General features: G+C 71.2%; 53 protein-coding genes and 2 pseudogenes (2 of these 55 only partly in view). 30 read left to right on the top strand and 25 right to left on the bottom strand.

Annotation, left to right across the window (positions count from 1 at the left end; all coding sequences use genetic code 11):
* Positions 1–2,331, top strand: partial view of a helix-turn-helix transcriptional regulator gene (locus IEY89_RS30815; protein ID WP_189150802.1) — the 3' portion only. 669 nt of this gene lie to the left of the window's left edge; only the last 2,331 of its 3,000 coding nucleotides appear in the window; the start codon falls outside the window, past its left edge; it ends in the stop codon at positions 2,329–2,331.
* Positions 2,332–2,357: 26 nt separating this feature from the next.
* On the opposite strand, the gene IEY89_RS30810 is transcribed toward IEY89_RS30815, so the two are convergent.
* Positions 2,358–3,530 (bottom strand): ROK family transcriptional regulator, encoded by a 1,173-nt coding sequence (locus IEY89_RS30810; RefSeq protein ID WP_189150801.1) that lies wholly within the window; start codon positions 3,528–3,530, stop codon positions 2,358–2,360.
* A gap of 179 nt (positions 3,531–3,709) precedes the next feature.
* On the opposite strand from IEY89_RS30810, the gene IEY89_RS30805 reads away from it, so the two are divergent.
* Positions 3,710–5,839, top strand: a complete 2,130-nt coding sequence (locus IEY89_RS30805; RefSeq protein WP_189150800.1) for an alpha-galactosidase — start codon at positions 3,710–3,712, stop codon at positions 5,837–5,839.
* A 113-nt stretch (positions 5,840–5,952) separates the two neighbouring features.
* Positions 5,953–7,500: a CAP domain-containing protein gene (locus IEY89_RS30800; protein ID WP_189150821.1), complete on the top strand. Its 1,548-nt coding sequence runs from the start codon at positions 5,953–5,955 to the stop codon at positions 7,498–7,500.
* Positions 7,501–7,528: 28 nt separating this feature from the next.
* Here the strand turns inward: IEY89_RS30800 and IEY89_RS30795 are convergent, their stop codons facing one another.
* The gene (locus IEY89_RS30795; RefSeq protein WP_189150799.1) at positions 7,529–8,344 is read right to left on the bottom strand and encodes an SAM-dependent methyltransferase; all 816 of its coding nucleotides are present in this window, start codon (positions 8,342–8,344) and stop codon (positions 7,529–7,531) included.
* 176 nt (positions 8,345–8,520) lie between these two features.
* Here IEY89_RS30795 and IEY89_RS30790 point away from each other — a divergent pair, with 176 nt between their 5' ends.
* From IEY89_RS30790 to IEY89_RS42030, 7 genes are all read left to right on the top strand, one after another.
* Entirely contained in the window at positions 8,521–9,198 is a 678-nt protein-coding gene (locus tag IEY89_RS30790) for an AIM24 family protein (protein ID WP_189150798.1), read from the top strand.
* Positions 9,199–9,382: 184 nt separating this feature from the next.
* Positions 9,383–10,435 carry a tetratricopeptide repeat protein gene (locus IEY89_RS30785; RefSeq protein ID WP_189150797.1) on the top strand — a complete coding sequence of 351 codons (1,053 nt, stop codon included), beginning with the start codon at positions 9,383–9,385 and terminating at the stop codon, positions 10,433–10,435.
* Positions 10,432–11,490, top strand: a complete 1,059-nt coding sequence (locus IEY89_RS30780; RefSeq protein WP_189150796.1) for a polyprenyl synthetase family protein — start codon at positions 10,432–10,434, stop codon at positions 11,488–11,490. The genes IEY89_RS30785 and IEY89_RS30780 overlap by 4 nt, the downstream gene beginning before the upstream one ends.
* Positions 11,491–11,693: 203 nt before the next feature.
* Positions 11,694–13,373 carry a serine/threonine-protein kinase gene (locus tag IEY89_RS30775; RefSeq protein WP_189150820.1) on the top strand — a complete coding sequence of 560 codons (1,680 nt, stop codon included), beginning with the start codon at positions 11,694–11,696 and terminating at the stop codon, positions 13,371–13,373.
* Between the two features lie 168 nt (positions 13,374–13,541).
* Positions 13,542–14,693 (top strand): hypothetical protein, encoded by a 1,152-nt coding sequence (locus IEY89_RS30770; RefSeq protein ID WP_229695488.1) that lies wholly within the window; start codon positions 13,542–13,544, stop codon positions 14,691–14,693.
* A 274-nt stretch (positions 14,694–14,967) separates the two neighbouring features.
* On the top strand, positions 14,968–15,183 hold the full coding sequence (locus tag IEY89_RS42035; protein ID WP_373287314.1) for a DUF2238 domain-containing protein: 216 nt from the start codon (positions 14,968–14,970) through the stop codon (positions 15,181–15,183).
* Positions 15,159–15,347 carry a DUF2238 domain-containing protein gene (locus IEY89_RS42030; RefSeq protein ID WP_373287313.1) on the top strand — a complete coding sequence of 63 codons (189 nt, stop codon included), beginning with the start codon at positions 15,159–15,161 and terminating at the stop codon, positions 15,345–15,347. Before IEY89_RS42035 ends, IEY89_RS42030 begins: the two co-directional genes overlap by 25 nt.
* Here the strand turns inward: IEY89_RS42030 and IEY89_RS30760 are convergent.
* Positions 15,332–15,832, bottom strand: a complete 501-nt coding sequence (locus IEY89_RS30760; RefSeq protein ID WP_189150795.1) for a DUF6328 family protein — start codon at positions 15,830–15,832, stop codon at positions 15,332–15,334. The two genes, IEY89_RS42030 and IEY89_RS30760, sit on opposite strands and share 16 nt — an antisense overlap.
* 155 nt (positions 15,833–15,987) lie before the next feature.
* Here IEY89_RS30760 and IEY89_RS30755 point away from each other — a divergent pair, with 155 nt between their 5' ends.
* On the top strand, positions 15,988–16,335 hold the full coding sequence (locus IEY89_RS30755) for a hypothetical protein (RefSeq protein WP_189150794.1): 348 nt from the start codon (positions 15,988–15,990) through the stop codon (positions 16,333–16,335).
* Between the two features lie 18 nt (positions 16,336–16,353).
* Here IEY89_RS30755 and IEY89_RS30750 read toward each other — a convergent pair whose 3' ends face one another.
* On the bottom strand, positions 16,354–17,337 hold the full coding sequence (locus tag IEY89_RS30750) for an aldo/keto reductase (protein WP_189150793.1): 984 nt from the start codon (positions 17,335–17,337) through the stop codon (positions 16,354–16,356).
* A gap of 145 nt (positions 17,338–17,482) precedes the next feature.
* On the opposite strand from IEY89_RS30750, the gene IEY89_RS30745 reads away from it, so the two are divergent.
* Positions 17,483–19,228 (top strand): cholesterol oxidase substrate-binding domain-containing protein, encoded by a 1,746-nt coding sequence (locus IEY89_RS30745; protein ID WP_229695487.1) that lies wholly within the window; start codon positions 17,483–17,485, stop codon positions 19,226–19,228.
* A 90-nt stretch (positions 19,229–19,318) separates the two neighbouring features.
* Here IEY89_RS30745 and IEY89_RS30740 read toward each other — a convergent pair whose 3' ends face one another.
* The 3 genes from IEY89_RS30740 to IEY89_RS30730 form a co-directional block, all read right to left on the bottom strand.
* The gene (locus IEY89_RS30740; RefSeq protein ID WP_373287312.1) at positions 19,319–20,560 is read right to left on the bottom strand and encodes an FAD-dependent monooxygenase; all 1,242 of its coding nucleotides are present in this window, start codon (positions 20,558–20,560) and stop codon (positions 19,319–19,321) included.
* Between the two features lie 109 nt (positions 20,561–20,669).
* Positions 20,670–21,368 carry a ribonuclease H family protein gene (locus IEY89_RS30735; protein ID WP_189150791.1) on the bottom strand — a complete coding sequence of 233 codons (699 nt, stop codon included), beginning with the start codon at positions 21,366–21,368 and terminating at the stop codon, positions 20,670–20,672.
* 43 nt (positions 21,369–21,411) lie between these two features.
* Entirely contained in the window at positions 21,412–22,212 is an 801-nt protein-coding gene (locus IEY89_RS30730) for a VOC family protein (RefSeq protein ID WP_189150790.1), read from the bottom strand.
* Between the two features lie 298 nt (positions 22,213–22,510).
* On the opposite strand from IEY89_RS30730, the gene IEY89_RS30725 reads away from it, so the two are divergent.
* From IEY89_RS30725 to IEY89_RS30715, 3 genes are all read left to right on the top strand, one after another.
* Complete coding sequence (locus IEY89_RS30725) at positions 22,511–22,900, top strand: hypothetical protein (RefSeq protein WP_189150789.1); 390 nt, start codon at positions 22,511–22,513, stop codon at positions 22,898–22,900.
* A 111-nt stretch (positions 22,901–23,011) separates the two neighbouring features.
* On the top strand, positions 23,012–23,647 hold the full coding sequence (locus tag IEY89_RS30720) for a thioredoxin-like domain-containing protein (protein WP_189150788.1): 636 nt from the start codon (positions 23,012–23,014) through the stop codon (positions 23,645–23,647).
* 111 nt (positions 23,648–23,758) lie between these two features.
* Positions 23,759–24,643 (top strand): aminoglycoside phosphotransferase family protein, encoded by an 885-nt coding sequence (locus IEY89_RS30715; RefSeq protein WP_189150787.1) that lies wholly within the window; start codon positions 23,759–23,761, stop codon positions 24,641–24,643.
* Between the two features lie 153 nt (positions 24,644–24,796).
* Here the strand turns inward: IEY89_RS30715 and IEY89_RS30710 are convergent, their stop codons facing one another.
* From IEY89_RS30710 to IEY89_RS30695, 4 genes are all read right to left on the bottom strand, one after another.
* Entirely contained in the window at positions 24,797–25,279 is a 483-nt protein-coding gene (locus tag IEY89_RS30710) for a VOC family protein (RefSeq protein ID WP_189150786.1), read from the bottom strand.
* A gap of 138 nt (positions 25,280–25,417) precedes the next feature.
* Positions 25,418–26,029, bottom strand: coding sequence for a DinB family protein (locus IEY89_RS30705; protein ID WP_189150785.1), 612 nt, complete (start codon positions 26,027–26,029; stop codon positions 25,418–25,420).
* Positions 26,030–26,092: 63 nt separating this feature from the next.
* The gene (locus IEY89_RS30700; RefSeq protein ID WP_189150784.1) at positions 26,093–26,479 is read right to left on the bottom strand and encodes a VOC family protein; all 387 of its coding nucleotides are present in this window, start codon (positions 26,477–26,479) and stop codon (positions 26,093–26,095) included.
* The gene (locus IEY89_RS30695) at positions 26,476–26,769 is read right to left on the bottom strand and encodes an ArsR/SmtB family transcription factor (RefSeq protein ID WP_189150783.1); all 294 of its coding nucleotides are present in this window, start codon (positions 26,767–26,769) and stop codon (positions 26,476–26,478) included. The genes IEY89_RS30700 and IEY89_RS30695 overlap by 4 nt, the downstream gene beginning before the upstream one ends.
* Before the next feature lie 233 nt (positions 26,770–27,002).
* Between IEY89_RS30695 and IEY89_RS30690 the strand changes: the two genes are divergently transcribed.
* The 3 genes from IEY89_RS30690 to meaB are packed head-to-tail and all read left to right on the top strand — an operon-like array spanning position 27,003 to position 31,959.
* On the top strand, positions 27,003–28,811 hold the full coding sequence (locus IEY89_RS30690; RefSeq protein ID WP_189150782.1) for a methylmalonyl-CoA mutase subunit beta: 1,809 nt from the start codon (positions 27,003–27,005) through the stop codon (positions 28,809–28,811).
* Entirely contained in the window at positions 28,811–30,985 is a 2,175-nt protein-coding gene (gene scpA, locus IEY89_RS30685; RefSeq protein ID WP_189150781.1) for a methylmalonyl-CoA mutase, read from the top strand. The genes IEY89_RS30690 and scpA overlap by 1 nt, the downstream gene beginning before the upstream one ends.
* A complete protein-coding gene (gene meaB, locus IEY89_RS30680) occupies positions 30,982–31,959 on the top strand; it encodes a methylmalonyl Co-A mutase-associated GTPase MeaB (protein WP_189150780.1) in 978 nt (325 codons plus the stop codon). Before scpA ends, meaB begins: the two co-directional genes overlap by 4 nt.
* 8 nt (positions 31,960–31,967) lie before the next feature.
* Here meaB and IEY89_RS42025 read toward each other — a convergent pair.
* The 3 genes and pseudogenes from IEY89_RS42025 to IEY89_RS30670 form a co-directional block, all read right to left on the bottom strand.
* Positions 31,968–32,108 (bottom strand): annotated as a pseudogene (locus IEY89_RS42025) (M56 family peptidase); the annotation flags it as partial.
* 11 nt (positions 32,109–32,119) lie between these two features.
* Positions 32,120–32,515 carry a BlaI/MecI/CopY family transcriptional regulator gene (locus IEY89_RS30675; RefSeq protein WP_189150779.1) on the bottom strand — a complete coding sequence of 132 codons (396 nt, stop codon included), beginning with the start codon at positions 32,513–32,515 and terminating at the stop codon, positions 32,120–32,122.
* Between the two features lie 88 nt (positions 32,516–32,603).
* Positions 32,604–33,341, bottom strand: a complete 738-nt coding sequence (locus tag IEY89_RS30670) for a sulfotransferase family protein (protein WP_189150778.1) — start codon at positions 33,339–33,341, stop codon at positions 32,604–32,606.
* 247 nt (positions 33,342–33,588) lie between these two features.
* Between IEY89_RS30670 and IEY89_RS30665 the strand changes: the two genes are divergently transcribed.
* A complete protein-coding gene (locus IEY89_RS30665; protein ID WP_189150777.1) occupies positions 33,589–34,254 on the top strand; it encodes a hypothetical protein in 666 nt (221 codons plus the stop codon).
* A gap of 72 nt (positions 34,255–34,326) precedes the next feature.
* Positions 34,327–35,058 carry a DUF1775 domain-containing protein gene (locus IEY89_RS30660; protein WP_189150776.1) on the top strand — a complete coding sequence of 244 codons (732 nt, stop codon included), beginning with the start codon at positions 34,327–34,329 and terminating at the stop codon, positions 35,056–35,058.
* A gap of 156 nt (positions 35,059–35,214) precedes the next feature.
* Here the strand turns inward: IEY89_RS30660 and IEY89_RS30655 are convergent, their stop codons facing one another.
* Positions 35,215–35,574 (bottom strand): ArsR/SmtB family transcription factor, encoded by a 360-nt coding sequence (locus tag IEY89_RS30655; RefSeq protein WP_189150775.1) that lies wholly within the window; start codon positions 35,572–35,574, stop codon positions 35,215–35,217.
* Positions 35,575–35,713: 139 nt separating this feature from the next.
* Between IEY89_RS30655 and IEY89_RS30650 the strand changes: the two genes are divergently transcribed.
* A complete protein-coding gene (locus tag IEY89_RS30650) occupies positions 35,714–37,063 on the top strand; it encodes an MFS transporter (RefSeq protein ID WP_189150774.1) in 1,350 nt (449 codons plus the stop codon).
* A 665-nt stretch (positions 37,064–37,728) separates the two neighbouring features.
* Positions 37,729–38,169 (top strand): annotated as a pseudogene (locus tag IEY89_RS30645) ((2Fe-2S)-binding protein); the annotation flags it as partial.
* A 35-nt stretch (positions 38,170–38,204) separates the two neighbouring features.
* On the opposite strand, the gene IEY89_RS30640 reads toward IEY89_RS30645, so the two are convergent.
* Together IEY89_RS30640 and IEY89_RS30635 are read right to left on the bottom strand one after the other, a co-directional pair.
* On the bottom strand, positions 38,205–38,666 hold the full coding sequence (locus tag IEY89_RS30640) for a DUF1569 domain-containing protein (protein WP_189150773.1): 462 nt from the start codon (positions 38,664–38,666) through the stop codon (positions 38,205–38,207).
* A 148-nt stretch (positions 38,667–38,814) separates the two neighbouring features.
* Positions 38,815–40,494 (bottom strand): hypothetical protein, encoded by a 1,680-nt coding sequence (locus IEY89_RS30635; protein ID WP_189150772.1) that lies wholly within the window; start codon positions 40,492–40,494, stop codon positions 38,815–38,817.
* A 199-nt stretch (positions 40,495–40,693) separates the two neighbouring features.
* On the opposite strand from IEY89_RS30635, the gene IEY89_RS30630 reads away from it, so the two are divergent.
* The 5 genes from IEY89_RS30630 (at position 40,694) to rpmF (ending at position 44,025) form a co-directional block, all read left to right on the top strand.
* Positions 40,694–41,506 carry an SAM-dependent methyltransferase gene (locus IEY89_RS30630; RefSeq protein ID WP_189150771.1) on the top strand — a complete coding sequence of 271 codons (813 nt, stop codon included), beginning with the start codon at positions 40,694–40,696 and terminating at the stop codon, positions 41,504–41,506.
* Positions 41,507–41,582: 76 nt separating this feature from the next.
* Positions 41,583–41,954 carry a DUF6479 family protein gene (locus IEY89_RS30625; RefSeq protein WP_189150770.1) on the top strand — a complete coding sequence of 124 codons (372 nt, stop codon included), beginning with the start codon at positions 41,583–41,585 and terminating at the stop codon, positions 41,952–41,954.
* Positions 41,955–42,161: 207 nt separating this feature from the next.
* Positions 42,162–42,353 (top strand): putative ATP-grasp-modified RiPP, encoded by a 192-nt coding sequence (gene tgmA / locus IEY89_RS30620; protein WP_189150817.1) that lies wholly within the window; start codon positions 42,162–42,164, stop codon positions 42,351–42,353.
* A gap of 15 nt (positions 42,354–42,368) precedes the next feature.
* Entirely contained in the window at positions 42,369–43,361 is a 993-nt protein-coding gene (gene tgmB / locus IEY89_RS30615; protein WP_189150769.1) for an ATP-grasp ribosomal peptide maturase, read from the top strand.
* A 499-nt stretch (positions 43,362–43,860) separates the two neighbouring features.
* On the top strand, positions 43,861–44,025 hold the full coding sequence (rpmF, locus tag IEY89_RS30610; protein WP_006378024.1) for a 50S ribosomal protein L32: 165 nt from the start codon (positions 43,861–43,863) through the stop codon (positions 44,023–44,025).
* 21 nt (positions 44,026–44,046) lie between these two features.
* On the opposite strand, the gene IEY89_RS30605 is transcribed toward rpmF, so the two are convergent.
* Together IEY89_RS30605 and IEY89_RS30600 are read right to left on the bottom strand one after the other, a co-directional pair.
* Positions 44,047–44,787: a TIGR03943 family putative permease subunit gene (locus tag IEY89_RS30605; RefSeq protein ID WP_189150768.1), complete on the bottom strand. Its 741-nt coding sequence runs from the start codon at positions 44,785–44,787 to the stop codon at positions 44,047–44,049.
* A complete protein-coding gene (locus IEY89_RS30600) occupies positions 44,784–45,818 on the bottom strand; it encodes a permease (protein WP_189150767.1) in 1,035 nt (344 codons plus the stop codon). The genes IEY89_RS30605 and IEY89_RS30600 overlap by 4 nt, the downstream gene beginning before the upstream one ends.
* Positions 45,819–45,933: 115 nt before the next feature.
* On the opposite strand from IEY89_RS30600, the gene IEY89_RS30595 reads away from it, so the two are divergent.
* The 3 genes from IEY89_RS30595 to IEY89_RS30585 all read left to right on the top strand — a co-directional run bounded on the left by IEY89_RS30595 (position 45,934) and on the right by IEY89_RS30585 (position 48,252).
* Positions 45,934–46,341, top strand: coding sequence for a TOBE domain-containing protein (locus tag IEY89_RS30595; protein WP_189150766.1), 408 nt, complete (start codon positions 45,934–45,936; stop codon positions 46,339–46,341).
* Positions 46,342–46,430: 89 nt separating this feature from the next.
* The gene (locus IEY89_RS30590; RefSeq protein ID WP_189150765.1) at positions 46,431–47,549 is read left to right on the top strand and encodes a serine hydrolase domain-containing protein; all 1,119 of its coding nucleotides are present in this window, start codon (positions 46,431–46,433) and stop codon (positions 47,547–47,549) included.
* A 13-nt stretch (positions 47,550–47,562) separates the two neighbouring features.
* On the top strand, positions 47,563–48,252 hold the full coding sequence (locus IEY89_RS30585; RefSeq protein ID WP_189150764.1) for a nucleoside/nucleotide kinase family protein: 690 nt from the start codon (positions 47,563–47,565) through the stop codon (positions 48,250–48,252).
* A gap of 70 nt (positions 48,253–48,322) precedes the next feature.
* Here IEY89_RS30585 and IEY89_RS30580 read toward each other — a convergent pair whose 3' ends face one another.
* From IEY89_RS30580 to IEY89_RS30555, 6 genes are all read right to left on the bottom strand, one after another.
* Positions 48,323–50,164: a hypothetical protein gene (locus IEY89_RS30580; RefSeq protein WP_189150816.1), complete on the bottom strand. Its 1,842-nt coding sequence runs from the start codon at positions 50,162–50,164 to the stop codon at positions 48,323–48,325.
* A 70-nt stretch (positions 50,165–50,234) separates the two neighbouring features.
* Positions 50,235–51,953 carry a hypothetical protein gene (locus IEY89_RS30575; protein ID WP_189150763.1) on the bottom strand — a complete coding sequence of 573 codons (1,719 nt, stop codon included), beginning with the start codon at positions 51,951–51,953 and terminating at the stop codon, positions 50,235–50,237.
* A 2-nt stretch (positions 51,954–51,955) separates the two neighbouring features.
* A complete protein-coding gene (locus tag IEY89_RS30570) occupies positions 51,956–52,858 on the bottom strand; it encodes a carbohydrate ABC transporter permease (protein ID WP_189150762.1) in 903 nt (300 codons plus the stop codon).
* On the bottom strand, positions 52,855–53,766 hold the full coding sequence (locus IEY89_RS30565) for a carbohydrate ABC transporter permease (protein WP_189150761.1): 912 nt from the start codon (positions 53,764–53,766) through the stop codon (positions 52,855–52,857). Before IEY89_RS30565 ends, IEY89_RS30570 begins: the two co-directional genes overlap by 4 nt.
* A gap of 116 nt (positions 53,767–53,882) precedes the next feature.
* A complete protein-coding gene (locus tag IEY89_RS30560; RefSeq protein ID WP_189150760.1) occupies positions 53,883–55,211 on the bottom strand; it encodes an ABC transporter substrate-binding protein in 1,329 nt (442 codons plus the stop codon).
* Positions 55,212–55,487: 276 nt separating this feature from the next.
* A protein-coding gene (locus tag IEY89_RS30555) for an ROK family transcriptional regulator (RefSeq protein ID WP_229695486.1) crosses the window boundary here: on the bottom strand, positions 55,488–56,025 show its 3' portion. The gene runs 593 nt beyond the window's last position; the window shows 538 of its 1,131 coding nt (coding positions 594–1,131); its start codon lies off the right edge, out of view — the gene reads right to left on this strand; its stop codon occupies positions 55,488–55,490.

Below are 56,025 nucleotides of genomic sequence, written 5' to 3'. Positions count from 1 at the left end.
GTGGCCCGGCTGGTGCGCGCCCTGGGCGAGAGGCCACTGCCCGACACGACCGTCCGCCGGATCGTCGAGCGTGCCGAGGGCAACGCCTTCTACGCGGAGGAACTGCTCGCGGCCACCGACACGGAGTCCGGCGGCGTACCCAGCGGGCTCGCCGACGTCCTCCTCATCCGCTTCGAGCAACTCTCCGACACGGCTCAGCAGGTGCTGCGTACGGCCGCGGTCGCCGGGCGGCGCGTCGAGCACGAACTGCTGAGCGACGCGGTCCAGCTGCCTCAGGACGAGCTGGAGTCGGCGCTGCGCGAAGCGGTCGGACGGCAGCTCCTCGTCCCCGGCGAGGGCAACACGTACTCCTTCCGGCACGCGCTCGCCCGTGAGGCCGTCTACGCCGATCTGTTGCCGGGCGAGCGGTCGCGACTGCACGGGGCGTTCGCGCGACTGCTGGCCGGGCGGGGCCGTCCTGCCGAAAGCGCGGCGGAACGCGCTCACCACTACCGGGAGAGCCACGATCCGGCCGAGGCGCTGACGGCGTCGATCGAGGCCGCCGATCACGCCCACGGCGTCGGCGCGCCCGCGGAGGAGCTGCGGCATCTGGAGGCCGCCCTCGATCTCTGGCCGGCGGTGGAGGCGGGCGCCCGTCCCACGGGCGAGGGCCTGGACTCGGTGACGCTGATGCTGCGGGCGTCCGCCGCGGCGGCGCACGCCGGGGAGTCGCATCGCGCGGTGTCGCTCACCCGGGCGGCGCTCGACGGAGTCGGCCAGGACACGGACGCCGAACTCGCGGCCCGCGTCCGCTACACGCTCGCCGACAACCTGATGGGCATCGACCACCTGTCGGCGGCGTTCGCGTACAGCAGTGAGGCGCTCGCCCTGATCCCGGCCGAGCCCCCGTCGCGGACCTGGGTGTGGGCGGCGGCCACCCATGTCATGGCGGCACGGCAGATGGGCGACAATGACACCGCGCTGCGGGTCGCCCGGCAGGCCCTCGCCGTCGCCGAGGAGCTTCAGGCCCTCGACGCGCAGGCCGACCTCATGATCTCCGTGGCCGCTCTCCAAACAGGGGGCCGTCGCACGCCCGAGGGCCGCGAGAAGCTCCGGGAGGCCCGTGAACTGGCCCGGCGGGCGGGTTGTCCACCGGTGGAGATGCGGGCGCTGTTCAATCTCGCGATCGGCTGCTTCGAGTCCGGTCTGCTGGAGGAGAGCCTGCCGTGGCTCTCCGAGGGCCTGGACCGTGCCCGCCGCGCCGGTCTCCTCTCCTCGCTCTACCCCCTGGAGATGCGCTATCTGCACTCCATGGTGCTGTACACGCTCGGCCGTTGGGACGAGTGCGCCAGCGCGGCGGCGGCCGGCACCGAGGTGCTCCCCGTGGCCGCCGGTTTCGTGACGGGGCCTTCGCTGTACGTGGCACTGGCACGCGGTGACGTGGGCGCCGCAGACCGCGCCCGGGCTCTCCTCGACGGCCCGTTCGACTGGATGGCCACGCTGGTCGCGGGCATCGTACTCACGGACGCCGCCGCCCTGGCGGGGGACCCGGAGGCGGCCGTGGAGCGCGTGCACAGCACGGTGAAGGCGCTCACCGACGACGCCGGGGCGCTTCCGGAGGTCGCGGTCCGGCTCGCCGCCCTCGCCCTGGCCGCCGTCGCCGACACGGCCGTCCGGCTGCGCCGGTCCGGCGACGAGGCGGGGACACTGCGCTGGACGCACACGGCGACCGAGCTGCTGGAGCTGGCCCGGTCCCGGGCCATGAAAGGCCGCGACGGCACCCCGCAGGGCCCGGAAGGTCTGGCCTGGCTGGCCCGTGCGGAGGCCGAGTGGGCACGGGCGACGGCCGGTCCCGAAGCCGAGGCCTGGGAGCGGGCGGTCACGGCGTTCGGCTTCGGCGAGGTCTATGAACAGGCGCGCTGCAGAAGGCGGTTCGCCGAAGCCCTGCTGGCGGACGACCGCCGTGAGGAGGCGTTCGCGCAGGCCCGCGCGGCCCGTGAGACGGCGGTACGTCTGGGCGCCGCGCCCCTGCTCCGGGAGGTGGACGCCCTGATCCGCCGGGGCCGCCTCACGGAGCCCTCCTCCGCCGATGATCCCGGGTCCGCCTCGACACCCCTCACCGCCCGTGAGCAGGACGTGCTGCGACTGCTCGCCCTCGGGCGCAGCAACCGTCAGATCGGCGAGGACCTGTTCATCAGCGGCAAGACGGCCAGCGTCCACGTCTCCAACATCCTGGCCAAGCTGGGCGCCGCGAGCCGCGGGGAGGCGGTGGCGGTCGCCTACCGGGAAGGGCTGATCCCGGCGGTGTCGAAGGCAGCGACCGAGGCACAGCCGACGCCCCATTCACGCTGACCTCGAAGTTCTCCCCGGCCTGTCGGCTACTGGTCGGCCCGGATGAAGGACCGGATCGCCGTCGCCGCCGCTCCGCGCGCCCATTCCTCGAAGGGCAGCGGCCGGGTCAGCAGCTCGCACCGGGTGGCGGAGCCGAAGGCGCCGGCGGTGAACGCCTCGCGGATCTGCTCGGCGAACAGGTCGTACGCGGCCAGCCCCTCGCCGGAGATGATCACGCGCTCGGGGCCGAGCAGGTTGGCCACGGTGGCGATGCCCCGCCCGATCGCCTCACCGGCCCGCGCGTACACCTCCCGCGCTCCGGGGTGGCCCGCGTGGGCCACGGCGACGGCCTCGGCGCTGTCGGTCACCGAGGTGCCCGTGACCTCCCGGACCCGGGCGACGATCTCCGCGTCCCCCGCGAACGCCTGGAGGCAGCCGCGCCGGCCGCAGTGACAGGGCGGGCCCGCCGGATCGACGACGACGTGCCCGATCTCACCGGCCACCCCGTGCACCCCCGCGACCACCCGCCCGTGGACCACCAGCCCGCAGCCGATGCCCGCGCCGACGGTCACCACGGCGAAGTCGGAGAGCCCCACCCCGGCGCCGAACCACTGCTCGGCGACGGTGAGCGCCCGCACATCGTTGTCGACCGTGACGGGCAGCCCGGTGGTCATGGCGGCGAGTTCTGCGAGCGGCACGTCACGCCAGTCGAGGAACGGCGAGTAGCGCACGACGCCCTCCGCGCGGTCGACCTCTCCCGCGACGGCGATCCCACAGCCCAGCACCGGCACCCCGAAGCCGTCCGCCTCGGTGAGCAGCTCCCGCACCAGCTCGGCGACCGAGGCCAGCACCGCCTTGGGGGCCCGGGCGGTCAGCGGTACGTCCCGGGCGACACGGACGCGGCAGCACAGGTCGGTGAGTACGCCGAAGATCTCACCGCCGGTGATCTTGATGCCGATGAACAGTGCCCGGCCGCCGTCGACGCGTACGAGGTTCGCCGGGCGCCCCAGCACAGGGCGGGTCTCGACATCCGCGTCCTCGACCAGGTAGCCGGCCTCGATCAGCGGGCGGACCGCCTTCGTGACGGCGGCGGCGGACAGCCCCGCACGCCGGGCCGCGTCGGCGCGGGTGAGGGGGCCGTGGGACAGGACCGTGGTGAAGATCTGCGAGGCGGCCGGCGTACGGGCCGGAAACACCTCGGCACGGAAGGTCGAGGGCATGGCCCGGAACCTAGGTCGCTTATTTTCCCCTGTCAATGAAAGAAGCCTCGATGAGACGAACCAGCACTGCGGGCCCATCTAGACTTGCGAAAGGCCGACACAGGCATCCCGTTGACACATGATCCATGGTCTCGCCCGGACTCCCCCGGGCAACGCCAGTTCCACGAACGTGAGGCACCATGCCGCTGATCTCCCACTCCCCGGACACCGGGGTCTGGCTGCTGACCACACCGCGCACGTCGTACGCGCTGCGGATCGACGAGACCGGCGCGCCGTGTCATCTCGCGTGGGGGCCACGGCTGACCCTGGCGGAGGCGGGCGCGCTGGCCGGCCGGGCGCAGGACACGGTGAGCAGCTTCGAGGGACGGCCTCCGGTGGGTGAGGAACTCCCCGTCGACGGCGGCACCCGCTACGGCCCGCCCTCCCTCCAGGTCCGGTACGCGGACTCCTCCCGAGGCTTCGAGTGGGTGCCGACCGGTCACCGCGTCCTCGAACCGGCGCCCGGAGTGAGCGAGCTGGTGCTGGAGTTCCGCGACCGCCTCTACCCTCTCGATGTCGCGCTGCACTACACGGTCCGCGCCGACACCGATGTCGTCGAGCGCCGGACCGTGGTGCGCAACGCCGGTGAGGAGCACGTCGATCTCCTGCGCGCCGACTCCGCCGCGTGGACGCTGCCGCCGCTGCGGGACTACCGGCTCAGCCATGTCACCGGACAGTGGTCGGCCGAGAGCCAGCTGCGGCGCGACACGCTGCCGTTCGGCGAGACGGTGCTGACCAGCCGACGCGGTATCACCAGCCACCACGCCAATCCGTGGGTGATGCTCGACGCGGGCGAGGCGACGGAGGAGCACGGCCGGGTGTGGAGCGCGGCCCTTGCCTGGAGCGGGAGTTGGCGGATCACCGCGCAGCGCACCCCCGACGGGCTGGCCGGGTTCACGGGGGGCGTCGGCCACGAGGGGACGAGCGTGCCGCTCGCGCCGGGTGAGGAGTTCACGACGCCGGTGTTCGCCGGGCTGTGCACGGACGGCGGGTTCGGGGCGGCGAGCCGCGCCTGGCACACGTACACGACGACCCATGTGCTCCCCCGGGCACGGGAGTTGGCGCCGGTGCTCTACAACTCGTGGGAGGCCACCGGCTTCGACGTCGACGAGGCGAGCCAGAAGGCGCTGGCCGAGCGGGCCGCCCTGCTCGGGGTGGAGCTGTATGTCGTCGACGACGGCTGGTTCGGGGCCCGGCGCAGTGACCGGGCGGGGCTGGGCGACTGGACGCCGACTCCGGAGCGCTTCCCCGAGGGGCTGGGGCCGCTGGCCGGCTCCGTGCACCGGCTCGGGATGCGGTTCGGGATCTGGGTCGAGCCGGAGATGGTCAATCCGGACAGCGCGCTGTACCGCGAGCACCCCGACTGGGTACTGCACGTTCCCGGCCGGGCCCGTACCGAGATGCGCAACCAGCTCGTCCTGAACTTCGCACGGGACGAGGTGGCGGAGTGGGCGTACGGCTGGCTGACCCGGCTGGTCGGGGACCACGGGGTCGACTTCCTCAAGTGGGACATGAACCGCGCGTTCGGCGAGTCGGGCTGGCCCGGGCAGCGGGACGGCAACGACCGCCTGTGGACGCGGTACGTGGCGAATCTGTACGACGTCATCGACCGGCTGCGCGCCGATCATCCCGGGCTGCGGGTGGAGACGTGCAGCGGGGGCGGGGGCCGGGTCGACCTCGGCATCCTCTCCCGTACGGACCAGGCGTGGACGTCCGACAACACGGATGCCGTGGACCGGCTGGTGATCCAGCACGGCTTCGGCCAGGTGTATCCGGCGCGCGCCATGTCGGCGTGGGTGACCGACGTGCCCAATCAGCTCACGGCGCGTTCGGTGCCGCTGCGGTTCCGTTTCCACGCGGCTATGTGCGGGCTGCTCGGTATCGGGGGTGACCTCACACGCTGGTCCGAGGAGGAGCTCGCGGAGGGCGCGGCGCTGGTCGCCGACTACAAGAAGGTGCGGCATCTGGTGCAGCACGGTGACCTGTACCGGCTGTCGGGGCCGCTCGGCGAGGAGCCGACGGTGGTCCAGTACGTCGGCGAGGACGCGGCCGAGGCCCTGGTGCTGGGCTTCCGGTACGGCCCTCGGCACGGTCTCCCGCGGGTTCCGGTGCGGCTGCGGGGCCTGACGCCCGGCGCCCGGTACCGGGACGCGCGCACGGGTGTCGTCCACCACGCGAACGTGCTCGGCGAGTACGGGATGCTGCTCGACCTCGCACCCGGCGGCTGGTCCAGCACGGCCGTGCACCTGGTACGCGTCGAGGAGGTGTAGCGGCCGGTTCCCCGGCCGGCTGTCGTCGGCCGGGGAACCGCGGCGCCCTGGCCGGGCGTTACAGGGACAGCGCCCCCATGGGGCACGCACACCACGACCCCAGGGCAGGCGCGATGAGCGAGTTGGTCCCCGGGGGCAACACGCCCCTTCCGGGCGGCACCCTCACGCTCCGGGTGCCGGGCCCCTTCGACGTGAGCGCGCTGGTGACGGACGACGGCGGCAAGGTCGGCGGCGACGCCGACTTCGTGTTCTACAACCAGCCGACGGCACCGGGAGCCAGGCTGCACGGTGACACCCTCACCGTCGACCCGGCAGCCCTGCGCCCCGGCGCCACCCGGGTGACGGTGGTGGTCAGCGCCGCCGACCCCGGCACGGCACTGGGTCGGCTGCCCGCACCCGCACTCCACGTCACCGGCCCCGGAGGCCGCGCGCTCGCCCGGTTCACACCCGCGCGCCCGCAGCGGGAGACGGTACTGCTGCTGGCGGAGCTGTACCGGCGGGGCGCGGGCTGGAAGCTGCGCGCGCTGGGTCAGGGGTACGCGGACGGGCTGGCGGGCCTCGCCCGGGACTTCGGGGTGGATGTCGCGGACGACGCCTCCTCTGCCTCGGGCTCGGGCTCGTCAGGGGCTGCCGCACCGCCCGTGGGGCCACCGGGACCGACGGCAGGTGTGCGCCTGCGTACACCGACCCGGCTGTCCGACGCCGCCTCCCGGCTCTCGGGCGCGGCCTCCCGTCTGTCGGAGGCGGCTTCCCGGCGGTCCCGGTCGAGCGGCGCGCCGACACCGGCCGGCGATGCCGGGCGGGCCCGCTCGGCCGCCGTGTCTGCCGCCGGCGCGTCGCCGGGGACGGTGCACCCGGCCGCCGGAGGACCGGGCCTCCTCTCCCCCGCCGACGGGTTCCTCGGCCTCGTCAACTCCGCCCGGGCCACTGCCGGTTCCCCACCCGTCTCCCTCGACGCGCGGCTCCGCGCCGCAGCCCAGGCGCACGCCGCCGGCATGGCCTCGGCCGGCCGTCTCGGCACCGAGAGCAGGGACGGCACCTCCGTCCACCAGCGCGTCACCGCCACCGGATACACGTATCTGACCGTCGGCGAGCACCTGGTCTCCGGACCGCGTACGCCCGAGGAGTTCGTCGACTACTGTCTGCGCACCGAGCAGGCCCGGCGCACCCTGCACGACCCGGCGTTCACCCAGGTCGGCCTGGCGTGCGTCACCGGGTCCCGCACGGGTGACACGTACTGGACGGCCCTCTGGGCCCGCCCCCTCATGCCCGGAGACCTGGCGCGAACAGCCGTCGAGGTCACGGATCTCACCAACCGGGAGCGGACCCGGGCCGGGCTGCCGCCGCTGGCCACCGACGCCCTGCTCACCCGTGCCGCGCAGGCGCACAGTACGGACATGGTGGTCCGCGCGTTCTACTCGCACACCGGGCCCGACGGCAGCCGGCCGTGGGACCGGGCCGCCGCGGCGGGGTCCACGCGGCGGACGATCGGCGAGAACATCGCGTGCGGGCAGCGCTCCGCCGCCGAGGTCGTGGAAGGGTGGATGAACAGCCCCGGACACCGCGCCAACATCCTCAAGCGGGAGTTCACGCACATAGGGATCGGCTTCGCGGGTGGTGGCAAGGCCGGCACGTACTGGACGCAGCTCTTCGGCGCGTGAGCGTCCCCTTCCTGTGGCCCACGCCCGACTACGGCTTGCGGGCGACGCCGCCCAGGGCGATCACCTCTCCGGTCGCGGCGGCCGCCCCGGGATCGGGGCGCCAGTCGGTGATGGGGACGACGCCGGGGGCCAGCAGCTCCAGCCCGTCGAAGAAACCCGCGAGTTGCTGCGGGCTCCTCAGGTAGTAGGGGGAAGCCCCGCTCTCGTTGTAGAGCCGGGTGGCCTCGGCGTTGGCCTTGTTGGTGTCCACGCTGTCGTTGAAGGCGAGGAAGCTGCCCGACGGCAGGGCGTCCATCAGCGCGCGGACGATGGCCCGCGCCTCGTCGTAGTCGGCGATGTGCCCGCTGACCTGCATCAGCGTCAGGGCGACCGGTCGGCCGAGGTCCAGGGTCCGCGCCGCCTCCCGGAGGACGGTGTCGGGGTCGTGCAGGTCGGCGTCGACGTAGTCGGTCACGCCCTCGGGGGAGCTGGTGAGCAGGGCCTCGGCGTGGGTCAGGACGAGGGGGTCGTTGTCCACGTAGACGATGCGGGCGTCGGGGGCCACGCGCTGGGCGATCTCGTGGGTGTTGTCCGCCGTGGGGAGGCCGGTGCCGATGTCGAGGAACTGCCGGATCCCGGCCTCGCCCGCCAGTTGGCGCACGGCGCGGCCGAGGAAGGCGCGGGAGTCGCCTGCGAGGTCGGTGATGCCGGGGAAGATCTCGCGGAAGGCGTCGCCGGCCTCGTGGTCGACCGGGTAGTTGTCCTTGCCGCCGAGCCAGTAGTTCCAGATCCGGGCCGAGTGCGGCACCGTCGTGTCGATCTTCTCCGGCGCCTGTGTGCCGGGGGCGGACGAGTCCTGCGTCACCGGGCAACCTCCTTGTGGGGAACCGTAGTTGGCCCTGCCCTACAACGTAGCCTCACCGGCACCGTCGATGACGGTTCGTCCGAACATGAAGGGCCCTCCGGCCTCCTTTGGCCGGGTTCTGCCCTTTCCGCGCGTTCTCCTGGCGGAACGCGCACCTTCCGGGACACGATGCCCGCATGAAGGGTGACCTGTTTTCCAGTGAGTACATGGTGCAGCCGGCCACAGCGCCCGGCATGACCGCCGAGAACGCCAAGTGCATCAAGTACGCCGTCAACGGCGAGATGTTCGCGCGGCAGGGCGCGATGATCGCCTTCCGCGGCAACCTCCAGTTCGAGCGCAAGGGACAGGGCGTCGGCGGGATGCTGAAGCGTGCTGTCACGGGTGAGGGCCTGCCCCTGATGGCGGTGCGCGGACAGGGCGAGGCCTGGTTCGCGCACGAGGCGCAGAACTGTTTCATCGTCGAGATCGACCCGGGTGACGTCTTCACGGTCAACGGCCGCAACGTGCTGTGTTTCGACGCGACGCTGACGTACGAGATCAAGACGGTGAAGGGGGCGGGGATCAGCGGTGGGGGGCTGTTCAACAGCGTTTTCACCGGGCAGGGGCGGCTGGGGCTGGTGTGCGAGGGCAATCCGCTGGTGATTCCGGTGTCGCCGCAGTATCCGGTGTACGTCGACACGGACGCGGTCGTGGGCTGGTCGGCCGGTCTCCAGACGTCCCTGCACCGTTCGCAGTCCTTCGGTTCGATGATCCGCGGCGGTTCCGGCGAGGCCGCCCAACTGATGCTCCAGGGTGAAGGGTTCGTCGTCGTGCGGCCGAGTGAGGCGACTCCGCAGAAGGCCCAGCAGCACTGAGACGACCACGAACTCGCGTCCCAAAACGTGATCTGAGTCGCACAGGCAACCTCAGCGCCGTCGCTCACGTCTTGATCGATGACAACGACGAGAACACGGCGCCGCCCCGGCCCGATCGGCCGGGGCGAACTTTCGGCGCACTATACACATCATGTATACGCTGGGCGTATACCGAAAGGGTTGCATGTACGGCAAGGCTTTCGCCCCGGAGTACCAGGGCGCGCTCACCAGCCTCTCGGTGAACTCCTCCCTGGTCGACGTACTCGCCGCGGGCACCGAGCAGTTGGCCGCCGCCGAGCGGGCCGGGCGGCGCGGCGAGGCCGCCCGTTCCGGACTCGCGGTCGCCGAGGCGCACCGGCGGCTCGGTCAGGTGGGCGACGCCGACCGGGCCTGGAAGGCCAGTTACCGCGCGGCCAGGGCGGCCGGGGACACGGCGGCGATGGCGTGGGCGCTGTGGAGCGGCGGCACGCTGGCCCGCCAGCGCGGCGCGTTCGCGCTGGCCCGGCGACTGCTGGGGCTCGCGGCGGAACTCGGCGAGCGCGGCGGCGACATCGTCGTCCGCGGATATTCGCTCGCGGGGCTGGCCGAGACAGGACGTATCCAGGGCGACTACGAGGCGGTCGGCCGGCTGCACGAGCAGTTGCTCGCCGAGGCCCGCAGGCGCGGTGAGGCACGGCACACCGTGTGGGCGCTGGAGGGCATCGCGCAGATGCACCGCAACACCGGCTCGTACGACACCGCGTACGCCATGTTCGAGGAGGCCGCCGGGATCGCCGCCCGGGCCGACGACCGGCGTGGGCACGCCTGGGCGTTGCGCGGGCTCGCCGACATCGTGTCCGTGCGCGACGGGGACACCGAACGCGCCCTCGCTCTGCTCTCGGAGGCGGAGGAGAGCTGCACGGCGATGAACCTGTCGAGCGCACTGGCCTACAACCACAAGATGCGCGGCAACGTCTGCTACCGCGCCGGGCGTTACACCGAGGCCCGCGACCTCTACGTCCAGGCCCTGGCCGAGTTCCGCGCCATGAGCGAGCCGCGCGGCGAGGCGCTGTCCCGCCTCGGTCTCGTCAAGTCCCTGGCCCGCCTGGGCCAGGACCGTACCGAGACGGCCGCCGAACTCGCCGAACTGGCCCGCGATCTGGAGCGCATCGGGCTGCGGCACGCCCGCGCGATGGTGGCGCGGGCACAGACCGAACTCGGCCTCGACTCGGACACGGACACGGAGGCCGTGCGATGACGCCGTCGGCCTCCGAGGTCCTGGCACCGACAGCCCCGTCCGTGCCCCAGCTCCTCGAACGGTGCCGTGACCTGGTGCGTCCGGCGCTCACCGAAGCCGTCGAACGGCTGCATCCCTGGCTGGGCGAGATGGCCGCGTACTCCTTCGGCTGGTGCGAGATGGGCGGTGCACCCGTCGACGCGTCCGGCGGCAAGGGCGTACGCCAGGCACTGGCCGTGCTCGGCGCGGAGGCGGCCGGGGCACCCGCGCGGTCCGGGGTCGCGGCGGCGGTCGCCGTGGAGTTGGTGCACACCTTCTCCCTGCTGCACGACGACATCATGGACGGGGACCCGCTGCGGCGCCGCCGCGCCACGGTGTGGAAGGCGTACGGCACCGGCCCGGCCGTCCTCGCGGGCGACGCGCTGTTCGCGCTGGCCGTGGAAACCCTCGCGCGGACGCCGGGCGGCCCGGCGGGGATGCGGCTGCTGTCGGCGGCGCTGACGGACGTGGTGTCCGGGCAGGCCGACGACCTGCTGTTCGCCGCCCGCCCGTGGACCGGGCCCGAGCGGGTGCGACCCGAGGAGTACCGGACCATGGCCGAGCGCAAGACGGGAGCGCTGCTCGGCTGCGCACTCTCGCTGGGAGCCGCGCTGGGTGGCGCCCCACCGGCGACGACGGCCGCCCTGGAACGGGTGGGACGGCATGCCGGGACCGCCTTCCAGATGGTCGACGACGTGCTGGGCATCTGGGGCGACCCCGCCGTCACCGGCAAGCCCGTCCACGGCGATCTCCGCGAGCGCAAGAAGTCGTACCCGGTCCTGGCTGCGCTCGACGCGCCGGTCCCGGCCGCCCGGCGGCTCGCCAGGCTGCTGGAGTCGGTCGACACGCCCGACGAGGCCCTCGCACGACGGGCGGCGGCGCTCGTCCTGGAGGCGGGCGGCCGTACGGCGGCCCTCGCCCAGGCCCGACGGCACCTCGCCGCGGTCGAAAGCGGCCTGGCCGACCTGCCCCTGGCCGGGCCGGCGGCCGACGAGCTGCGGGCGCTCCTGGGCTTCCTGGTGCGCCGCGAGCTGTGAGGCGGGCGAGGATCCGGTGGGGAGATCCGGTGCGGGCCGCCATCTCAAGGCCGGTGAATTCCCCCATTTCTTCGCACACCTGATCGCCGCAGATGAATAAAAGGAGAATCGGGCCCGGGAGTTGCGGAATATTTGAACAGACCCCGTCGCACCCCTCGTACCACTGGGAAAGGTGAGAGCCAGGTGTTCAGCGAGGGATGGCCATGGTCAAGGCGCACGTCTCCACACACGAGTTGGTGGCCGGAAGGTACCGACTCCTCGATGTCGTCGATCGCGAAACGAACCGGGTCTCCTGGTACGGCGAGGACACCGCATCCGAGCGCCCGGTCGTCCTCACCCAGATCCAGCTCCCGCCAGATCCCCGGGAGCAGACCGCCCGCCGGGCCATCGCCCGGGTGACGCGCGCGTCCGAGATCCTCGGGCTGGTGCTGCCCGGCCGGGTGGCCGCCGTGATCGACGTCGTCGAGGAGTTCGGCACCCTGTGGACGGTCGCCCAGTGGATCGACGGCACACCGCTCAGTGAACTCCTCGAACGACAGGGCACCTTCAACTACGTGCGTGCGGCGCGGATCGCCCTCGAAGTCCTGGACGCGCTGGAGGCCGCGCACCGCGAGGGCATCGTGCACGGCGAACTCAGTCCCGGCCAGGTGTTCGTGCGGGACCAGGGCCCGGCCGTGGTGACCGGCTTCGGCCTGGCGGGCGCCACGTCCGCGTCCCGGGTCGGCGCACCCTCGTACGCCTCGCCCGAGCAGGCCCACGGCGCGCGCCCCGACCCGTCGGACGACCTGTGGGCGGTCGGTGCGCTCCTCTACGCGATGGCCGAGGGACGGCCGCCCTTCCGTGACCGCGGACGGCCCGACGCCACGCTCAAGGCTGTCGACCGGCTGCCGCTGCGCAGCCCGGTCCGCGCCGGCCCTCTCGCCCAGGTCATCCAGGGGCTGCTGCGCAAGAGCGCCCGGGAGCGGCTGACCGCTCCGGTGGCGCGGGACGCCCTGCTCCGCGTCATCAGGGACGAACCCGAAACCTCGGACGAACCGGTGCCCTCGGCCCGGCTGCGCGGCGCCGGCGCCACCGTCGCCGCGCGACGCGCCGGCCGGAACCTGAACAGGCACGGCCCCCGCAGGATCGTCCTCGTCGGTGCCGCTCTGGCGGCCGTCACCGTCGCCGTCCTCGCGACGACGGACAACCTGCCCGGCATCGACGCCTCGGCGTCCGGCGCGGACACCACCCCGCCGGTCGTCGCCCCGGTTCCGTCCCTCCCCTCCACCGGCGGGAACACCGCCCTCCCCGACCGGACCCCCGAACCGAGCACCGCCCCCTCCGCACCACCCTCCCCGACGCCCTCGGCACCACCGGCCACGTCTCCCGCGCCCGCCCCCACCCCCACTCCCTCGGCCACCGGGGGCACCGCCGAAGCGCTGCCCGCGGGGTTCCGGGTGTACAACGCCCCGGAAGGGTTCTCCGTCGCCCTCCCCCAGGGGTGGAAGCGGCTGAGCGAGGACGTCTCCCCCGGCAACGTCGCCTACCGCATCGTGTTCGGCGCCGACGACGACCCGCGGACCCTGACCGTCACCTACAGTCAGCGGCTGCGGCCCGACCCTGTGGCCGTGTGGCGCGACGACGTCGAACCCGGCCTGAAACAGGCGGACATCGGCTTCCAGCGGATCGGCGCGATCCGGGCGACGACCTATCGGGGCCGGAGCGCGGCCGACATGGAGTGGCTGTCCGACGTCGAGGGCACCCGGATACGTACCCTCGGCCGGGGCTTCCTCACCGGCGAGAACACGGGCTACTCCCTGCGCTGGACGACACCCGCCGCCGACTGGAACGACACCGCCAACCGGCAGGCGCTGGACGCCTTCCTGCGGACCTTCAGAGAGTGAACCGCGTACCTTCTTGGCCGGGTACACGTGTCCACCACCGGGTGTGCGGACACGGTGACAGGCGGGAAACGGGGTCGGGCCCGGTCTGTCAAAGCATCGTCAATGCGCGCATATAGGCTGCCTGTCTGCACCTTCGCAGTCCGTCCAGCCTGCCCGGGAGAGTCACCTGTGACCGTAGCGATCGCCCCGTCCGAAACGTCGGAGATGCCTGAGCCCGCCGAGACACCCGAGGTGACACCCGTTTCCTCCGTGTCCGAGGAGTTCGCCGGGTCCGAGTGGTCCGAGCCGTCCGCCGAGCCCGACGAGTCCGTTGACGCTCCCCTCGACGCCGCCGATGTGTCCCCCCTCGTGGCGCGCGACGCCCAGGAGTTCGGGGCCTACGCGCGAACCGGGGGCTGGGCCTTCGGGCTGAAGGTGGCGCGGAGTGTGCGGCCCGGTGGCCAGCCCGCCGGTGAGACGCCGAAGGTGTCCGCCAAGGAGTTCGCCGCTCTCGCCGACTGCTCGCCCGAGCGGGTCATGCGCTACTACAAGGCCTGGGACAAGGCCGCCGACGACGGTGTCGTCCCGCACTTCGAGGCGCTGGCCCCGGGCGCGGAGGTCGAACTCCCGGGCGCCGACCTGTGGCTCACGTACTACAGCTCGCGTTCCAGCGCCGGTTCGGAGCGCGGCACCGCCATCACCGAGGCCGCCGAGGCGGAGGGCATCCGGCCGACCAAGGCGCTGGAGGTCGCGGAGAACCCCACCGCCCTGCGGGCCGCGATCATGGCCGACCCCTCGACCGCCCGTGCCGCCCGGCACGCACTGCTCGACCGGATCAAGGAAGACCCGGATCTCCAGGCCGAGTTGGCGCGCGACATCGTCCGCACCGACGACCTGAAGAAGGCCGTGGCCTCCGAGTCCCGGTCGGCCGACCGCGTCGGATACGTCCGCCAGATCGCCGAGTCCGGCCAGGTCAAGACACCTGCCGGCCAGACCATCGACGCGCCCGTCGATCTGCGTCAGGAGGCCGAGCGGCATCTGTCCCTCCTCGACGAGCTGGACGAGGACGAGGACACCGGCGAGTGGGCGACCGAGGCCTACGACACCCTCAAGAACCTCGTCGTCGAGGCCGTCGAGGCCGATCCCGAACTGCGTGTCCAGGAGCGGCGGACGAAGTTCTACAGCAGCCTGACGAAGGCCACGAAGGCGTTCGAGGAGCTGACCTTCGACGATGTCCAGGAGTTCGCCGAGGACGACATGGTCCAGCAGCTGGAGGAACTCCAGGAGGCCATCGCCTCGTGCATCACGGCCCTGCGCGGAGCACGCACCTCCTCCGCGTGACGCCTGAGGACACGGGCGGCCCCGGGCATGAGCAGTCCTCCTCATGCCCGGGGCCGGAACGCTCCGCCACGATGACGCTCCATCACAAGGAGCGTTCCGATGCCCGCACTTGACGACATCTCCCGCACTGTCCCGACGACCCACCGACGCGCCGGGACGGTGATCGTCCTGACCTGGCGGCGCTTCCCGCTCACGAACCTGCTGTGCCGCCTGCTGGCACTGCACGCCCTCGTCTTGATGGTCGGCGGCCTACTACACCTACGCACAGGTCCCGCTGGGCGACTGGGCGCGCGACACGTTCGGCCTCGACCGCGACCCGTACGACCGGCTCGGCCACCTCATGCAGGGCTTCGTGCCGGCCCTGCTCGTACGGGAGCTGCTGAGCCGTACGTCACCGCTGCGAGGCAGCCGCCGGCGGCGCCGCTCACCGTGTGCGCCTGCCTCGCCTTCAGTGCTCTGTTCGAGATGTTCGCGTGGGCGACGGCCGTGATCGGTGGCGCCGCCGCCGACGACTTCCTGGCCACGCAGGGCGACGTGTGGGACACGCGGTGGGACATGTTCCGCGCGACGATCGGGGCGACCCTCTCGCTGCTCCTGCTGAGCCGCGTCCACGACCGCCGGCTCGCGGTGCTGCGCGCTCAGTCCTCGGTGTAGCGGTAGCGCGTCCACAACGGCAGCACGAACCAGCAGGCCAGGTACCAGGCGAAGATTCCCCCGACCAGCCAGGGCACGTACCCGTCATGGGTGGCCACCCTGAGGACGAGCAGCAACGCCGAGGTCATCGTGGCGAGCAGCAGCACCAGACCGATGAAGGTCAGACGCGACGCCCAGCGCACGGCCTCGGGTTTCACCTGCCGGCCGGAGACGATCCGGTGCAGGGCGACCGGACTTATCAGGGCGCCGGTAGTGGTGGCGCCCAGCACGACGGTGATGATGTAGATCGCGTGGTCCGTGGCGCCCAACTGCTCGTACCTGGCGGTGAACACGACGGTCAGCAGGAAACCGAACAGGATCTGCACACCCGTCTGGGCGACCCGGACCTCCTGGATGAGCTCGCCCCACTTGCGGTCGGCCCGCTCCTCCTTGGTCTCGTCCCGTCCCCGGTCGAGCGTGCCGCCCCCGCGCTGGGTGTCCGCCATGGTTCCTCCTGGCCTCCGCGTTCTGACATTCCTATCCGGATCCGGGTTCCCCGTCGAGCCGGATTCGATCAGATCGCGACCGGGCGGTTTGGCAGATCGGCGGAGCGGTTACCCGACGTGCACCACAGTGACCACGTCGAAAAGGAGGTCCGACCATGTCCGGTACGCAGCTCACCCTCACGGTCAGCGGCGGCAGCGCCGCCGACGCGCAGACGGTCGTACGAGCCCTGGAGTCGGCCTTCGGCCCCGCGGACGAGTCCCCGGGGAACGACGGAGGGCAGTCCACCGTGCACACGGCGGCGTTCACCGTCGGTACGGAAGACCTCGCGCCCAGCAGGCCGACGGAGACGCCCCTGTCGGCGCCGGTGACGGTCACCGTGCAGGGCACGCCCGCCGCCGTCCGCCGCGCGAGCGACACCCTCGCCGGCGCTTTCACCACCCAGGACCGGGGCAGCGTCTCCGGCGACCAGGAACAGGAACAACAGCTGTTCCTGGAGCCGTGACCCACGTACGTCGATCCGCTACCAGCGGCTCTCCACCTGCGCCTTGATCCGGCGCTCGTAGAGGTCCCCGATCGCGGTGAGCGTCTCCTGCGACAGCGGCGGCAGAGCCGCTGTCGCGGCGTTGGCGAGGGCCTGCTCGGCCGAGCGGGCACCCGGGATCACCGTGGTCACACCGGGCTGCTGGAGGATCCAGCGCAGGGCCAGCTGCGCCGGGGTGTACCCCTCCGGGGCCAGGGCGGAGAACTCGGCCGCCGCCTCGACGCCGGTCGCGTAGTCGACACCGGAGAAGGTCTCGCCCTGGTCGAAGGACTCGCCGTGGCGGTTGTAGGTGCGGTGGTCGTTGTCGGGGAACACCGTGTCCTTGGTGTACTTGCCCGACAGCAGGCCCGAGGCGAGCGGGACCCGGGCGATGATGCCGACGCCCGCCTTCTCCGCGGCCGGCAGCACCTCGGCCAGGGGCTTCATGCGGAACGCGTTGAGGATGATCTGCACGCTGGTCACGCCCGGGCGGGCGATCGCGGTGAGGGCCTCCTCGCAGGTCTCGACGCTGACGCCGTACCGCGCGATGCGCTCCTCCTCGACCAGGGTGTCCAGGGCGTCGAAGACCTCGTCGGAGGAGTACACGGGGGTCGGCGGGCAGTGCAGCTGGACCAGGTCGATCCGGTCGACGCCGAGGTTGCGCCGCGAACGGTCGTTCCAGGCACGGAAGTTGTCGAGGACGTAGTTCTCCGGGAGCTGGTCGACCCGGCGGCCCATCTTGGTCGCGACCAGTACGTCCAGCTCGGGCCTGCCGCGCAGGAAGGTGGCGATGGTCTGTTCGCTGCGTCCGTCGCCGTACACGTCGGCGGTGTCGAAGAAGGTGACCCCAGCCTCGACCGCCGCGTCCAGCACCGCGAGGGCGTCCTTGTCCTCCACCTCGCCCCAGTCGGCGCCCAGCTGCCACGTTCCGAGGCCGATGACCGACGCCCGCTGACCCGACCTACCGATTACACGCTCGTCCATGGCGCCAGTGTGTCACCCGTGCGCAGGTCCGGGCGGACGGGGCCCACCCGGACCCCGCCAAACCCCCACGCCTCCACTTCACCCGCACGAGTGAATTGATGAATCAGGCAACTATTCGATAACCGTCACCCTCTAGCGTGACCGGGTGACTGATCACCTGGCGCGATCCGATGGTTCCGACACTCCCGAGGACGGCGACTCCGCGTGGACGCGCCGCGGTTTCCTGCTCGGCGCGGCCTCCCTCGCCCTGGTGGCGATCGCGGTCGACCCGGCTGTCGCCGCCGGCGAGCTTCCCGACTTCCCGGCGGACGTCACGCCCTACCGCTCCGGCTACCGCAACTGGGTCGGCGAGATCACCGCCGACGGACTGTGGGCGTGCGCGCCGGCCGACCCCGGCCAGGTGGTCGACGTCGTCAACTGGGCCTGGCGGCACGGCTGGACGGTCCGCGCCCGGGGCTCCGCGCACGGCTGGTCGCCCCTGACGATCACCACCGGTACGGAGTCCGGCGCACCCGTGCTGCTCATCGACACCGCTCCCCGTCTCACCGGTCTCGTCCTGGAGTCCACCGGCCCGGCCGCCGTGCGCGCCGGCACCGGAGTCACCCTGGAGGCCCTGCTCACCTATCTGGAGGAGCGGGGCCTGGGGGTCACCGCCGCTCCCGCACCCGGTGACCTCACGCTGGGCGGGGCGCTGGCCGTCGACGCGCACGGCACCGCCGTGCCGGCCGCCGGAGAGACCCGGCTCCCCGGACACACGTACGGCTCGCTCAGCAACCGCGTGCTGTCGCTGACGGCGGTCGTGTGGGACGAGGGCTCCGGTGCCTACGTTCTGCGGACGTTCGAACGCGACGAGGCGGACTGCGCGGCGCTCCTCACCCACCTCGGCCGGTCCCTGGTCGTCGAGGTCGTGCTGCGGGTGGGGGCGAACAGCAACCTGCGCTGCGTCAGCCGTACGGACATCGCGGCGGCCGAGCTGTTCGCCGCGCCCGGCAGCGGTTCCGGCGGGCGGACCTTCGCGAGCTGTCTGGATGAGGCGGGGCGGGTCGAGACGATCTGGTTCGCCTTCACCGAGTTCCCCTGGCTGAAGGTGTGGAGCGTCGCGCCGACCAGGCCGCTGACCTCACGGCGCGTATCGTCGCCGTACAACTACCCCTTCTCCGACAACGTCCCGACCGTGGTGGCCGACCTCGTCGGGCGGATCCTGTCCGACGGGGCCTGGTACCTCGCGCCGGTGCTCGGCAACGCGCAGCTGGACGTGGCAGCGCTCGGGCTCGTGACGACGCTGTCGGCGGACATCTGGGGGCCGTCGAAGAACACGCTGCTCTACGTCAGGCCGACGACTCTCCGGGTCACCGCGAACGGCTACGCGGTGCTGACCAGCCGGGCCCAGGTACAGCGTGTCGTCTCGGAGTTCACCGCGTTCTACCGGGAGCGTCTCGCCGCGTACGCCGCGTCGGGCCGCTTCCCGGTCAACGGCACGGTCGAGATCCGCGCCACCGGCCTCGACCGCCCGGGCGACGCCGACTCGGCCGGCGCCCACGCCCCGCTGCTGTCCGCGCTGCGACCGGTCGACGGGCATCCCGAGTGGGACACCGCCGTCTGGCTGAACGTACTGACGCTGCCCGGGACGCCGTACGCGGAGGCGTTCTTCCGCGAACTCGAACAGTTCCTGCTCACGACGTACGACGGCGGACACGCGCTGACCAGGGTCGAGTGGTCCAAGGGCTGGGGGTACACGGACACGGCCGGATGGAGCGACGAGGAGGTCGTCGGTGCGGCGGTGCCGGCCTCCTACGGGGACGCCGTGTGGCAGGAGGCGGTCGGGACCCTGGACCGGCTCGACCCGCACGGCGTGTTCGGGAACGCGTTCCTCGACCGGCTGCTGCGCTGAGGTCCCGTCAAGGGGCCGGCAGGGCCCGCACGATCGCCGCCTCCCGCAGGTGCGTTCCGCGGGCACCCGATAACAGCTCCCGGACCCGGGCTATTTCCCGGAGACCTCGGTCTTTTCCCGGGTACGGGAGGCCAGCGCGCGCGTTTGCGCGGTGCGGGCTAGCTTCGGGCCGAGCCATCGCTTGAACCGGCGCAGCGCTTCGAGGCGCCCCGCCGCCCGGTCGATGCCGTAGTACAGCTGGGGCGGCACATAGGGCAGCAGGGGCGAGTGTCGCTGGCCGAGCAGGGCGAACATCTGGGCCGGGGGCAGTCTGATGTAGCGCGGCAGGTTCTCGTACCACTGGGCGCTGTAGCGGGCCGCGCTCTGGATGGAGAGCAGTTCCGACTTGCGCCGCTCCTCGTAGGCGGTGAGGGCCGCGGGGAGTTCGGGGTGTGCGCGGAGGGCGTCGGCCAGGGCGATGGCGTCCTCCAGGGCGAGGGTGGTGCCGGCGCCGATGGAGTAGTGCGTGGTGTGGGCGGCGTCGCCGAGAAGGACGAGGTTGCCGTGGTGCCAGGTCTGGTTGGTGAGGGTGCGGAAGGTGAGCCACTGGGCGGCGCCGTCGGCGGCGGAGCGGCCGATCAGGGGGTGGCCGTCCAGCAGGTCGGCGAAGAGCTTCTCCAGCAGGGCCAGGCCGTCGGCCTCGTTCGCCCGGTCGAGGCCGAGGCCGCTCCAGGTCTCGGGGGCGCACTCGACGACGCAGGTGCTGTGGTCCTGGCCGTAGCCGTAGCCGTAGCACCAGATCCAGCCGTGCGCCGTCTCCTTGAAGCCGAAGGTGAAGGCGTCGAAGACCTTGGTGGTGCCGAGCCAGATGTAGCGGTTGCGCCCGGCCTTCAGTCCGGCGCCGAAGTGTTCGGTGTGCTGTTCGCGCAGCACGCTGTTGACGCCGTCGGCGGCTACGACGAGGTCGGCGTCGGCCAGTTCGTCGGCGTCGGTGATCCCGTGCTCGAACTCCAGTCGTACGCCGAGCTGTCGGGCCCGGTCGGCGAGGATGTCGAGGAGCTTGTGGCGGCCGATGCCGAAGCCCTCGTCGCCCGGGTGCCGGGTCGCGCTGTCGCCCACGTGGGCGACGCCGTGGTTCCAGGACACGGAGGCGTCCCCGATGGCCCGCGCGGACTCGGGGTCGTGCTCGTGGAGCTTGTCGAGCAGCCCGCGCCAGTAGGTGACGCCCCAGCCGTAGGTCGAACCCGCCGGGTCACGCTCGTACACGGTGATGTCGTGGGACGGATCCCGCAGCTTCAGCAGGATCGAGAGATACAGGCCGGCGGGCCCGCCTCCGACACAGGCGACCTTCACACACACCCCTAGCAATTACGGAAGGTGGTCAGTTCGCGTCGGAGAGTAGCAGGATGTGGATACACCGGAACGCCGTCCCTCACGGGACGGCCGGTGCGGGCGGGTGTGCTCAGACGTCGGCCGTACGGCAATCCGGGTGACCCCAGCCCTGGGCGTTCTTGGCGATGGTCTCGCCGGCCGCGTAGGCCCGTCCGCAGACGCAGCGGCCGGGGAACTTCGCCTTGAGGGTGCGGTCGGAGTTGCCGCTTCGCGGCCGGGACGTCTTCGTGCCGGACGTCTTCGGGGCCGAGGAGCGGGGGGTGTCCGGCGAGGCCGGGGGTTCCGGGGAGCCGAGGTCGCTGCCGGCCGACAGCTGCACGATCGCGGCCTGGCTGGCGGCACGGTCGGCGAAGTCGTTGAGCTTGTCGCCGTCGACCTGGTGGGCGGGCACGTAGCGGAACTCGACCGAGCGGCCGTCGAGCAGTTCGTCGATACGGACGACGAGTTCCTGGTTGGCGACCGGCTTGCCGGCGGCCGTCTTCCAGCCCTTGCGCTTCCAGCCGGGCAGCCAGGTGGTGACGGCCTTCATCGCGTACTGGGAGTCCATCCGGATCTCCAGCGGTACGTCCGGTGCGACGGCCGTCAACAGCCGTTCAAGCGCGGTGAGTTCGGCTACGTTGTTGGTGGCCCGGCCGAGCGGCCCGGCCTCCCAGCGAGTGGGGCTCTCCGAGCCGTCGGCCACCACCCAGGCCCAGCCCGCAGGCCCCGGATTTCCTTTCGAAGCCCCGTCGCACGCGGCCACCACACGTTCACGCATGCGCTCGATCATGCCATGCGCGCGACGGGCTCCCGGCCCTCGTCGAGCGCCTCCGTCAGACCACGTCCGTCGACTTGGGCAGCTCGCCCACCGTCGTCGTGACGTCGATGACGGAGAAGTTGGCGCCCTGCGGGTCGCTCAACGCGGCGAACCGGCCGAACGGGGTGTCCATGGGCCCGAAGCGCAGCACGGCGCCGAGCTTGGTGGCCGTGGCGACGGCGTCGTCGCAGTTGCCGACGGTGAAGTACACGTTGATGTACGGCGGCACCTCGGGCGGGAAGTCGTCCGTCATCCGCATCCGGCCGAGGACGGTGTCGTCGCCCAGGTTGTACATACGGAAGTCGACGGCGTCGTCCTCCATCTGCTTGGCCGAGTAGCCGAAGACGGACTGGAAGAAGGTGTCCGACTTCTCGGTCTCGCGTGTGAAGACCTCGGCCCAGCAGTAGGCACCGGGCTTTTCCGGGCCCGCTTCGAAGCCCTCGTGGACAGCGCCCTGCCAGACGCCGAAGGCGACACCGCTGGGGTCGCGGGCCAGGCACATGGTGCCGAACTCGCCCACCTGCATCGGCTCCATCAGCAGCTCGCCGCCGTTGTCACGGATCTTGGTGGCGGTGGCGGCGGCGTCCGGCGAGGCGAGGTACAGGCACCACGCCGACTGCCCCTCCTGCCCGGGCATCGGCGGGACGACCGCGGCGACCGCCTTGCCGTCGGCGTACGCCTGTGTGTAGTTGCCGTACTCCGACGACGACTCGCCGAAGGTCCAGCCGAGCACCTCGCCGTAGAAGCTCTTGGCTCCCTCGACGTCACTGAACATCGCGTCGGCCCAACAGGGCGTTCCCTCACGTTTCACGGCCATGGTTTCGGCCTCTCCGGGTCTCGTCGATCTCGTCGGGTGGTCCGGATTCTCACGCTAGCCAGGCTTCGCCCAGGACGCGCGTCGAGCGGCCCAGGCTGTTACAGACGGGAGGAGACGCGCCCCTTGAGGGGCGCGAGGCTGTTGCGATCTGTGGCTCCGCCGCGTGGGCGCGACAAGCCCCCACCGACCCGCGGCCGGCAGACAACCCCCAGGGCGCGGCAATAACACACCCCTGCGGTCTGATAATTTCATCGGCGCTCATCTCTCTTCGGCTCCTCCCCTACCTCCAGGTGTCCAGATGTCCGCTGCACGGGTGCGTCGCCCAGCGGCACGGCACGCCCGCGGCAGCGTCCCGCACCTGCTGGGTGTCCTGATCCTCGTCCTCGCGACGTTCGCGTTCTCCTGCGCCGGAGCCATGCCCTCACCGGACGCCGGGACCTCCCGGCCGACGTCGGCACACGCCGTGCACATCGCCGACCGGGACCCCTGCCAGGAGGGCCCGCACCACGGCTGTCACACCCCCGGGCACCATGGCGTCCTCAACCACGCCCCGTCCATCGGCGCGGACCGGGCCGCCGCGTTGAACCAGCTGAGCACCGCCCCCGCCCGGCTGCCGCTCGGCCTGTCGCGGATCCCGGGCGCCGCCCGCCCTCCCGATCTCCACGAGCTGCAACTGCTCCGGGTCTAGGCCGCGGTCGGGCCCACGCGTTCCTCTCGGGCCGATCCCCTCAGCCACGACCATCACCCCAGCTTGCAGCGCCGTGCCCGGAGACAGGCACGGCACGGAGAAGGACATCCCATGGGTACATCCAACGCCAAGGCGAAGACCGCGGCCCGCCGCGCCCACATGGAGGAGCTGCGCAAGACCGAGCAGGCCCGTGAGCGGCGGATGCGTCTGCTCACGCTCGGCGCGACCGCCGTCATACTCGTCGGCCTGGCCGGCGGCGGCTGGTATCTGGTCGACTCCGCCCAGGACAAGGAAGAGGCGAAGGCGGCACCGATCTCGGGCGTGAAGAGCTGGTCCAAGCTCACACAGAACCACGTAACCAAGGCCGTCACCTACAAGATGAGCCCGCCCGTGGGCGGCGACCACAACCAGGTGTGGGTGAACTGCGACCGGCAGGTCTACACCAAGGCGGTCCCCAACGAGAACGCCGTGCACGCCCTCGAACACGGTGCTGTCTGGATCACCTACAACGACAAGGCTGCCGAGGCGGACGTCGAGACGCTCTCCGAGAAGGTGACCAACACGTCGTACACCTTCATGAGTCCGTACGAGGACCAGTCGTCGCCGATCGTGCTGAGCGCCTGGGAGCACCAGCTCAAGGTGGACAAGGCCTCGGACCCGCGCGTCGCCAAGTTCCTCGACAAGTACGTCCAGGGCGAGCAGACCCCCGAGCCCGGGGCCGCGTGCACCAACGGGATGACGCCGTGAACTGAGCGCCGGCCGCGGGGCGTTCGACCGGACGGCCCCGCGCCGGTGCCCACGTTCGCGCTCCGCCGAAATTCGGTGGACCGCGGGCCTGTCAGCGGCTGGGATGACCTCATGTGTGCCCTGAAGATGCATGCCGACGAGGCAGAGATCGACACCCCGCTGGTCCAGCGCCTGATCGCCCGGCAGTTCCCCGAGTGGGCGGGGCTGCCCGTCGAGCGGCTGGAGTCCGCCGGGACCGAGAACGCGATGTTCCGGCTCGGCGGTGAACTGGTCGTCCGGCTGCCGAGGCATCCCGGCGCGGTGGACAGCATCGAGCACGAGCAGCGCTGGCTGTCCCTGCTGGGGCCGCGGCTGCCGGTCGCCGTGCCCGAGCCGCTCGGCCGGGGCGGCGCCGCCGAGGGGTTCCCGTGGCCCTGGTCCGTGTACGGCTGGCTGGACGGGCGGAATCCGGCGGTCGACGCCCTGGAAGCTCCCGAGACACTGGCCAGGGAACTCGCCGGCTTCGTCCGCGCCCTGCGTCGCGTCGACGCGGCGAACGGCCCGTCCCACTACCGGGCCGTTCCGCTGGAGGCGCGGGACTCGGCCACGCGCGCGGCCCTCGCCCAGCTGACGGGGGCCGTGGACACGGAGGCGGTGACGGCCCGGTGGGAGGACGCCCTGCGGGCTCCTGAGCACACAGGGCCGCCGGTCTGGGCGCACGCGGACCTCTCCCCGGGCAACGTGCTGGTCACCGAGGGGCGGCTGAGTGCCGTGATCGACTTCGGCTGTACCGGGGTCGGCGATCCGGCCGTCGATCTGATCGTCGCCTGGAACCTGCTGCCCGCCGGCGTCCGTGACACCTTCCGCGAGGCCGTCGGCGCCGACGACGCCGAGTGGGCGCGCGGGCGTGGCTGGGCGCTGTCGATCTCGCTGATCCAACTGCCGTACTACCGGGAGACGAATCCGGTGCTCGCGGCGAACGCCCGGCATGTGATCAGGGAGATCCTGGCCGAGTGAAGCAGCGTGGAGGCCGCCGAGGATGCGCGAGGCGCCCTCGGCGGCGGCTTCGAGAGCTGCCGCCGCACGGCGGTGTCCCTGCGGCACCGCACAGCGGCCGGCCTGCCCGGGCCGCCCGGGACGGGGCGGCCCGGCACGGGCGGGAGGCGTCCCCTACTCCCCCGCGTACGCCTTCTCCAGGGCGGCGATGTCCAGTTTGCCCATCCCGTACATGGCCTTGGTGGTGCGGACGGCCTTCTCCTGGTCCGGGTCGCTGATCAACTCGATGACGCCCTCCGGAATGACCTGCCAGGACAGTCCGAACCTGTCCTTGAGCCACCCGCAGGTGCCGCCCTCGCCGCCGCCCTCGGTGAGCTTCGCCCAGTAGTGGTCGACCTCCTGCTGGTCGGCGCAGAAGATCTGGAAGGAGACGGCCTCACTGAACGTGAACTGCGGGCCGCCGTTCAGGGCGACGAACTTCTGGCCGTTGGCAACGAAGTCGACGGCCAGCACGGCGCCGGCCGGGGCGGGGCCGGCCTCGTTGTAGTAGCCGATCCTGCCCAGGGTCGAGTTCTTGAAGATCGACACGTAGAAGTGGGCGGCTTCCTCGGCCTGTCCGTCGAACCAGAGACATGTGGTGAAACCGTCGGTGGTCATGGGGTACCTCCTGGAGCGGCAACGCTGTCACCTCTTTCGACCGATCCTGATACGAAAACTCATCGGTGGCGCGATGAGTTGTCGCACCGGTCCGTCCCGGAGGTGACGCCGCGTTTCCCCGGCCGGTCGGTCAGCCGGTCACTGGCCCACTCGGCCGTCGACGCACTCGCGCAGGAGGTCGGCGTGGCCGCAGTGCCGCGCGTACTCGTTGACGTGTGCCGACAGGACATCGCGCAACTGGATCTCGCCGCCGGGCTCGGCGCCGAAGTCGGAGAAGCCGGCGTTGGTGGTGCCGAGGTCGGCGACACCGGCGATGAAACGGTCGGTGAGTTCCGTCTCCGCCCGCCACTGCTTCCAGGCGTCCTCCACGACCGCCGGATCGGCGACCGCGCCGTTCCAGTCGCCGTCCCGGTCGTCGTCGGTGCGGTACAGCTTGGGTGTGTCCTCACCGGCCATCACCCGGCGAAAGTGCCGTTCGTCCTCGGTGAGGTGCCGCACCAGCCCGAGCAGGGACATCGTGGACGGCGGTACGGAGCGTCGGGCCATCTGCTCGGCGTCCAGACCGGCGCACTTCATCTCCACGGTGAGGCGGTAGTGGCGCAGGCCCTCGATCAGCGTGCCGCGTTCGTCGACGATCTCGGTGTCGGTCTCGCGCGGGTCGTCGTCCGGGTCGACCCACATGTCGTCATAGACGGTCGCGACCGTCCAGCGGGTCGCCGTTGCTTCGTTGTCGTGCGCACGCGAATCCATGGGGGCATGGTCGCGCGCGCCGACCTCGTCCGCCATCGATTATCGGGCCGGGTGGTCGGCCCCCTACGCCTGATGCACGATCTGGATCAGGTTGCCGCAGGTGTCGTCCAGCACCGCGGTGGTGACCGGACCCATCTCCAGCGGCTCCTGGGTGAATCGCACGCCCAGACCGCGGAGCCGGTCGTACTCCGCGTGGACGTCGTCCACGGCGAAGGCGGTGGCCGGGATCCCGTCCCTGGCCAGCGCGTCCCTGTACGGCTTCACCGCGGGATGGCCGGACGGTTCGAGCAGCAGTTCGGTCCCAGCGGGATCCTCGGGCGAGACCACGGTCAGCCACCGGTCCTCGCCCACCGGGACCTCGGTCTTCTTCACGAAGCCCAGCACGTCCGTGTAGAAGCGCAGGGCCTTGTCCTGGTCGTCGACGAAGACGCTGGTCAGGTGAATCCTCATGGTGTGCTCTCTGATTCGTCGGGCCTGATCCACCGCTCGGCGATGGTCTTGAGCGGTGCGGTGTTCAGGTCATGGAATTTGTAGCGCCCCTCCCGCCGGCTCTCGACCAGGCCGGCGGCCTCCAGCACGGCCAGATGCTGGGAGACCGCCTGGCGCGAGATGCCGAGCCGGTGCTTCATGCTCAGCCGCGAGCAGATCTCGAACAGAGTCTGTCCGGGGCGTTCGGTGAGTTCGTCGAGGATCTTCCGGCGGGTGGGATCGGCCAGGGCTTTGAACAGGTCGTCGGCCACACACCCACCATAGGCAAGTATGCACTTGCCTATCAAGGGGGTACGCGCTCGCCCCATTGACTCACCGTGCCGGAATGGGCGACGATCCCGGCCGGTGGAGGGTCGCGCGGGCCGTTCCCACCGGCACCGCTGGGTCCGACAGCGCCATGAGGCCGAGGTCACAGATCATCGGAGGTCAAGGTCACAGGCTCGGCCTCTGCTGCGGCCCGACCTCTCTGCCCTAGCATCCGGGCATGACAGTCCTGCCCAACGACGGGCTCTCACTGGCCGCCGAGTTCCCTTCGACGTCCCATGAACAGTGGCAGCGCCTGGTGGAAGGCGTCCTGCGCAAAGCGGGCAAGGAGGTCTCCGCCGCGACAGCCGAGGACGCGCTGTCCACCGCGCTCGAGGACGGAATCACCACCCGCCCTCTCTACACGGCGCACGACGAGGCTCCCGAGCCCGGCCTCCCCGGCTTCGCCCCCTTCGTTCGGGGCGGACGCCCCGAGGGAAACACCGTCGCAGGCTGGGACGTACGGCAGCGGCACGCGACCCTCGCCGGCGACGCGGTGCTCGCGGACCTGGAGAACGGCGTCACCTCGCTCTGGCTGACCGTCGGCCCGGACGCGATTCCGGTGGCCTCGCTCGCCCGGGCCCTCGACGGCGTCTTTCTCGACCTGGCCCCCGTCGTCCTCGACGCCGGACAGGAAGTCGAGCCCGCGGCACGGGAGTTGTTGCGGCTCTACGAGGAGCGGGGCGTCGCCGAGCAGGCGGCCCGCGGCAACCTCGGCGGCGACCCGCTGGGCCACGAGGCCCGCACCGGCGAGGAGCTGGCCTTCGCGCCCGTCGTCGCACTCGCGCGACTGTGCGCCGAGCAGTACCCGGGGCTGCGCGCGCTGACCGTGGACGCGCTGCCCTACCACGAGGCCGGCGGCTCGGCCGCGCAGGAGCTGGGCGCGTCCCTGGCGACCGGTGTCGCCTACCTGCGCGAGCTGACCGAGGCGGGACTGTCCGTCGGACAGGCCTGTGCACAGCTGGAGTTCCGGTACGCGGCCACCGCCGACCAGTTCCTGACGGTCGCCAAGCTGCGCGCGGCCCGACGGCTGTGGGCGCGGGTCGCCGAGGTGTCCGGGGCACCGGCGGCCGGGGCACAACTGCAGCACGTCGTGACCTCGCCGGTGATGATGTCGCGCCGCGACCCGTGGGTGAACATGCTCCGCACGACGGTCGCCACCTTGGCCGCCGGGGTCGGCGGCGCCGACTCGGTCACCGTGCTCCCCTTCGACCACGCGCTGGGCCTGCCGGACGCGTTCGCGCGCCGGATCGCCCGCAACACCTCGACGATCCTGGTCGAGGAGTCGCATCTGGCACGGGTGATCGACCCGGCGGGCGGCTCCTGGTACGTGGAGCGGCTCACCGACGAGCTCGCCCACGCGGGCTGGGAGTTCTTCCAGTGGATCGAGGGCCTGGGCGGCTCCGCGACCGCCCTCCGCTCGGGCCGGTTGGGCGAGGCGCTGGCCACCACCTGGGCGGCCCGCTCCGCCAAGCTGGCCAAACGGCGCGAGCCCATCACCGGGGTCAGCGAGTTCCCGAATCTCGCCGAGCGCCTCCCGGACCGCGAGCCCGCGCCCGTACCGCCGTCCGGCGGGCTCCCCCGGGTGCGGCGCGACGAGGCGTACGAGGCGCTGCGCGCCCGCTCCGACGCCCACCTCGCCGCCACCGGAACCCGGCCGCGCGTCTACCTCGCGACCATCGGCCCGGCCGCCGCGCACAGCGCCAGGACGACCTTCGTATCGAACCTCTTCCAGGCCGGCGGCATCGAGCCCGTCACGGAGGGCACCTTCGAGGAGAGCGGCGCCACCGAGGTCTGCCTCTGCTCCAGTGACACGCTGTACGAGGAGCAGGCCGCGACCGTGGCAGCGGAACTGAAGGCCGTCGGCGCCTCGCACGTGTTCCTCGCCGGCCGTCCCGGGCAGTACACCGATGTCGACGCGTACGTCTTCGCGGGCTGCGACGCCGTCGCCGTGCTCTCCGCCACCCTCGACCGCATGGGAGCGTCCTGATGGGAATCCCCGACTTCTCCGGAATCGAACTGGGGACCCCGACCGCCATCGCCGGCGCCGACGACTGGCGTACGGCCGTCAAGGCGACCACTGGCTCGGACGGCACCTTCTGGGAGACGCCCGAGGGCATCGCGGTCAAGCCGCTCTACACCGGCCGTGACCTGGAGGGCCTGGACTTCCTGTCGACGTACCCGGGTGCCGCGCCGTATCTGCGCGGCCCGTACCCGACGATGTACGTCAACCAGCCCTGGACGATCCGCCAGTACGCGGGGTTCTCCACCGCCGAGGAGTCCAACGCCTTCTACCGCCGCAACCTCGCGGCCGGCCAGAAGGGCCTGTCGGTCGCCTTCGACCTGCCCACGCACCGGGGTTACGACAGCGACCACCCGCGCGTGACCGGTGACGTCGGCATGGCGGGCGTGGCGATCGACTCGATCTACGACATGCGGCAGCTCTTCGACGGCATCCCGCTGGACAGGATGACCGTGTCGATGACGATGAACGGCGCGGTGCTGCCCGTCCTCGCGCTGTACATCGTGGCGGCGGAGGAACAGGGCGTGCCGCCCGAGAAGCTGGCCGGGACCATCCAGAACGACATCCTCAAGGAGTTCATGGTCCGCAACACCTACATCTATCCGCCGAAGCCGTCGATGCGGATCATCTCCGACATCTTCGCGTACACCTCGCAGCGCATGCCCCGCTACAACTCCATCTCGATCTCCGGCTATCACATCCAGGAGGCGGGCGCGACGGCCGACCTGGAGCTCGCGTACACGCTGGCGGACGGGGTCGAGTACATCCGGGCGGGGCGGGACGCGGGGATGGACGTGGACGCGTTCGCGCCCCGGCTCTCCTTCTTCTGGGCGATCGGCATGAACTTCTTCATGGAGATCGCCAAGCTGCGCGCGGCGCGCCTGCTGTGGGCCAGGCTGGTCAGGCAGTTCGACCCGCAGAACGCCAAGTCCCTTTCCCTGCGCACCCATTCGCAGACCTCGGGCTGGTCGCTGACCGCGCAGGACGTGTTCAACAACGTGACGCGTACGGCCGTGGAGGCGATGGCCGCGACCCAGGGCCACACCCAGTCGCTGCACACCAACGCCCTGGACGAGGCGCTCGCGCTGCCCACCGACTTCTCGGCGCGCATCGCCCGCAACACCCAGCTGCTGATCCAGCAGGAGTCGGGCACGACCCGGGTCATCGACCCGTGGGGCGGCAGCGCGTACGTCGAGAAGCTGACGTACGACCTCGCTCGCCGCGCCTGGCAGCACATCGAGGAGGTCGAGGCGGCGGGCGGCATGGCGCAGGCCATCGACGCGGGCATCCCCAAGCTGCGCATCGAGGAGGCCTCGGCGCGCACCCAGGCCCGCATCGACTCGGGGCGCCAGACGGTGATCGGCGTCAACAAGTACCGCGTGGAGACCGACGAGCGGATCGACGTCCTCAAGGTCGACAACTCCTCCGTACGCGCCCAGCAGATCGAGAAGCTGCGGCGGCTGCGCGCGGAACGCGACGAGCGGGCCTGCCAGGACTCACTGGACGCGCTGACCCGGGCGGCGGGCGGTGAGGGCAACCTGCTGGAGCTGGCGGTGAACGCCGCCCGCGCGAAGGCGACGGTCGGAGAGATCTCCGACGCGCTGGAGAAGGTGTACGGGCGGCACGCGGGCCAGATCCGTACGATCGCCGGGGTGTACCGCAACGAAGCAGGCGAGTCCCCGTCCGTCGACCGCACCCGCACGCTGGTGGACGCCTTCGAGGAGGCCGAGGGGCGCCGGCCGCGCATCCTGGTCGCCAAGATGGGCCAGGACGGCCACGACCGCGGCCAGAAGGTGATCGCCACCGCCTTCGCCGACCTCGGCTTCGACGTCGACGTCGGCCCGCTGTTCCAGACCCCGGGCGAGGTCGCCCGGCAGGCGGTGGAGGCGGACGTCCACATCGTCGGGGTGTCCTCGCTGGCCGCCGGTCACCTCACTCTCGTACCGGCGCTGCGCGAGGAACTGGCGGCCGAGGGGCGGGAGGACATCATGATCGTCGTCGGTGGGGTGATCCCGCCGCAGGATGTGCCGACCCTCCTGGAGATGGGCGCGGCGGCCGTGTTCCCGCCCGGGACGGTGATCCCGGACGCGGCGCACGACCTCGTCCAGCGGCTCTCGGCCGACCTCGGGCACGACCTGTGATCGATCTCGACGCGTACGTCAAGGGCGTACTCGAAGGGAAGCGGGCGATCGTGGCGCGGGCCATCACCCTCGTCGAGTCGACCCGGCCCCAGCACCGGGCGCTGGCGCAGGAGTTGCTGACCGCACTGCTTCCGCACAGCGGCCGGGGGCGGCGGATCGGGGTCAGCGGGGTGCCGGGGGTCGGCAAGTCGACGTTCATCGACGCGTTCGGCACGATGCTGACCGGGCTCGGGCACCGGGTTGCGGTGCTCGCGGTGGACCCGTCGTCCAGCCGTACGGGCGGCTCGATCCTCGGCGACAAGACCCGGATGGAACGCCTGGCCGTGGACCCGGCGGCCTTCATCCGGCCCTCCCCCACTGCGGGCACGCTGGGCGGGGTCGCCAAGGCGACGCGTGAGTCGATCGTGGTGATGGAGGCGGCGGGCTACGACGTCGTACTGGTGGAGACGGTCGGGGTCGGCCAGTCCGAGACCGCCGTCGCCAACATGGTCGACTCGTTCCTGCTGCTGACGCTGGCCCGCACCGGTGACCAGTTGCAGGGCATCAAGAAGGGCGTCCTGGAACTCGCGGACGTGCTCGCGGTCAACAAGGCGGACGGCCCGCACGAACGCGACGCCCAGTCCGCCGCACGGGAGTTGGCGGGCGCCCTGCGGCTGATGCACGGCAGGGACGTGGCCTGGACACCGCCCGTGCTGACGTGCAGCGCCCGCGAGTCGACCGGCCTGGACACCGTCTGGGACCGTCTCGAACAGCACCGCGCCCTGCTCGACTCGTCCGGCCGTCTCACCGCCAAACGCCGTGACCAGCAGGTCGACTGGACCTGGACGATGGTCCGCGAGGAACTGCTGGGCCGCCTGCACGCGGACGAGGCAGTACGCGCCCTCGCACCCGGCCTCGAACAGCAGGTAAGGAAGGGTGAGTTGACGGCCACCCTCGCCGCCGAGCGCATCCTGAAGGCGTTCGGCGGCGACTGAGAACCGGGGCAGGCCGCCATGACGCCCGCCACCGCGGTCGGCAGTCGGGGCGCGGTGTGCGGATGCAGATGCTGTTCAGCCAGACGGGCGATCGGTCACGCCGTCAACGGCAGGAACAGCGCCAGAAACAGCGGCAGAAACACGAACACCCTTAGGGGACTCAGTCCTCCCTCTCCGGGTCCGCCGTGGGCCGTCCGAGCAGTTCGCGCAGCAACCGCTCGTCGTCGGGGCCGAGCCCGGTGACGAAGCTGGCCAGTACGGCCGCCCGGTCGCTCTCGGCGTCCAGCACCCTGCGCATCCGGTGCGCGGCGAGGCCCGCCTCGTCGGACGCGGACATCCACGCGAAGGACCGGCCCACGCGTTCCCGGGTGACCGCGCCCTTGGCCAGCAGCCTGGTGAGGATCGTGATGACGGTGGTGTAGGCCAGATCGCCACCGAGCCGCTCCTGCACCCAGCCGGCCGTCGCCGGCCCCTCCGCCTCGCGCAGCGCCGACAGGACCAGCGCCTCCAGCTCACCCTGCCCCCGTCGCCGGGGACGCCGCCGGTGCTCCGTCACGCCCTGTCTCCCGTCCGCCGCCCGTCAGTTTCCCGAGCGGACATCGTATAGACGCCGGGAGCCGGTCAGGGCCGAGCGGGCAGCCGCCTCAACAGGGATACCCCCAGGTGCGGGCGAGGTCGCGCAACGCCTCCGGGACGTCCTCGGCGTCCGGCAGCGGCCGGGCCCGCTGGATCTTCCCGGACTTGATGTTGTCGCTCCAGTCACCGATGAAAGGCACGAAGGGGCCGTGATCGCCCTTGCGGTAGTCGAGCATCTTCGGTGTCCAGGGCACACCGAGATACGCACAGATGTCCCGGGTGACCGCCTCGGGCCGCTCGGTCAGGTCCTCGTAGCGGACCGTGATGCCGTCCAGCCCGTTCCGGGCCGCTTCGACCGCCTCGACGTACATGCGCACCTCCCGTACGGTCGCGCCGAGGTCGCGGTCGGGACGGTTGTTGATCAGGCTGCTCACCATCGACGCGGGATGGCGCAGCAGGAAGACGTACCGGGCCTTCGGCCAGCCCTCCGCGAGCCGCTCCCAGAAGCCCGCGTTGCCGGGTGTCTTGTCCACGATGATCTGCTTGCCGCTGCGCACGAGTTCCCGGTGGAGGATGCGGTCCCACAGCAGGTGCTCCAACTCGCGCTGGTCGAGGTCGAGTTGGTCCATGGCCTTGCTGGTGTACGGCTTGGTGAGGTCGACCGACAGGGTACGCAGGTGCATCTCGTGCGGCGCCCGGATCTGCGGGTGACTGTTGAGCAGGACCCGCAGGAGTGTGGAGCCGGAGCGCACGGAGGAGATCACGAACACCGGGTCCGGGACGAGCCGGTGGGCGGACCGCGGCACGGGTGGCTCCGCGAACCGTCGTACCCGCCGCCTCAACCCACGGGCCACTCGGCGTACTTCCGGACCGACCAGGACCATGACTGTGCCTCCTTGACCCCCGGCTACGAACCCGGTGTGCGAACCCCCCGCCCTCCTTGGATACTTGACCAGCCTGTGACCAATGCCTGGGTCGGCCATGGGAATGGAATGAGAAATTCCTGAGACCCGGTCCCTGCCCGGTCGCCGCATGGTTGATGATGGGCGGGCCATGACCATGCTCCGTACGCCGACGACGCGCTCCGCGCCCCTGCCCGTGTTCCGGGCAGCGGTGTTCGCCGTCGTCGGGACGGTGCTCGGGGTCAGCGCGCATCATCTGGTCGCCGAGGGGCCCGCCCCGTGGCGGCCGAGCGTGGTGGCGGCGGTGTTGCTGTTCGTGGTGGGCCTGGTCGGTACGCGGCGCCCTCGTTCGCTTGCCGTGGTGGTGGTGACGAGCGCGGCGGCGCAGACCGGACTGCATGTGTGGCTGTCGGCCGCCCACTCACGCCGAGCGGCGGCCACGAGCACGTCCCTGCCCTCGCATGCGCATGCGCATCATGCGATGCCGGCCCATGGGACCTGGTCCGAGGGGCTGCACCACTCGGCCGCGATGACGGTCCTCCATGCCGTGGCCGCCGTACTCGTCGCCGTGCTGCTGCACCGCGCGGACGCGGCCTGCTGGACACTGGCGCGCGGCCTGACCGGGGCTGTCGACACGGTACGGACGCGGATCGCCACCGTACGGGCGCTGCTCGGCGGCCGACCGACGCCGACCGGGCGCGGATCGCGGGTGCGCCGCCCGCGCCGGACCGAGCAGCCGTCGCTCAGGGGGGCGCTTCTCGCGGACGTGGTGGTACGGCGGGGTCCTCCGCCGGCGTGGCTCGCCCTCGCCAACTGACCCTGCCGGAACGGCCCGACGCGGGTCGGCCGTTCCGTACCACCGCACGCCCCGAAAGACCCGGAGACACCCATGTTCACTGCCCCCGCCCAGAACGGCACCGCGCGCCGCCTGACCCTCCTGGCAGCCGCTGCCGCCACCCTTGTCCTCCTCACCGCCGGACCGGCCGCCGCCCACATGGAGGTCGAGTCCGACAAGGCCCAGGCGCTCGCCGAGAACGTCGAGATCTCCTTCCACGCGGAAGCGGAGTCCGACACCGCCGGGATCACCGAGGTCCGCGTCATCCTGCCCAAGGGCATCGCGCCCGGTGACGTGACGTACGGCGAGGGCCCCAAGGGCTGGAAGTTCGCGACCGACGACGAGGGATACACGGTCAGGGGCGCGGCCCTCAAGACCGGCGTGAGCGCGGAATACTCCGTCGTCGTGCGGCAGCTCCCCGACGCGAAGGAGCTCGCCTTCAAGTCGTTGCAGACCTACAGCGACGGCAAGATCGACCGCTGGATCGAGCTGGACGAGAACGGTGAGCAGCCCGCGCCCGTGCTCAAGCTGAAGGCTGCCGCGCCGGGTGCGAAGCCGGTGAGCCCGTCGCCGAGCGAGACGGCGTCCGAGTCGCCGTCGCCGTCCGCCTCCGCGTCGCCGACACCCACGGCCGAGGCCACGGAGGCGTCGGCCTCGCCGGCGGCCGAGGCGGCGAGCGACGACGGTGGGATGTCCGCGGCTGCCTGGATCGGCATCGGCGCGGCAGTGGTTGTCGTGGCAGGCGGGGCCGTCCTTCTCGTACGACGCCGGAGCGCCGCCCAGTAGACAGCCTTTCCTCGGGGGCGCAGCCCTCGAACCCCCGCTCCTCAAACGCCGGAAGGGCTGGATACCCCCGGCCGGGGCTTGGTCTTTCAGCCCGTCCGGCGTTTGAGGACGGGGCCCGTTCAGGGCCGACAGCCGGGGGTCTGGGGGCGCCGGACCTCAGTCGTGCGGCGCGCTGCCGCTGACCCGGTGGTCGGCGTGGCTCAACGCCTCCATCACCAGGCGCCGCAGATGCCCGTCACGCAGGCTGTAGTGGACGTACCGCCCTTCGCGCCGCGTCTCCACCAGCCCCGCCAGCCGTAGCTTCGCCAGGTGCTGACTGACCGCCGTCCGCGACGCCTCGCAGCGCTCCGTCAGCGAGCCGACGTCCGACTCCCCCTGTGCGAGCAGCCACAGCAGGTGCAGCCGCGTCGCGTCGGACAGCAGCGCGAACACCTCGGTCGCCTCAGCGAGACGCGCGCTGTCCGGGGCACGCAGGTGCGTGTCGGCCGCGGTTGGCAAGGTCTCGCGAGCAGGCATGCCCTCAGCGTAGAGGCAGGACGGACCCGTCGAGAGTGCCGGCGTACCGATTCCCGCGGCAACATGTGCACAGGTGCGCACCTATGGCTACAGTGGAGTGGGACCGCGCCCGCTCCCCGACCGGCCAAGGGATCGCCGCATGCTCGCCGTACTCCGCAACCGCACCTACCGCCGCCTCTTCACCGCCCAGGTCGTCGCCCTGACCGGCACCGGCCTGGCGACGGTCGCCCTCGCCCTGCTCGCCTACGATCTCGCGGGCGCCGACGCCGGATCGGTGCTCGGCACGGCACTCGCGGTCAAGATGGTGGCGTACGTGGCGATCGCCCCGGCCGTCGGCGCGGTCGCCGACCGGCTGCCGCGCCGCGCGCTGCTGATCGGGGCGGACCTCGCGCGAGCCGGGGTCGCTCTGCTGCTGCCGTTCGTGGACCAAATCTGGCAGGTGTACGTCCTGATCTTCCTGCTCCAGGCGGCGTCGGCCACGTTCACCCCCACCTTCCAGGCAGTCGTACCCGACGTACTTCCCGCCGAACGCGACTACACCCGGGCCCTGTCCCTGTCCCGGCTCGCCTACGACCTGGAGAGTCTGCTCAGCCCGGCCCTCGCCGCCGCGCTGCTGTCACTGGTCACCTACAACTGGCTGTTCCTGGGCACCGTTGCCGGTTTCCTGGCCTCGGCCGCCCTGGTCACCTCCGCCGTGCTGCCCAAGCCCGCCCTCACCCTCGCCACCGCCGCCCCGCCGACCGGCGGCATCCGTGCGGGGGCGACCGCGGGCACCCGTCTCTTCCTCGCCGTCCCTCAGTTGCGCGCCCTGCTCGCGCTCGATCTGGCGGTGGCCGCCGCGGGTGCCATGGTCACCGTCAACACCGTGGTGTACGTCCGCGACCAGCTCGGCCGGAGCGCCGGCGACGTACCGCTGGCGCTCGGCGCGTTCGGTGCGGGCTCGATGGTCGTGGCGCTCCTCCTGCCCCGGGTGCTCGACCGCGTACCGGACCGTGCGCTGATGCTGCGGGGAGCTCTGTCGCTCACCCCGGTCTTCGCCATGCTCGGCGCCATCACCACGGCGGGCGGCGGCAGTTGGCGCTGGCCCGCGCTGCTGGCGGCCTGGACCGCGTTCGGTGCCGCCTGCTCGGTGGTACTCACTCCGACCGGGCGGCTGATCCGCCGGGCGGCGCCCGCCGAGGCGCGCACCTCCGCGTTCGCTGCCCAGTTCTCCCTCTCGCACAGTTGCTGGCTGCTCACGTACCCGCTGGCCGGATGGCTCGGCGCGACGGCCGGCCTCCGGTCCGCGGTGCTCGCCCTGGGTGCTGTCGCCCTGGCCGCGGCGCTGCTCGCCGTACGCCTGTGGCCGGCGCGGGAAGCGGCGGCCGTCGAGCACGAGCACGCCGGTCTTCCCGCCGGGCACCCGCATCTGGCCGACGCACGACGGGTCGGCGCCGGCTGGCGGCACAGCCACCACCCGCTCCTCGACGGCCTGCACGTCCACGGCTGACGGTCCGGGGCGGTCACCGGTTTTCGGCTCCGGCAGCGAGGGATACGTACGCCTCGACTGTGCGTCGACACCGGCCGCTGTGCACCGGACGGTGGTCGGAACAGGCGGTGTCGGAAGGGGGCGCGCGGGCCGCGCTCTTCGGCAGAGAACCCTCTCCGGTCTCGGCTTGAGCAGGGCGAGTACCGCACCCTGCTCGGCCTGCGCCGAAATCGGTCCCGCCGGGCGGCTGGGGCGCTCTCCCCCGAGCGCCGCCGACATCCCGGCGAACGAGTACGCCCACGCGGCCGACGGCATGACGATCGCCGAGATCGCCGAAAACCGGAGCATGAGGATCGAGCGGAGTGGGTCTTCGGTGATCGGCGGCGAGACGCGTTGCTCCACGACCTGTGGCGAGCCCGCTTCATCCTTCCCGGGCTGGTCCCGTCGAAGGAACTCGACAACAGCACCGGTCTCACCCGTCGGCCGAACAGGCGTCGCCCACGTCACGCCGGAGGAAGCACCAAGTCCCTTGCGCCCGGGCCATCGGCACGAAGCCGCGCGCTTTCCCCGTCAACTTCGACGTCGGCTTCACTCCCTTTCCTCGCTGAGCGCCGGGTGAACATCCGCCGAGCGCCCACTGAGCCCTCTCGGCTCAGCGCCCTCAGCACCCTGACAGGAGAACGTACGTGCCCTCCCACACCTTCACCGTCAACGGGAAGTCCGTGACCGTCGACGCCCCCGACGACCTGCCCCTGCTGTGGGTACTGCGCGATCTGCTCGGCGTGCGTGGCCCCAAGTACGGCTGCGGGATCGACATCTGCAAGGCCCGCACCAGCCATCTCGACGGCGAGGCGGTCAATCCCTGTGTGGTTCCCGTGGCCGAGGCCACGGGGAGGGAGGTCACCACCATCGAGGGGCTGGCGGACGGTGACCGGCTGCACCCCGCGCAGGAGGCCTGGCTGGAGCAGGACATGGCCCAGCGCGGCTTCTGCCAGCCCGGCCAGATCATGGCGGCGGTGGCCCTGCTGAAGCGCACGAAGAACCCCACGGACGCCGATATCGACGCGATCGCGAACGTCTGCCGCTGCGGGACCCACTTCCGTATCCGCGAGGCGATCAAAAGCGCGCCGCCACCAGGCTGGGGTGACGGCGGACCGCACGGTCACCGGCGTCGGGCGTCGACCAGTCCCGGCAGGTGTTCGGCGAGATGCATGGCGTGCAGACGTGCGAACTCGTCGTGCGTGCAGCGTCCGTAGGCGGGGTGCAGGGCGTGCGGTCCCGTGTGGCCGGTGAACAGGGCAACCGCGTCCGCGAGGCCGGACGCTGCCTCTGCCGACGGCAGGCTCGGGTCCAGGGGCGGAGCTCCGTCGATCTCCGCCTCCAGCGAGTGTTTCGTCGCTCCGCGCCGCAGGAAGAGGCGTTTGGCCAGGGTGCCTGCCGTGGCCCGGAACAGGGCGGGCTTGAGTCCGGGGTATCCGGTCACGGAGTAGCGGACGGTCTGGGCACAGTGCTGGAGCGTCTGGGACAGGTTCCAGCCACCGCCCGGCGCCAGCAGCTCGGCTTCGGGGCGCCCGAGGTCCTTGGACAGCCGCTCGGTGAGCTCGGTAAGGGTGGGTGAGGACATGCCCGCAGCATACGATAATTTGAAACGTCAACATTTCGTTCCACATATGCTGTCGACCGGACATCAGCAGGCGTTCGCGGCGGCGCTGAACACCGACCCGGCAGGTGCCGATGCTCCCAGGGGCAGACCTGACGCGTCCGGCGCACCGTCAGCAACAACCCGCGTCCGCGCCGCCGTTGCCCACGTCCAGACGGCAGAAGCAGGATGCCTCGATCGGGACGTCCGCCAGGGCGAGCGCGATCTTCAGCTGCTGGGCCACGATCCCTGCCTCCCCATCCCTGCCCAGCCGGACAAGGCACTCGTGGAACCCGTGCAGAGCCCAGACGTTGCCGGGATGCTGCACAGCGCGCGGAAGTGTCCCGTCGAGACCGAGGTCGGCACGGTAGACGGCTTCCGCCTCGGCAACGCGTCCCTGTTCGAGGAGCAGGGCGCCGTAGGCGTGCCGGGTGGGCTGCATCCAGCCCCAGGGTTCGTCGTAGGGGAGGTTGTCGGCCAGTTCGATCGAGCGCTCCAGCGCGGCGAAGGCGGCCTCGTGGTGGCCCTTGCGGTACTCCAGCTCACCGTCGAGCATCGCGGACGCGACGGCGAGAATGTCGGAACAGGTGTTGTTGAACAGCATCCGGGTCTCCGGGATGCGGGTGAGTGCCACGCGGAACAGCTCGCGCTCGGCCTCGGCCTCGGCGATCCGGCCGGTGGCGGAGAGGGCGACCCCCCGGGCGTACCGGAGCATGGCCGTCGTCACGCAGTACAGCAACGGATCGGCGGGCAGCGGCAGTTCGAGGATGTCCGACCAGCGGCCGAACCGGATCAGCACATGGACGCGCATGGCGAGGAAGCCCTCCAGCCAGTCGGCCATGGGCGGGCTCTGCACCCGAAGCAGTTCCTCGGGGATGGAGGCCTCCAGGTGCGCGGCGGCCTCCAGCGCGGTCCTGGACTGTCCCAGGAACATCGCGCCGTAGATCTTGAAATGGTGGTTGTGCGCCCGGTAGAGGGTGTAGAAGTTCATCGCGCCGGACCGCTCGCGGAACTTCTCGTCGGCGACGATCGCCGTGGCGTTGTCCGCCACCACGCGCCGGTAGTCGCCGCAGAGTACGTCCAGATGTGTGGGCATGTGCTGCAGGTGGCCGGCGTCCGGGACCAGGCCGCGCAGCCGGTCCGCGGCGGGCAGGGCCGTCTCCGGGGCGGCGGACATCTCCATCAGGTGGATGTGGAGGTGCAGGAGTCCCGGGTGGCGCGAGCCTGCGTCGGTCGCGATCGCCCGCTCCAGGACTGCCTTCGCGGTGAGGGTGCGGGCGCCCTCGGCCGGCTCGCCCGTACGCACGTCCCACAGTTGCCAGGGCGTCAGGTTCATCAGCGCGTCGGCGTACAGCGCGGCGATGTCGAGGTCGTCGGGGGCGAGTTCGTACACCGTTCGCATGCTGTCGGCGTAGGGCTCGTTCCACACCGAGCAGTCCTCGACGGCCTCCGCCTGCGGGTATCGGGCCCGCAGCGCGCCGATCAGGGCCTGTTCGGCGGGGGTGGCACCAGCCGCCTTCCGCTGCGCGAGTTCGACGGCCGCGTGGGTACGGGCCACGGTCCGTGCGAGGTCGTCGCCGTCGAAGAACTCCCAGGGTTTGTTGTAGTTCGGGCCGAGGGCGTACGCGATGCCCCAGTGGGCCATGGCACAGTCGGGGTCCGCCGTGGCGGCGGCCTCGAAACAGACGACGGCCTCCTCGTGGTGGAAGCCGTACGTCCACACCAGGCCCCGGTCGAACCACTTCTGGGCCTCGGCGGACGACGTCGTCACGGACCGTTTGTGGGTACCGAGGTCGTAGTCGTAGTGATCCATCCGTGTCTCCCGCTCCCCTGGGCCTGTCCGGCGAGAGTAGAGGCCACCGCCGGCACGCGGCAGTACCCGTTCCGCCGCCTCCCGCGCGGGCCCCGAAGCGCACGGCCATAAGATCACCCTCGTAGGCGCGAACGATGTTGACGGCTCGTGTGCTCGTCAACGTCCGTGCGGGGCACGGGAAGTGACGAGAGGAACCGACGTGAGCGAGCAGAGCAGCACGTCAGAGGGACGCGGCCGACTGGACACCTCGGTGGCCCACAACGCGCGCGTGTGGAACTACTGGATCGGCGGCAAGGACAACTACGTCGTCGACCAGGCCGTCGGTGACCACATCGACGCCATGTTCCCGCTGATCCGCAGTGTGGCCCGCGCGGACCGCGCCTTCCTCGGGCGAGCCGTGCGCTTCCTGGTCGCCGAGCAGGGAGTGCGGCAGTTCCTGGACATCGGGACAGGGCTGCCGACGGTGGAGAACACCCATGAGATCGCCCAGCGCCTCGCGCCCGAGTCTCGGATCGTGTACGTCGACAACGACCCGATCGTGCTCGCGCACGCCCGTACGCTGCTGACCGGCACGCGTGAGGGGGCCACGGACTACATCGACGCGGACATCCACCGGCCCGACGGCATCGTCCAGCGCGCCTCGGAGACCCTCGACTTCGAGCGGCCCGTCGCCGTCATGATGCTCGGCATCCTGAATTTCGTGCTCGACACGGGCCAGGCACAGGACATCGTGCGCCGGATCATGGCGTCGGTGCCGTCCGGCAGTTATCTGGTCCTGACCCATCCGACGACCGACCCGGACCTCGACGGTGAGGGCAACATCGAGGCGATGAAGTTCTGGAACGAGAACGCCACCCCGCCCATCACCGCCCGTCCCCGTGCCGAGGTCGCCGCCTTCCTCGACGGCCTGGACCTTCTCGACCCGGGGCTCGTCTCCTGTGCGCGGTGGCGCCCGGAGAGCGGCTCCGCGGCCACACTTCCGCAATTCGGTGCCGTCGCCGTGAAGCCCTGACGGACAAGAAAGGGACAGCGATTCCACAGGCTCCTTTTCGGACGCGCATTCACAGGGTGTCGGCGATAATCGGTATATGAGTCCGACAACGTCTGAACTACTGGCCGCGTCGAGCGATCTACTCCACGTAACGGCCGCATTTGTCGCAGGTCTGTTCGTCGCTGGTGCACTGATCTGGGCCTTCTGGTTCGGCATGCGGGTCCGGGACCGGGAATCCCCCCGGCCCCGCCCCGACGAACAACCCACACTTCCGCCTTCCGGTCCGGTGCACGAGGTCCGCGAGATGAGAGAGCCCGACGAGGTGCCGCGTGCGGCTGGGGAGCGGGAGCGGCTCATGCCGCACGAACTCCATCACGCGTCGACTAAGCGGCGGAAGGACCAGCAGCGGGGCCGCTGGGATCCCGGCTCCAGCGGCTCCTTCGGCAGTGGCGGCCTGGGGCGTCACTGACCCGTCCCGACGCCGGCATCGCGACCCGCGAGCGTGGGTCGCGGTGCGCGAAATGCCGTCCGGACACAGTTGCCGACAACGTGAGGCAACCATTCACCCGTTCGATTCGTATAACTCCTTGGAGGCGGGGCAAGGGGGACGGGACAGTTGTATTACCGGAGCTCCCCCGTCCACTTGACCGACGTCGTCGCCGATCGAGGAGAAGCGATGCAGCTGTTCGTTCTGAACTACGCGCGCCCGGCTGAGCAGTTGGAGGTGAGCACTCCGTACAGCTATGACTGCGGACTGCAGTTGAATGTGCTGCCGGGAGGGCGGATTGCCGCTCATGACCATGCCGTGATGCGCGAATTCGGATCCACTACGTCAACTGCCGGTTCCAAGACGCACTTCGATGACTGACGCGGACCTGACGCGATGACGGTCCTGGTCCTGACGTCCGAGGAGGATGTGACGGCGGATCTCGTCGTGGCCCGGCTGAACGGCACCGGCATTCCCGTGGTCCGGATCGATCCCGCCGATCTGCCCGGCGAGGTCGCCCTGTCCGGCGAATACGTGAACGGCGCTTTTCGCGGGCACCTCTCCGCCGGAGGCAGAGTGGTGACCCTGGAGGGCCTGCGGTCCGTCTGGGTGCGCAGGCCGGGGGTTCCGGGGGCGCGGGCCGCCGCCCCGTCCGGCTGGCTCACCGAGGAGGCCTCGCAGGCCTTCTACGGCATGCTCCGGGGCACCGGCGCGCGCTGGATGAACCACCCCGACGCCGCCGCCCGGGCCCGCCACAAGCCCTGGCAGCTGCATCTGGCACAGCGCAGCCGGCTTCCCGTACCGGCCACGCTGATCACGACGTTCCCGCAGGCCGCCCGGGATTTCGCGCGGCGTTTTCCCGATCTGGTCGTCAAGCCCGTTTCCGGATCGCATCCGCAGGAGCCGCCCAGAGTGGTGCCGACGAGCCGGGTAGCGCCCGATGTCGACTTCACCGCCGTCGCGTTCGGGCCCACCTTGCTGCAACGCCGGGTCGTCAAGCGGGCCGACATCCGGTTGACGGCGGTCGGCGACCGGATCCTCGCCGCCCGTAAGGCCGTCGCACCCGGCGCGCACCCTGACGACATCGATGTCCGCTTCGCGCCCTCGGACGAACCGTGGCGGCCGGCCGACGTGCCGACGCCCGTCGCCGAGGCCGTGCACCGGTATCTGCGGGAGGCCGGACTCGCCTATGGGGCCTTCGACTTCGCGGAGGATCTCGACAGCGTCTGGTGGTTCCTCGAATGCAACCAGTCGGGCCAGTTCGGCTTCGTCGAGATGGACACCGGACAGCCGATAGCCCAATGCGTCGCCGACTGGCTGGCCGGGGAAGGACCACGGGCGCCGACGCATCCCCATGATCCGCAGGGCTCCATGCGCATGGCTCCCTGAGCTGTCGTCACTCTCCCCAAGAGTCACGGCACAGGTGGTGTCGCGCCCGGCCGACGGGTGCGTTCCCTTCCCAGGCGACTTCCGGACCCGGCGTTCTCACCATCGCCGACGAACCCACCGATGCGTACGGCAGGGTGACCGAACTGCTCGGTGCGGAGCGTGTCGACGAGTTGCCGGTGGGCGCCTTCGAGAGGGACGAACTGGGCGTGCGGACAACGCCCCCGGGGCACCGGACCAGGGCGGCGGCCGCTGCCCCCGTTCAGCTCGGCCGTACCGGGCGGGAGGGCGTGGCCGCCGACCTGGGACCAGGCTCACGGTTCGGTGGCGTTCTCCCGTCGGACGGGCCGGCGGGAGCCGGAGCCGCTGCCCGGCGCGGAGTCGGACAGCGTGGTGTTCCCGTCCCCCTCCGACGGCTCCCCCGGTCCGACCGTACCCAACTGTTAATGGGATCCATTTTCATGTAGCGTCCTGTCTCGCTTGCCAACCGAGGAGGATTCCCATGGCCGTTCCCAAGCGGAAGATGTCCCGCAGCAACACCCGCCACCGCCGCGCCCAGTGGAAGGCGACCACGACCCAGTTGGTGCCGGTCACCGTCGACGGGGTCGAGCACATGGTTCCGCAGCGGCTCGTCAAGGCGTACGAGCGCGGGCTGATCCAGCCCTGACCGGACCGCCGGCCCCGGGATTCAGCTGTTCCAGCTCTCGTCGTACGGGTCGCGAGGGGTCGCCGCCGGCCTGGCCTCGGTGATGTCGAAGAACGGGATGATGCCCTTGTTCACCGGGTCCTTGATCCGCTGATCGGTGTAGGTGCCGGTGAGTTCGAGCCAGGTGTCCGGTTGCAGCACCGGAGGGATTTCGCCGGTCAGGCCGACCTTGACCGGCTGGGCGTCCGCCGCGCAGCAGTTGAGGGCCATCCGGACGAGGTACGGGGTGCCCTTGGCGTCGAGTGCGACGAACCCGGTGATCGCGATCCGCCGGTCGCCCAGCGAGCGTCCGTGATCGTAGGCCGCGCGGCCCGCGTAGTCGACAAGGCTGAGGCGTACGGGGTCACCGGAGGGCAGGGGCGGGTAGGCCAGCGGCGCCTGGAGGGCCGTACCCGTGCGCAGGGCACTGTAGGAGCCCAGGGCGGGCGGGGCCACCAGGATCAGCGCGAACAGGGGCAGCACCAGGAGCCAGGAGACACGCGGTTCTCGGTGGACGTGAGCTTCGTCGTCGTGGACGTGAACTTCCTTGTCGGGGACGGTGTTCGAGCGTTTCCGCTCGTACCAGACCGTCGCCAGCGCGGCCACCATCAGCACCACGCCCGCGCCGACGACCATCGGCTGGAGCCCCGCCTTGACGTAGCGCAGGTAGAGGTCGGTGGTACCGGCGTGCACCATCGCTCCGCCGACCAGGAACAGGACGACCGTCTGTGCCTGCCGGTTCACAGGAGCACCGCCCCGACGAGGACCGACGACGCCACGGCCATCACGAAGGTGGCCGGAGCGAAGCGCAGGGCGAAGCTCCGGCCGAAAGTGGCCGTCTGCATGGCGAACAGTTTCAGGTCGATCATCGGGCCGACCACGAGGAACGCCAGCCTGGCCGTGAGCGAGAACTGGGTCAGGGACGCGGCGACGAACGCGTCCGCCTCCGAGCAGATCGACAGCAGCACCGCGAGGACGGCGAGTGCGAGGACCGACACCACCGGGTTGTCCGCCGCGAGGCTCAGCCAGCTCGCCGGCACCACGGCCTTCAGGGTGGCGGCGGCCATCGCGCCGACGACCAGGAAACCGCCCGCGTGCATCACGTCGTGCCGTACGGAACTCCAGAACGCGGCTCCCTTGCCGAGGCCCTCGTCCGAGGGGTGGGCCGGCGGGCGCAGCCAGTCGGTGCGTCCGAGCCGCTGCCAGAGCCAGCCCATCGCGCACGCCGCCAGGAGGCTCGCGACGAACCGGGCGACGACCATCTCCGGCTCGCCGGGGAACGCGATGGCGGTCGCGGTCAGCACGATCGGGTTGATCGCCGGCGCGGAGAGCAGGAACGCCAGCGCGGCCGCCGGCGCGACCCCCCGCCGCACCAGCGCGCCTGCCACCGGCACCGACGCGCACTCGCAGCCGGGCAGGATCGCTCCGGCCATCCCCGCGACCGGTACCGCGAGGGCGGGCCGGCCGGGCAGGGCACGGACGAAGAACGACGGCGGTACGAACACCGCGAGCAACGCCGACAGCAGCACCCCGAGGACGAGGAAGGGCAGGGCCTGTACGACGACGGCGACGAACACCGTCATCCAGCTCTGCATCACCGGCGCGGACACCGCCCCACGGATCGGCCCCTGCAGGGCGACCATCAGGATCAGCAGCATGGTCAGGACGAGCGGCGAGCTGAACTGCCAGCCCTGCTCCTCGCCCTCGGCCTCGTCCGGCGGCGCCTCCGTGTCACGGGGGCCGGCCCCGGGCGGGGCCGCTTTGGTGATGCTCACGGGTGAGGTACCTCCGGGCGTGGCTGTATCGCGTGCGTTCCCTACCACTTCAGTACGCCGGGACGGGCACGGTTGCTCATTCTGCGGGATCGGGGAACGAGCTAGGTTGGCGCGTATGCAGTCCTACACCATTGGTCAGGCCGCCCGTCTGCTGGGCGTGAGCCCCGACACCGCGAGGCGGTGGGCTGATGCGGGCCGGGTGAAGACCCACCGCGACGAGGGCGGGCGTCGGCTGATCGACGGCCGGGATCTGGCCGCCTTCTCGATCGAGCTGGCCAACTCCGGCGCGGGCACCGGCTCCGGCGAGGAGGAGCCGTCGTACACCTCCGCCCGTAACGCCTTCTCCGGCATCGTCACGGCGGTGAAGCTCGGCGATGTCGCCGCTCAGGTCGAGATCCAGGCGGGTCCGCACCGGCTGGTGTCGCTGCTGACCCGGGAGGCAGTGGAGGAGCTGGGCCTCGAAGTGGGCGTGGAGGCGACGGCCCGGGTGAAGTCGACGAGCGTGCACATCGACCGGACATGAGCCGGGCGCCCGGCCGCGTGCGCACGGGCGGGGCTCAGGGCCGGAAATAATCGGTGGCCGCTCGGCGGGGGCATGGCTACGGTCGCGGCATGGTGGAGACGTCCGGCACATGCACCGACCAGTTCGCTCCCGTACGGGAGGCGTTGGCGGCCTCGCTCGACGACAAGGACGTGGGCGCGTCCGTGGCGGTGTTCCTCGACGGTGAACCGGTGGTCGACCTGTGGGGCGGCCACACCGACGAGGCCCGAACCGTGCCGTGGGAGCGTGACACCCTCACCAACACGTGGTCCACGACGAAGACGATGACGGCGCTGTGCGCCCTGGTCCTCGCCGACCGGGGCGTACTCGACCTGGACGCGCCGGTCGCCCACTACTGGCCCGAGTTCGCCGCGAACGGCAAGGACGACGTCCGGGTACGGCACCTGCTGGGCCACACGGCGGGCCTGCCGACCTGGGACGTACCGATGACGGTCGAGGACCTCTACGACTGGCCGGCCGCCACCGCCCGGCTCGCCGCCCAGGCCCCGGCCTGGAAGCCCGGCGCGGAAGGCGGCTACCACGCCATCACCTACGGCCACCTCGTCGGCGAGGTGATCCACCGGGCCACCGGCCGCACCCCGGGTGTCTTCTTCGCCGAGGAGATCGCCGGGCCGCTGGGCGCCGACTTCCACATCGGGCTGCCCGCCGAGCACGACCACCGTGTCGCGCCCGTGATCGCCCCGCCCGAGCGGGTGCTCGACCCGAACGCCGCCCTGCCGCGCGACCGCCCCGGTAACCCGCACGTCCCGTCCGCCACCGCCAACACCGAGGCCTGGCGGCGCGCCGAGCTCCCGGCCGCCAACGGCCACGGCAACGCCCGCTCGGTCGCCGCCGTCCAGTCGGTGCTGTCCTGCGGCGGCACCGCACGAGGCGTACGACTGCTGTCGGAGGCGGGCTGCGAACGCGCCCTGGAGGAGCAGTTCGCCGGGACGGACTCGGTCCTGGGCGTGCCCATGCGCTGGGGCATGGGGTACGGCCTGCACAGCGGCCAGCTCCCCAACCCCCGCACGTGTTTCTGGGGAGGCTGGGGCGGTTCGATGGTCCTGGTCGACATGGACGCGCGTCTGACGGTGGCGTACGTCATGAACCGCATGCTCGACGCGGGCGCCCTCGGCGACGACCGGGCCTTCCTGATCCTCGGGGCCGCCTACGAAGGACTGTCCGGGTGAGAGACTCGGCCGCGTGGAACGCCCTCTTTCCTCCCCCGCACCCACCTTCGACGAACTCCTCGGCCGGGCACGGGCCCTGGTCCGCGACGACCGGCGTGCCGTGCTCGGTGTCGCCGGGAGTCCCGGCGCGGGCAAGACGACGCTCGCCGAGCGGCTCGTCCGGGCGCTGAACGACGACGGCACACCCTGGGTCGCCCAGGTACCGATGGACGGATTCCATCTCGCCGACGTCGAGCTGGCGCGGCTGGGCCTGCGGGACCGCAAGGGCGCGCCCGAGACCTTCGACGCGGCGGGGTACGCGGCACTGCTGCGGCGGCTGCGTGAGGACACCCAGGGGCCAGGTGAGGGGGAGATCGTCTACGCGCCGGGTTTCGAACGGGTGCTGGAGCAGCCGGTCGCGGGCGCGATCCCGGTGTTTCCGTCGGCGCGTCTTGTCGTCACCGAGGGCAACTACCTTCTCCTGGGGCAGGGTTCGTGGGCGCGGGTGCGGTCCCAGCTCGACGAGGTGTGGTTCTGCGAGCTTGACGAGGGCGAGCGCGTCCGGCGGCTCGTCGCCCGGCACGAGGTGTTCGGCAAGGACCACGACACGGCCGTCGCATGGGTGCGGGGTACGGACCAGCGCAACGCCGACCTGGTCGCCGCGACCCGGGACCGGGCGGATCTGGTGGTGCCGGGGTCGCTGCGGTACCCGGCCGCCGGGTGACACGACGAGGCCGAGCAGCGCGCGGGTGAGCTGCTCGGCCTCGTCCGTCTTCGTTTTCTTCGGCCCTGCCTCAGTCGAGAAGCGTCAGCTCCGGCTCGCCGTGGGAGTCGCCCGCCACCTCGCCGATCACTGCCGTGAACGCCTCGGTGCGCACCTTCAGGCCGTTCGGGGTCGCCTCGAAGACCGGCGCGAACTCGGTGTCGCCGTCCCCGTCTCCGTACCGGACGGCGAACACGGTCAGCCCCTCCGGTGCGCCGGGCGCCGGGTCGGCCTCCAGTGCCGTGGAGGTGACCAGGTGGCGCCAGCCCTCGTCGGGGTTGCCGTAGCCACGCGGGTCGGCCGCCAGGGCGAAGGCAGCCTGCTCCTGGGTCGCCTCGGTGCGGGCGTCGAAGTGGTCGACGCCCTGTGCCTGCGGGTGCGTCAGGCGCAGGGGGCCCGCGGAGGTGACGCCGCCGGCTTCCGCCGTCCGGCGGACCCGGTCACCGTCGTCCGTGGCGTACGGGAGACCGGCGAGCAGGTACGGGGTGCCGTCGAGGTGTTCGACGGCGACCGTGACCCACAGGGTCGTGCCGTCCGTGACGTACAGGGACCGGAGGTGGCGCAGGACGTGGTCGCGGCCGACGACCGGCTTGGTGACCAGCTTGGCCGCGAGGCCGTCGGCGCGGATGTCGCGGACGCGGACCTCGCCCATCGGGCGGCACAGCAGGAAGCCGTCGGTGACGGGGCCGTGGCCGTGCTGACGGTTGACGGCGGCGGGCAGGTAGTACGTTCCGGCGGCCTCAACGACCGCCGGGGTCATGTGGCCGTCGAAGGCGACCGAGACCGTGCCCGCGCGCAGTTGGTGGCGGACGGCGGACGGAGAGGGTTCCCGGTGCCAGCGCGTGGTGTCCTGGATCTGCCAGACCAGCATCCACGCGAAGTGGCCGTCGACCCCGCCGTCGGCTTTGGCCGCGTGCCGGGCCCAGCGGCTGTCGCCCCGGTAGCGGCCGAGGTCGGAGCCGATGCGGGCGCCGAAGTAGCGCAGGCCGAGGACGGACTCGAAGGCGGAGTGCTGCTCGCTGTAGCGGGGGCCGCCGTTGTCGAACCCGCCGTTGGTGAGGCGGGCGTCGAGGTAGCGGGCCAGGGCGTCGCCGTCCTCGGCGAAGATCTCCTCTCCGCTGATCCGGTGGGCCTGGGCGAGGAAGGACAGGGAGATCGGGCCGTAGTTGTTGTCGTAGGCGCCGCCGTGCTCGGGGGGCAGCAGCGCGCCGCGGTCGCGGACCCGGTGGGCGCGGATCTCGTCGGTGTACAGCTCCAGTGCGCGGGCTCGGACCGACTCCCCTTCCTTCGGGGGCAGATGGCGTGCCAGCATCAGGCCGCCGACCACACAGCCGATCGCCTGGTTGCCCGCCTCCTGCGGATTGAAGAAGGTCGCCTCGGTCAGCCAGCGCCAGTAGCCGCGCGCCAACTCGACCAGTTCCGCGCGCCGTTCGTCGGCGACGAGTCCCTCGGCCGCGTCCAGGATGTTCACCGCCTGGAGCAGCGCCCACACCGTGCTCGGCCAGTCGCCGATGGGGTGGGCGCCGGACTCCAGTACGTAACGGGCGTACGGGAGACCGGAGTTGCGGAGCCTCAGGTTCGGGTAGCCGGGGTTGTCCTCGGTGTAGACCCGCTCCCGGAGGTGGAAGGCGAGGCTACGGGCCACCGCCTCCGGCAGCCGGGGGTCCTTGCCGCGCTGCCAGGCGAGCGCGAGGAGCGAGGTGATGCCGAGCGAGGTGTCGCCGATGTCGTCGACGCAGTCGGGGTGTTCGAGGTTGCCCTCGGGCGTGATGCGCGCGAGGGCCTGCTCGACGACGTCGGCGAGGACCGCGTCGTACGCCTCGGGGCTGTCGGGCAGGTCGTGCAGGGGGCCGCGCTGGTGTGCGAGGTGCACGGGAGGGGACGTGAGGTGCACGGGGATCAGCCCTTCATGCCTGGGGTGGCCATGGCGTGGTGCGTCGGAGTCACACGACGGGTGCGGGCCGGCGGGCGCGCAGTGCGACGGTCAGTGTGTGCGGGCCATGTCCACCGAGGTAGACGCGGTTCCCGGTCGTCGCGTCGGTGCCGCCGACCACGGTGTGGTCCTGACCCGGGTCGTAGCGCAGTAGGTCGCTGCGGTCCGGCCCGGCAAGCGGTTCGCCCGCCTCGACGCCGGCCTCGACGCGGATCTCGTCGTCACCGACGCGGTAGGTCATCGGCCCGGTCGTCAGGCACCAGCGGCCGTCGCCGATCGGTACGGCGCCCTCTGGCACGCCGCCCGGCCGGAAGGTCAGTTCGAGGGCCCAGGGGACCCGTGGTCCGCTGATGTCGATCCGCAGGTCGGCGCCGTCCTCCCGCAGGTCCACCTCGACGCGGGTCGTGTGCGAGACCTCGTCCCGAGGCCGGTCCGGGAAGGCCATCGAGGCCGAGAAGCGTCCGTCGTCCACCAGCCGGTAGACGCCGTCGTCCCGCCTCTCGTCCTTCGGGAGCGGCTGGTAGTAGGCGGCCGTGAGGGTCTGGGTGAGCCGGTACCGGTTGTCGGCGGGCCGTCGCACGTCGGCGGCGCGGAACGGGCCCAGGTCGAAGAACCCCCGCGAGAGACGGACCGCGTCGAGGACGGCGTCGCCGGCGAACAGGCGCAGGAAGGTGGGGTTGCAGGCGAGGCCCGAGCGGATGCGCCGGTGCTCGGGCACGTCGGAGCCGCCGTACACCACCGTGTGCGCGATGGCGGAGGCGCGTTGGGCGAGGCGTGCGGTGGTGAGGTACCGGTCGCGCGGAAGGGTCTCCGTGGCCGGGGCCGGCAGGGTGCGGCACAGGTCCGGGGTCAGGAGGGTCTCGGCGAGCAGGTCGGGGTCGTCGATCCCGCCGGTGGCCGCCAGCCGCGCCACCCGGGCGAAGTCGCCCCGGCCCGTGCGGATCGCGAGCAGCCGGTAGTGCGGCAGATAGGGCGCCAGGGGGAACGGGTGGTTCTGGTCCTGCCGTCGTGAGTGGACGGTCTCCACCGTGCCGTCCGGCCTGATGAGGTCCAGGGTGGTGGCGAGATTGCGTTCGACGGCGGCCAGCAGGCCGGCGCGGCCGAGCACATCGGCCAGGAGCAGCAGTGACGGGTTGGACACATGGGCCGCGTAGTTGGCGCTCCGTTCCGAGTACAGGCCCTCCGCGTCGATGTCGACGCCCTCGGCGAGCCACTCCTCGACGCGGGCGAGCAGCCGGTCGTCCGGGAACGACCGGTGCAGTCTGGCCAGCGCCGCGCACAGCTCCCAGCGGTGGTTCGGGGTGTGCACCCCACCCGTCAGGAGGCTGCCGGAGGCCGCGCCGGCGATCTCGGCGAGCGCGGCCGTGACGTCGCGCAGTTCCGGCCCCGCGCCGGCGGCGAGGACGTGCGCGTCGCACACGTCGTTGACGGTGAAGGCGGAGTCCGGCGGGGACTGCACGTTGTCGCCGCCGGCGAAGAGGCCGGTGGTGGTCTGCGCGGCCCGCAGGGCGCCGAGGTGGGACATCGCGGCGGCGACGGCCCGCTCACTGCCGTGCAGCGCCGAGTCCGGGGAACGGTATGCCGCGACCAGAGTCCTCACCCGGCGTGCCAGAACACGGTGGGTCGCACCGGCGGGTTCCTCGTCCGGGCGGGCCGCCAGTGGGGCGGCCCGCCGGTAGGCGGCGCGGGCCGCCGACCGGACGAACTCGTGGTCGAGCGGGGTGGGCAAGGTCAGTCCTTCAGTCCGGCGTTGATGTCGGCGTTCATGACGTAACGCTGGAACACCAGGAAGACGACGATCAGCGGAATCATGGAGATGACCGATCCGCCGAGCAGCACCGACCAGTTGATGTTCTGCGCCCCGACGAGGCTCTGGATGCCGATCTGCACGGTGAACTTGTCGGGGTCGTTGAGCATCAGCAGCGGCCAGATGTAGTCGTTCCACCGCCACTGGAACGACAGGATGGCGAGCGTCAGCGCGATGGGCCGGGAGAGCGGCACCATGATCCGCAGGAAGATCGACAGCTCCTTGGCGCCGTCGATGCGGGCGGCCTCGATGAGCTCGTCGGGGACCGTCAGGAAGAACTGGCGGAACATGAAGCACCCGGTCGCGGTGAGCAGAGCCGGGAGGATGATGCCGGTGAGCGAGTTGTAGAAGCCGAGGTCGCGGACCACCAGGAACAGCGGGGCGAGCATGACCTCGGCCGGCAGCATCGTGGTGGCCAGGATGCAGAGGAAGAAGGCCTTGAGCCATTTGTTGTCGTACTTGGCCAGCGCGTACCCGGTGCAGCAGCTGACTCCCACCGTGAGGATCGTCGCGATCAGACACACGAGGGTCGTGTTGATGAAGTACTGGGCGAAGTTGGCGCTTGCCCACGCCGCCTTGTAACCCGACACGGTGGGGTTCTCCGGGAACACCGTCAGCGGAAGGGAGAACAGGTCTCCCGCCGGCTTGAAGGAGCTGAGGACGAACCACAGCACCGGAATCCCGTAGAGGCCCGCCAGGACCCACAGCAGAGTCGTCGGGGCGATCGCGCGCCGAAGCCCGCCGGTTGCCGAGCCGCCGTTCCTCTTCTTGGAGACGGCCCGTACGGAGTCGGCGTCGACCTTGCGCGGCATGTCTGTGGTTGTCATCGGTTCTCCACCCGCCGGTTGACCATCATCTGGATGACCGCGACGCCCATCAGGATGAGCATGAGCACGAACGACGCGGCGCTCGCGTAGCCGATCTGGCCTGCCTTGAACCCCGTCTGGTAGATGTACTGGACAAGCAGGTTGTTCGACGTTCCGGGTCCGCCGCTGTTGAGGGAGGCGAACACCGCGTATTCCTTCATCGCGTGGATCGTGTTGAGCAGGATGACGATGAAGGAGGTGGGCGCGATGCTCGGCAGGGTGATGCTGATGAACTGGCGCCACGGACCGGCGCCGTCGAGCGAGGCCGCTTCGTAGTACGACGTCGGTACGTTCTTGATCGCCGCGATGAACAGCAGCATGGAGAAGCCCGTCCAGGCCCAGGACGCCGCCACCACGACCACGATCAGTGACAGGTCCGCGTTCGACTGCCACGGAACGGCGCTTCCGCCGACCTTCTCGATGAGGTAGTTGACCAGTCCGAAGTTCTCACCGAACAGCCATCGCCACAGGACACCCACGATGATGGGCGACAGAAGCCACGGGATGAAGAAGAAGATGCGGGCGACCGACGCGCCCTTGGCGTGCTTGCTCACCAGCACGTTGGCGATGAGCAGCGACAGCACGAAGTTCAGCGGGACGAAGAGCACGGTGTACAGCAGCGTGCGGGTCATCGCGTCGTAGAAGGTCGAGTCCCCGAGCAGCTTCTGGTAGTTGTCCAGTCCGACGAACTGGAACGACCCGATGCCCGTGTAGTCCGTGAAGGAGTAAACGAGCCCGATCACCGCCGGCCAGACGAAGAACAGCGCGAAGAGCACGACATTGGCCGCGATCAGGACGAGCGGCGCGAGGGTGTACTTACTGCGGCTCCTGGGCGGGCTCACGGACACGTCCGAGGCTCGTTTTGTCATCTTCCTGACTCCGTGCTGGTGGATGGGATTGCGGTGGGCTCACGCCATGAGCCCGGCATCACGCAAACGTCCAGGTCCGGGCGGCGGTGGCTCGTACCGCCGCCCGGACCTGGGGCCTACGACGCGCCGCCGACCTGCTGGTTGTAGCCGGCCACGATGTTCTCCAGGGCCTTGTCGGCCGACTGCTGACCGTTGATCGCCTTGCCGATCTCCGTCTTGGTCGGGTCCTCGGTGAGGCTCTTGCCCTTCAGCGCCCAGTTCGTCTGCGCGACGTTGAAGTAGCCGGAGATGGGGGCATAGAGCGGGATCGACTCGTTGTAGAGCTTGAACGCCGCCTGCGCCGCCTCGGACTTGAAGGGGTACGTCGGGTTCAGACCGCTCTCGACCGGCAGGAACCCGGACGCCTCGCACAGCGCCTTGTAGTGCTCGGGCTCGTACAGCCAGGAGATGAACTTGTTCGCGGCGGTGGCCGCGTCGCTGTTGTTGTTGAAGCCCACGACCATGCCGCCGCTGTTGACGTCGCTGGCCTGCACCGGCTCGGCGGGGGTCGGGACGCTCGCCCACTCGAACTTCGTGACGCTCTCCGCGAAGGAGGCGACCTGCCACACACCGGACCAGTAGGCGACGACGTCACCGCTCTGGAACATGGCCGACGGGTCGGCGCCGCTGGTCCACACCGACTTCGGCATGGTCTTGTCGTCGTTCCATCCGACGAAGGTGTTCACGGCCTTCTTGGTCGCCTCGTCCGCCGAGAACTTGCCGGAGGAGTCGGCGTGCATGTACTGCCCGCCCATCTCGTACACCATGGCGCGGAGTCTGGACGGCGACTGGTCGAACGTCAGGGAGTACTTGGCCTTGGTCTTCTCCCGGACCTCGTCCGCCGCCTTGATGAACTCGGTCCAGGTCCAGGTCTTGGAGGGCGAGGTCGGGTAGGAGACGCCGGCCTTCTCGAAGAGCGACTTGTTGATGAACATGCCGGACGCGGTGACGTCCGAGGGGATGGACAGCACCTTCCCGGACGAGTCCTTGGCGACGAAGTTGGCGTTGATCTTGTTGGTCTTGTTGTTGGCGATGGAGCCGAGGTCGAGCAGCTTGTTCGACCAGATCGGGTCGATCTTCGGCACCGCCGCCACGTCGGGCAGGGAACTCGCCTGCGCGGCGTTGCGCAGCTTCGCGTCGTAGCCGTCGTAGGGGATGTTGACGAGCTTGACGTCGACGCCGGTTTCCTTCTTGTACTCCGCCACCGACTTCTTCCAGCCCGCGTCCTGCCCCGGAACCGTGGAGATCCAGAACGTCAGCGACTTGGACGTGCCGCCCGAGTCGGAGCCCCCTCCGCAGGCGGAGAGCAGCAGGGCACCTGCCGAGGCAACGGCAGCGAGGGGAACCAGGCGGCGCATACCGCCGCGGCCGAGTCGGCTGGAGCGCCGCACACCCACAGTGGTCATCTTCGATCCCTTTTTTTCGGTAGGGGACAGAGCACGGCGCCGACCGAGGCGGCACGGGTGCAGTTTGCAGGAAAGGGTGCTTTCCGGGGGCGCAGCCTCGCCCGGCCGCGTCGTCCACGCGGGGCGGGATCCCCGGCCGTTCTGGCCGTCACCGCACGGGCACGCCCTCGTGCGGTTGCCGTACGTCGAGTACGGGCGGGAGGCTCGCCCCAAGCCGGCGTCCCGGCCGACTTAGAAAGCGCTTGTCCGGACATTGGCAGACCGAGTCCGAACCCGTCAATCCTTCGTCCGCGCCACCTCGGTCACGGTTTGGACTCCTCTGACGACCGCGAGCCTGGCCGCGCCCACCACGGTGCCGAGATCGCCGACCTGGCTGCTGACCACCTCGGTGGGCCAGCTCAGCCGCTCCAGCTCGGCCCGCACGCCGGGCAGGAGCTGCGGAAACGCGCCGGTGCTGCCGCCCAGGACGAGCAGCCCGGGGTCCAGTACGGCGGTCACCGCGGCGGCCAGCCGGCCCACGTCCACGGCATGCCGGTCGACGATCGCGCGGGCCGTGGCGCCGCCCTGTCCGGCCAGCGCGAACAGCCGTTCGGCGGTGCGGGGGCACGAACCGTCGGATTCCGGCCAGGCCTCGGCGGCCCGGCGCAGCAGGGAGCGGGCGCCGATGTACGCCTCCAGGGCCTCGTGGCGGGGCTCCAGGCCGTCGTCCCAGGGGTAGGGCAGCCGGGCGAGCTCTCCGGCCGCCCCGTTGGCCCCGGCGAACACCTGGCCCCCCACGACGATGCCGAGACCGATACCGACACCGATCCGCAGA

The organism is Streptomyces lacrimifluminis, from assembly GCF_014646095.1.
Taxonomy (GTDB): Bacteria; Actinomycetota; Actinomycetes; order Streptomycetales; family Streptomycetaceae; genus Streptomyces; species Streptomyces lacrimifluminis.
This window is presented reverse-complemented; position numbering and strand designations above follow the sequence as displayed.

Bases quoted from the DNA above. Each gene is read 5' to 3' on its own strand.
- IEY89_RS30570 (WP_189150762.1), bottom strand. From the start codon at position 52,858: ATGACAACCACAGACATGCCGCGCAAGGTCGACGCCGACTCCGTACGG.
- IEY89_RS30805 (WP_189150800.1), top strand. From the start codon at position 3,710: ATGCCGCTGATCTCCCACTCCCCGGACACCGGGGTCTGGCTGCTGACC.
- IEY89_RS30790 (WP_189150798.1), top strand. From the start codon at position 8,521: ATGAAGGGTGACCTGTTTTCCAGTGAGTACATGGTGCAGCCGGCCACA.
- IEY89_RS30760 (WP_189150795.1), bottom strand. From the start codon at position 15,832: ATGGCGGACACCCAGCGCGGGGGCGGCACGCTCGACCGGGGACGGGAC.
- IEY89_RS30730 (WP_189150790.1), bottom strand. From the start codon at position 22,212: ATGGCCGTGAAACGTGAGGGAACGCCCTGTTGGGCCGACGCGATGTTC.
- IEY89_RS30700 (WP_189150784.1), bottom strand. From the start codon at position 26,479: ATGAGGATTCACCTGACCAGCGTCTTCGTCGACGACCAGGACAAGGCC.
- tgmB (WP_189150769.1), top strand. From the start codon at position 42,369: ATGACGGTCCTGGTCCTGACGTCCGAGGAGGATGTGACGGCGGATCTC.
- IEY89_RS30810 (WP_189150801.1), bottom strand. From the start codon at position 3,530: ATGCCCTCGACCTTCCGTGCCGAGGTGTTTCCGGCCCGTACGCCGGCC.
- IEY89_RS30735 (WP_189150791.1), bottom strand. From the start codon at position 21,368: ATGATCGAGCGCATGCGTGAACGTGTGGTGGCCGCGTGCGACGGGGCT.
- IEY89_RS30590 (WP_189150765.1), top strand. From the start codon at position 46,431: ATGGTGGAGACGTCCGGCACATGCACCGACCAGTTCGCTCCCGTACGG.
- IEY89_RS30755 (WP_189150794.1), top strand. From the start codon at position 15,988: ATGTCCGGTACGCAGCTCACCCTCACGGTCAGCGGCGGCAGCGCCGCC.
- IEY89_RS30705 (WP_189150785.1), bottom strand. From the start codon at position 26,029: ATGGATTCGCGTGCGCACGACAACGAAGCAACGGCGACCCGCTGGACG.
- IEY89_RS30710 (WP_189150786.1), bottom strand. From the start codon at position 25,279: ATGACCACCGACGGTTTCACCACATGTCTCTGGTTCGACGGACAGGCC.
- IEY89_RS30635 (WP_189150772.1), bottom strand. From the start codon at position 40,494: ATGGATCACTACGACTACGACCTCGGTACCCACAAACGGTCCGTGACG.
- rpmF (WP_006378024.1), top strand. From the start codon at position 43,861: ATGGCCGTTCCCAAGCGGAAGATGTCCCGCAGCAACACCCGCCACCGC.
- IEY89_RS30660 (WP_189150776.1), top strand. From the start codon at position 34,327: ATGTTCACTGCCCCCGCCCAGAACGGCACCGCGCGCCGCCTGACCCTC.
- IEY89_RS30725 (WP_189150789.1), top strand. From the start codon at position 22,511: ATGTCCGCTGCACGGGTGCGTCGCCCAGCGGCACGGCACGCCCGCGGC.
- IEY89_RS30565 (WP_189150761.1), bottom strand. From the start codon at position 53,766: ATGACAAAACGAGCCTCGGACGTGTCCGTGAGCCCGCCCAGGAGCCGC.
- IEY89_RS30625 (WP_189150770.1), top strand. From the start codon at position 41,583: ATGAGTCCGACAACGTCTGAACTACTGGCCGCGTCGAGCGATCTACTC.
- IEY89_RS30715 (WP_189150787.1), top strand. From the start codon at position 23,759: ATGTGTGCCCTGAAGATGCATGCCGACGAGGCAGAGATCGACACCCCG.
- IEY89_RS30690 (WP_189150782.1), top strand. From the start codon at position 27,003: ATGACAGTCCTGCCCAACGACGGGCTCTCACTGGCCGCCGAGTTCCCT.
- IEY89_RS30750 (WP_189150793.1), bottom strand. From the start codon at position 17,337: ATGGACGAGCGTGTAATCGGTAGGTCGGGTCAGCGGGCGTCGGTCATC.
- tgmA (WP_189150817.1), top strand. From the start codon at position 42,162: ATGCAGCTGTTCGTTCTGAACTACGCGCGCCCGGCTGAGCAGTTGGAG.
- IEY89_RS30800 (WP_189150821.1), top strand. From the start codon at position 5,953: ATGAGCGAGTTGGTCCCCGGGGGCAACACGCCCCTTCCGGGCGGCACC.
- IEY89_RS30785 (WP_189150797.1), top strand. From the start codon at position 9,383: ATGTACGGCAAGGCTTTCGCCCCGGAGTACCAGGGCGCGCTCACCAGC.
- IEY89_RS30775 (WP_189150820.1), top strand. From the start codon at position 11,694: ATGGTCAAGGCGCACGTCTCCACACACGAGTTGGTGGCCGGAAGGTAC.
- IEY89_RS42030 (WP_373287313.1), top strand. From the start codon at position 15,159: ATGTTCGCGTGGGCGACGGCCGTGATCGGTGGCGCCGCCGCCGACGAC.
- IEY89_RS30560 (WP_189150760.1), bottom strand. From the start codon at position 55,211: ATGACCACTGTGGGTGTGCGGCGCTCCAGCCGACTCGGCCGCGGCGGT.
- IEY89_RS30595 (WP_189150766.1), top strand. From the start codon at position 45,934: ATGCAGTCCTACACCATTGGTCAGGCCGCCCGTCTGCTGGGCGTGAGC.
- IEY89_RS30655 (WP_189150775.1), bottom strand. From the start codon at position 35,574: ATGCCTGCTCGCGAGACCTTGCCAACCGCGGCCGACACGCACCTGCGT.
- IEY89_RS30780 (WP_189150796.1), top strand. From the start codon at position 10,432: ATGACGCCGTCGGCCTCCGAGGTCCTGGCACCGACAGCCCCGTCCGTG.
- scpA (WP_189150781.1), top strand. From the start codon at position 28,811: ATGGGAATCCCCGACTTCTCCGGAATCGAACTGGGGACCCCGACCGCC.
- IEY89_RS30665 (WP_189150777.1), top strand. From the start codon at position 33,589: ATGACCATGCTCCGTACGCCGACGACGCGCTCCGCGCCCCTGCCCGTG.
- IEY89_RS30720 (WP_189150788.1), top strand. From the start codon at position 23,012: ATGGGTACATCCAACGCCAAGGCGAAGACCGCGGCCCGCCGCGCCCAC.
- IEY89_RS30640 (WP_189150773.1), bottom strand. From the start codon at position 38,666: ATGTCCTCACCCACCCTTACCGAGCTCACCGAGCGGCTGTCCAAGGAC.
- IEY89_RS30650 (WP_189150774.1), top strand. From the start codon at position 35,714: ATGCTCGCCGTACTCCGCAACCGCACCTACCGCCGCCTCTTCACCGCC.